This is a genomic window from Roseibium sp. TrichSKD4, assembly GCF_000148725.1.
Classification (GTDB): Bacteria; Pseudomonadota; Alphaproteobacteria; order Rhizobiales; family Stappiaceae; genus Roseibium.
On record NZ_GL476320.1, the window covers coordinates 555,319 to 612,989 of the forward strand.

Sequence of the window (57,671 nt, forward strand, 5' to 3'; positions counted from 1 at the left end):
CGAAAACGATATGACGAAGCCGTGGCGGAACACGGGTTTCGCATCGTCAATCATCAGGTCGATGCAGACACCGTGTCGCCGCGCATATGCCTTGTATTTTCTGAAAACCTGCCACGCGGCGCGGACCTGTCGCCTTACATCAAGGCAACCGGGGCCGGAACGTTGTCGGTCGAAACATCCGACAGTCAGATTTGCATTGATGGGGTTCAACACGGTGCGCGTTACAGCGTGACCGCCCGCAGCGGTTTGCCATCGGCAGACGGCGAGAAGCTGGAGAAACAGGCGCGCCTTTCGATCTATGTGCGAGACCGCGAACCTTCCGTCCGCTTCATCGGGCGTGCCTATGTGCTGCCTTCGGGCGGCGAACCGACAATCCCGATTATTTCGGTGAACACAACAGAAGTGGAAACAAGCATCTACCGGATCGGAGACCGAGGCGTTGCCGATGCTGTACGAGATGGAAACTTCCTCAAACAACTGGCTGATTATCAGGCTAGCCAAATTGAAGAAAAGCTGGGGGAGGCCGTTTGGTCCGGAACTGTTGAGACCGGCAGTGACCTGAACCGGGACGTGACCACGGCGATCCCGCTGTCTGAGATTGGTCTGGACATAAAACCCGGCGTTTACGTTATGACAGCGCGCTCGCGCGCGGACACGAAAAACCGTTGGGGACCGCTGGCAACGCAGTGGTTTTTGGTGTCTGATCTTGGGCTGAGTGCCTTGTCTGCAGATGACGGCATCACGGCGACCGTCCGCTCCCTTAATTCAGCAAAAGCCTTTGAAAGCACTCCGGTTCGGCTTGTTGCCGTCAACAATGAGATTTTGGCAGAGACAACAACAGATAATCAGGGTGTAGCGCAGTTTTCTGCCGGTTTGACGCGGGGACTTGGTGGGCGAGCGCCGGCGTTGCTGGTCGCAGAAACCGAAGATGGTGATTATGCTTTTCTGGATCTTCGCAAACCGGCATTTGATCTGTCAGATCGCGGTGTGGAAGGCCGTCCGGCTCCAGGTCCGCTGGATGTTTTCGCCTGGACGGACCGGGGTATCTACAAAGCGGGCGAAACTGTTCACGTTCAAGCTTTGCTGAGAACGCAAAAAGCTTCGGCGCAGTCCGGTCTGCCTTTAACTTTGAGAGTGTCCCGCCCGGATGGCGTAGAGCACCTCAAGACGGTTCTTCAAGACCGAGGGCTGGGTGGTTATCTGCATGACCTCTCTCTAAGCCCGACCGCTCAGCAGGGCTTGTGGTCGTTTGAAATTCTAGCCGACCCAAGTGCACCGGCTCTGGCACGAAAGGACTTTCTGGTTGAGGATTATCAGCCGGAACGCGTTGATTACTCATTAAAAACCAAGGCGACCGCCTTCCGAACCGACGCACCAACGCCGATTTCAGTTGATGCGGAGTTTCTTTATGGAGCGCCGGCCAGCGGCCAAAAACTGCAAGGCACAATCAGCGTCAAGCCAACCCGATCTTTGCCGGATTACCCCGGCTATCAGTTTGGCATGATCGACGATCAGGTTTTCCCGATTGGCAGCTCCCTTCCTGAGGGCTTGGTGACGGATGCAGAGGGAAAGCTGGAGTTCGGCCTCAGCCTGCCGAATGTTACGGAAACAACTGGGCTTTACAAAGCGGAAGTGACTTCTCGTTTGGTGGAAGCCGGTGGGCGCTATGTTGAGCGTCTGCTGGATATGCCTGTCGTCTCAAGAGGTGCCCGGATTGGAATCAAGCCCGATTTTGAAGATGGGGTGGACGAAGGCGGCCCAGCTGCCTTTTCGGTCATCGTGGTCGGAACAGACGGACAAACTCAGGGCCAACAAGGCCTGAACTGGTCGCTCTACAAACTTGACCGTCAATACCAATGGTACATGACCGATGGCCGGTGGAAGTTTGAGCCGATCACCTCAACCCGGCGCGTGGCAAATGGTGAGCTTGGTGCAAACGCTGCAAGACCTGAACAATTGAGCGTCCCAGTCGAGTGGGGTGAATATCGCCTAGAAATCGTCTCGGAGCAGCTCGGCGCGGTCACCAGTGTTGAATTCTCCGCTGGTTGGTACACAGCAAGTGCCACATCTGACACGCCGGATTATCTGGACGTGGGGCTCGACAAGGAAACCTACACGCCGGGTGAGACTGCCAAGTTGCGGATTGTTCCGCAAATGCCGGGTGAGGTCACAGTTCAGGTAATCGCTGGCGGGGTTCAAAACACACAAATTGTGACAGTCGGCTCGGACCCGGTGGAAGTTCCAATTGAGGTCACATCCGATTGGGGGGCAGGGGCCTATGTAACAGCCAATCTTGCACGGCCAATGGATTTGGAAGCGAGCCGGATGCCGTCTCGTGCCATCGGTCTCAGCTGGTTGAAGGTTGATCCGGGCGACCGCGTGCTTGACATCAATCTGGATTTGCCGGAACGCATTTTGCTAGAGACCGAATTGGCGGTGCCGATTGAAATTGCCAATCTTGCGTCTGGTGAAGAGGCTTATGTGACAGTTGCTGCGGTAGATGTCGGCATCTTGAACTTGACCCGGTTCGAAACACCAGCTCCAGACAAATGGTATTTCGGTCAACACCGATTGGGCGCTGACATGCGCGATCTTTATGGCCAGTTGATCGACAGAACACTTGGAACACGGGGCAGGGTGCGCTCTGGCGGCGATGGCGGTGCCATGCGCCTTGACGCGCCTCCACCGGATGAAGAGCCAGTTGCCCTGTTTTCTGGCGTTGTTGAAGTTGGAGCAGACGGAAAGGCGCTGGTTTCCTTCCAAATCCCCGATTTTAATGGCCGATTGAAACTTATGGGGGTGGCCTGGAGCAAGGATGGCGTTGGCCATGCGGAACAGGAAGTGGAAGTCCGCACGCCAGTTGTTGTGACAGCAACGGCGCCGCAGTTTCTCAGCCCTGAAGACACATCTCGTCTGGTGTTCGCAATCGACAATGTGGACGGAGCCGCGGGGCGTTACACCTTGTTGGTCTTGTCCGATGGTGGGGTCTCCTTTCCATCTCCAGACCTTGCAAACCGCACGCTGGAACTGGAAACCGGCAAGCGAGTTGATATTCGACTTCCGATAGCTGCCGGACGCACACTTGGCCGTTCCGAGATTGTTGCGAGATTGGATGGACCAAACGGTGAGCAGTTCAGCGAACGGGTCACCATTGACGTCAAGGATACGCAGCCGAATGTCGTGCGCCGGTCCCAACTTCAGCTCGCAGCCAATGGCAGCTTGACCCTTGATGCAGCTGTTCTTGATGGTCTGCGCCCACAAACCACACATGTCTCGGTCACAGCGGGTTTGTTTGGCCGGATTGATGTTGGTGGATTGCTGACAGCCCTTGACCGGTATCCCTATGGCTGCACCGAGCAGACCACCAGTCAGGTTTTACCTCTGCTTTACTTGAGCTCCGTTGCCGAAAACGCTGGATTGGGCTCCGCTGGAGACCTTAAAGACAAGATTGAAGTCGGCATACAGCGCATTTTGGCCAATCAATCGGCGAGCGGTTCTTTCGGACTCTGGAACAGTTACTCAACGGGAGACGGCTGGCTCGACGCTTACGTGACCGACGCCTTGAGTCGTGCAAAGGAGCAGGGGTTTGCTGTGCCGGAAAGGGCGCTCCAATCTGCCCTTGATAATCTGGAAAACCGTCTCGCTTATGCCAGCGATTTCACCAAGGGCGGCGAAGACATTGGCTACGCGCTTTATGTTCTGGCGCGAAACGGCAGAGCGACGATTGGCGACCTGCGCTATTATCTCGACGCCAAGTTGAACGCTTTTTCCACCCCTCTGGCCAAGGCGCAAGTTGCGGCTGGTCTGGCGCTCTACGGCGAACAGGAGCGGGCAATGATCGGTTTCGATGCCGCTGTTTCAGCTTTGCAAACGGATGGTAACACCGGATACCGCTCCGACTATGGCTCGCCCCTTCGCGATGATGCCGGGGTCGTCAGCTATATCGCCGGAACGCTCAATGATGCGCCGCTGGTGAACCGTGCTGTTTCCGTTCTTGAGACCCATCAGGAAAATACGGCTTCTTATTCAACGCAGGACATGGCCTGGCTTCTGCTTGCGGCAAAGGAGCTTCAGAACGGGGCTGCAACGGCGGCGCTGTCCGTAAACGGTCAATCCGCGAACGGGCGCATTGCGTGGTCGTTTGACGGATCGGACTTGTCGGCCAACCCGGTGCAGTTTGAAAATGGCTCAACAGACGGTTTGGATCTTCTTGTTTCTGTCAGTGGCCAGCCGCACGTTCCGGAACCTGCAGGTGGTAAGGATTACGCCATTGAACGCGCACTTTATGATCTGGATGGTAACAAGATTGAGGGCAACCTTCTTCCGCTGAACAAACGCATTGCCGTTGTCGTCACGGTCCGGGCCTTGAGTGAACAAGCTGGACGTTTGATGGTTGTTGATCGTGTGCCCGCCGGGTTTGCTATCGATAATCCCCGTCTCGTTCGTTCCGGCGATGTTGGCGGCATGTCTTTCCTCGACACCATTGATCGACCACAGCATATTGCTTTTCATCCGGACCGTGTGGAAGCGGCCATCGATCAAACGCAGACGAGCGGCAAAACCCTGACCTTCGCTTATCTGGCGCGCACTGTGGTGCCAGGTACTTACAGTCATCCACCTGCAACGGTAGAGGATATGTACCGTCCCGATCGGCGTGCGAACACGGACACCAAACGAATCGAGATCGTTGGGCCAGACCGCTAACTTGTGATGGCGATCATGAAGAACCGATCCGAGGGGAAAAAGCGGGGAAGGCGCCGCTTGTTGGTTGGCTGCGGTGTCATCTGCTTGCTGTTAGGGGGCGCAGCGGGGCTCAAGCTGCGCTCCGATTACAAGTCAGCCTTTGCTTTTCTGGATCGAGTGGAAAGTTTGGTTTCCCCCGTTGTTCTTGATCGAAACGACCACTTGCTGCGGGCCTTTTTGAGCAAGGATGAAAAATGGCGGCTGCCGGTCAAAGTCGCAGATATTGATCCGAAATATTTTGATCTGCTCATGGCTTATGAAGACCGCCGCTTTCGCCAGCATAATGGCGTCGACATGCGGGCCATTCTCCGGTCAACTTTTCAACTGGTAAGCAACAGACGGGTCGTCTCGGGTGGGTCCACGCTGACAATGCAGGTCGCAAGACTGATGTCAGAGGAGGGAACGCGCAGCCTTTCTGGCAAGTACCACCAGATCTTGCGAGCATTGGCACTCGAATCAGAATTCAGCAAAGACGAGATCCTGACCCTCTATTCCATGCGCGCGCCATTTGGAGGGAATCTGGAGGGAGTGCGCGCTGCCTCGCTTGTCTGGTTTGGCAAGGAACCAACCCGTTTGACCTTGGCAGAAGCCGCTCTGCTCGTCGCCGTTCCGCAATCACCTGCCGCCCGACGTCCGGATCGATTCCCCGAAAATGCGAAAGCTGCTCGTGATCGGGTACTCGATAGGGCGTTGCAATTGGGAACACTGACAGAAGAAGCAGTCTTGGCAGCCAAGCGGGAGCGTTTGCCGAAACTTTGGCGGAAAATGCCCCAACTGGCAGCCCATCGCGCCAGACAGGCGTTAGTTGACCAACCCGATCAGGTGGTACATCGCCTGACCTTGGACCGTGAGCTCCAAACTGCCTTGGAATCACTGGCGCGCCAACAGGCAGAAAAGCTGGATAGGAAGTCATCTCTTGCCATTCTGGTCGCCGATCATCAGAAAGGCGAAATTCTTGCAGCCGTCGGTTCACCCAACCTCCATGATAGGCAGCGGCAAGGGCATGTGGACATGACGCAAGCCGTCCGTTCTCCGGGGTCCACGCTGAAGCCCTATATATATGGAGTCGCTTTTGAGGAGCGTTTGGCCCACCCGGAAAGCCTGATTGTTGACAAGCCAGTTGACTTTGCCGGTTATCGGCCAACCAATTTTGAACAAGGTTTCCAAGGCGCGGTGACAGTGCGCCAGGCGCTTCAACGGTCTTTGAACACGCCTGCTGTCCAACTTCTCCAAGCAGTTGGACCTGCACACCTCCTCGCAAGGCTTAAACGTGGCGGGTTGAAACCGGCGTTACCCGGTCAGGGTGCAGTTGGCCTGGCGCTAGGGCTCGGCGGCGTCGGCGTTCGCCTTGAGGATCTCGTCAGGCTTTATGCCGGGTTGGCCCAATTGGGGCAGCCGATCGACCTCTCTATATATAATGACAGGAATACCGCCGCTGCGGCGCTGCCCGCAAAACGACCGTTTCTGGAAGAAGGAGCGGCCTGGCAGGTGCTCGACATTTTGTCCGGGAGCGAGCAATTGCATGCCGCTGAAACTAATGCCATCGCATATAAGACCGGAACGTCTTATGGATACCGCGATGCATGGTCCATTGGAGTAGATGGTCGATACGTTGTTGGTGTTTGGGTTGGGCGGCCGGATGGATCACCTGTGCCGGGACAGACAGGTGCGCAAACAGCTACGCCGGTACTTCAGGCCGCTTTTCAACTTGTCTCACCTGAGAGTGCGCCTTTGCCGCTAAAGCCGGATAGCGTGATCGACGCTGTTACATCTGATTTGCCTATGCCGCTGCAGTTCGCTCGAACGCACTCAGCCGATGCAACCCCTGAAACGGCGTCCAATCTGGAAATCGTTTTCCCCCCAAACGGAGCAACGCTGGAGTTGGGGGGGAATCAGAACGAACAACCGCAAAACCCCATCATCCTCAAAATTGAGGGCGGGAAACGTCCCTTTTCGCTTTTGGCTGATGGACGCGTTATCGATTCCGATCAGTCCCGTTTTTCCCGGCAAATCAGATACCAGTCTTCTGAAGTCGGAGTTACCTCACTGGCCATCATCGACAGCTTGGGCAACACGGCCTCTGTCCGAATCTCCATTCAGTGAAGACACGGAACTGCGGAAAATCCTTGAGGTTTGGCCGTAAATGTAGCCGATGAGGCGCGTTCGATTCTGAAATCTGGCGTGCAGGCCGGAGCCGAAGTCCCTGCAATTGCTTTCCAAATTGTGGATGAAATGCGGCGAAATCGCCTCAAGTCTTACCAAGTTATTACCAGGGGCACCCAATTCTGTGACATTCCTACCACACCGCATCCCAAAGGATGCCGATCCAGCCTCACAACGTCACTTCGATGTTGAACCGCAAATCCGGATGGGTATGGTCACTTCTGCGAGCGGCTCACGGGCCGCACTGCTTTGCCCACTCGGAATTAGATCCTCCGGTCGGGGCCAAAGACAGAGAAATTCGCGGGGAAACGATTTTGCATCAGGCAAAAGCCAAAAAGCAAAATCTGATAGAATTGACTGATTGGAGGTCAGATATGAACTTTAAGGGCTTGATGCTCGCAGCCGCTGCAGCCACTGCTGCTACCGGCGCTTCCGCTGCAGATCTTCCGGTAGCTCCGGAGCCGGTCGACTACGTAAAAGTTTGTGACGCATACGGCGCTCGCTTCTTCTACATCCCGGGGACAGACACCTGCCTCCGCGTTGGTGGTCGTGTTCGTGCACAGGTTAACTCCGGCAACTTCGCTGACCGTGACGACGCTAACCGCGACGGTTTCAGCGCACACGCTGACGACGGCATCGACATGAACGCCGAAGGTTACCTGTACCTCGACAGCCGTACGTCCACTGAATTCGGTCTTCTGCGGACTTACACAGAAATCGAAGTTGAGTCCGACAACGACGTTTCTCTCGGCAAGGCATTCATCCAGTGGGGTGGTGTCACTGCTGGTCATGCAACGTCTTTCTTTGACTTCTTCACTGGTCAGGTTTTCGTAGGTTCTGTTGGCCGTAACTGGTCCGACGCAACAACCAACCTGTTCGCTTACACCGCTGCTTTCGGCAACGGCTTCTCTGCAACGATCTCTCTCGAAGATGGTCGCGTGCGTGAATCTGGTGACTACGGCGGAACTCGCTACCCGGATCTCGTTGCTAACCTGCGCGTGGACCAAGGTTGGGGTTCTGCTCAGCTTTCTGGTGCCGTTCACCACGTGAACCCAGCAGACGTTACCGCTAAGGGTGACACAGGTTGGGCTGTTGGCGGTGGTGTCATCATCAACCTGCCGATGCTGTCTTCTGCATCCAACATTGCTTTCCAAGCTCAGTACGCAGATGGTGCCCTGTCCTACATCGGTGCTCCGAACAGCACTGCCGACTACGACGCAACTGGTGGAACAACCAAAACCAACAAGGGTTACGCTCTTTCCGCTGGTATCTACCACGAAATCGGCAACATTGGTCTCGCACTTGACGGTTCTTATGCTGACGTTGACGTAGCTAACAACGGCAACGACGTTTCCCGTTGGGCTGTCGACGGTTCCGTACAGTGGGAGCCGGTCTCCGGTCTCCAACTCGGTGTTGACATGGGCTATGCGAACACAGACATCGATAACACCACTGGTGATCTCGATGAGTGGAAAGCTGGCTTCCGTATGCAGCGCACTTTCTAAGTTAATCTCTTAATCGAGATGAACGGGAAAACCCGGCGGAAACGTCGGGTTTTCTTTTTGTTGTTAGAGTGACTGCATATTGGTTCAGCTATCCAGCATATTGACGTATTCGTGACGACTAGTCAGCTGATGACTTCAATAGGCGTGTAATCGCTTGCTGCGAATAATTATCCCATAGCAAGGGCGCGTGGCCCTCGGCCGGAATGGTCAAACTATCGGTGTCAGTATGCCGTTCGATCATTCGAGTGAGCGTTTCTTCCGACAGAAGGTCAGAATGCTGGCCGCGCAGGATTAGAAGTTTGCGGTCTTTTAGCCCATCAAAAACAGGCCAAAGATCGGGGAAGATGTCATGGTCTTCCAACCCATCCAGCTGATGGCGAAGCGCAGGGTCGTAATCAAGCACAACATGCCCGTCTCTTTCACTCGCCAACTGATGGGAAAAACGAAGCCAGTCCGCTTGGTCTAAAGCCAGAAATTGGGCGCCAAGACCAGCTTTGAGGTGGTTCGTGAGATGGTCCCAGCTTTCAAACCTCATCTTTTGCCCAATGCTGTCGCGAATACGAAGCAGTGAGGCGAGAGGGATATCGGGGCCGATATCATTCAAAATGACAGCGGGCATTCGCGTTTTATCATAGCGATGTGCCATCGCCATAGCGTGTAGTCCGCCGCGGGATGTTCCCAAAAGGGCAAAGCGCTCCAGTTTCAAATGAGAAATGGCGGCGTCAATGTCTGTGCCTTCGACCGCAATCGTATAGTTTTCCCACTTGGGGTCCCAATCACTCCGGCCTCGGCCGCGATAGTCCAAAGCGTAAACAGCCACACCACTTTGTTGCAGATGCCGAGCAATGGCGTCGAAGTCTCTGGTATTGCGGGATAAACCGGGAAGACAAAGCATGGGCAACTGGTTTGAATGATTGGAGACCAGCCAATGAACGCCTGCCAAGGTCAGCCCATCTTCAGAGCGCCAGGTAAAGAAACGCGGCCCAAGCAGATTGGATGATGAAGATTCTTCGCCAGCTTCAATGTCTAACCCACTCATAAAGGACCCTCTACATTCTAATGACGAAACAATTTTCGACAGCATAGCCTAGGAAAATCCTGTCCATTTCGCCAGTGATAGCCTTATCGAGGTGATTGAAAATCCTTAAATGCAGGTGACATAGAAAAAGGCTGTCTGTTTGGTCTGTTACCCATTGCCGATGGTTCGACGGGACAGTATTGTCTGCGCCGGTTGATACCAATTGAAAATCCAAATGAAAGACCCAAGGAAACCGAAGATGTTTAGAGGATCGATTCCAGCGCTGATTACGCCGTTCAAGGACGGGGCGCTTGATGAGAAACGGTTTCAGGACTTTGTGGACTGGCAGATAAAAGAGGGCAGCCACGGTCTTGTTCCGGTTGGAACGACCGGTGAAAGCCCAACCCTCAGCCACGATGAACATAAGCGTGTTGTCGAACTGTGCATTGAAACAGCCAATGGCCGGGTACCTGTCATCGCCGGTGCCGGTTCGAACAATACACGCGAAGCCATTGATCTCGCCCAGCATGCCGAAAAGGCAGGTGCGGATGCGGTTCTGGTTGTAACGCCTTACTATAACAAGCCAAATCAGGCAGGTCTTAAGGCGCATTACAAGGCGATTGATGATGCAATCGGTGTTCCGATCATCATCTACAATATTCCAGGGCGGTCGGTGATCGACATGACGCCGGAGACGATGGCCGAGATTTATCGCGACTGTAAGAATGTCATTGGCGTCAAGGATGCAACGGCAAATCTGGCAACAGCAAGCCGTCAGCGCCACCTGTGCGGCCCGGACTTCGTTCAGCTATCCGGTGAAGACATTACGGCCCTTGGCTTCAACGCCCATGGCGGGGTCGGGTGTATCTCCGTTACCGCGAACATAGCACCACGTCTTTGCTCGCAGTTTCAGGACGCCTGTACGGCCGGTGACTATGCCAAGGCTCTAGAAATTCAGGACAAACTGGCACCTTTACATCGTGCAATCTTCATTGAACCAAATCCGACGGGCACGAAATATGCCCTGTCGCTGCTTGGCAAGATTGACGAGGAACTGCGCTTGCCGCTGGTGCCGATTTCAGATGCAACGCGGCAGGAAGTCCGTGATGCGATGATCCACGCGGGTTTGATCAACTGACGCGCTTGGGCGCCGGACTACCGGCGCCTTTGGGCAAGGGAATATTAGATGGCCCCGAAAAAGAACAAGAACGCGCCGAACATCTCTGTGGTGTCTGATAACCGAAAGGCGCGTTTTAATTTCGAAATTGAAGACGTTCTCGAAGCAGGAATTGAGCTGAAGGGAACAGAGGTCAAATCCCTGCGGACAGGTAAGGCCAATATTGGTGAGTCCTACGCTGCCGAGTACCAGGGCGAAATCTGGATCTACAACGTCTATATTCCGGAATATACGCAAGGCAATAGGTTCAACCACGAACCGCGTCGCCCTCGCAAACTCCTTTTGCACAAACGGGAAATCGGCAAGCTTGCCGGAGCTGTTCAAAAGGACGGCAAAACCATTGTCCCGCTCAAGATCTATTTCAATGACAAGGGCAGGGCTAAGCTTGAGCTGGCGCTTGCGCGCGGCAAAAAGCTTCATGACAAGCGCGAGACGGAAAAGAAGCGCGATTGGCAGCGTGAGAAATCGCGACTGATGAAAAATCTGGGCTGATCCATTCACACATCACTCACAAGATAATCTGTTGAGCGTTTGTGGAAAACGTGTGAATAAGCGCGCATTCTGGTAGGCGGCGCACAATCGGGAACCGCTTACAAAAGCGACGTCAATTTGTTGCGAAGACGGCCTTCAATAGGGGTCGGTTTGCGCGTTTCCCTGTCGACTAGAACATGCACAAAACGGCCAAGAGCGGCGGTAGCTTCTCCGTCTTCCTTGAAAAGACCAATTGAATAAACCACTGACGAAGAACCCAGTATTGAAATGCGCAAGCCTGCGGTAATGGTTTCGGGAAAGACGAGTTCCTGAAAATAGTGGCAACCGGTTTCCACCACTAAAAAGACGGAACGTGAGGTTCGCGGATCGAGCAGGCCCTGCTTCACGTACCATCCGTTTACAGCGGTATCAAAGAAGCTGAGATACTGAACATTGTTGACGTGTCCATAGATGTCCACATCCATCCAGCGGGTCGGGAGTGTGGAAAAGGCGCGGAACGTGTCGCGGGAAGCAGGAACAGGCCGATCAGCGGTTTGGGACGAGGTCACAGCGCTGCCTCATAGATCGCAAGGGCATCCGCTTCGGTCAGCTCTCGCGGGTTGTTTACCAGAAGCCGGGTCTGTTTCATCGCATCACAAGCCATCACGGGAAGGTCACGTTCTCCTATTCCGACCGCTTGAAGCCGGGTTTGAAGCCCGAGCTTTCGGCAAAGAAGTGCAAGCTCGTCGGCAAATGTGGCAGCACGCTCCTCCGGTTCCTGTAACAGGCTGAGTTCCGGGAAAACAAAGGGGGCAATTTCGGAATAGTCAGCGGCTGCTTCGCAAGCATTGAAGCGAAGAACATGAGGCAAAACAAGGGCATTGGATAGGCCATGGGGAATGTGAAACCGCCCGCCAATCGGGTAGGCGAGGGCATGTACCGCGGCAACAGGCGAGTTGGCAAAAGCCATGCCCGCCAACATGGAGCCGAGCAACATCGCTTCACGGGCTTCGATATTGGTCGGGACTTCCACGGCTGTCTCAATATTGGCGCCAAGCAGTTTTAAGGCTTCCACCGCCAACGCCTTTGAGAGGGGATTGTTGTTCGCGCTCTTGGAAGCATAGGCTTCAATTGCATGCACCATCGCGTCCACGCCTGTTGCTGCGGTAACATTACCGGGCAAGCCGAGCGTCAGATCAGCATCAAGTAGAGCAAGGTCTGGCAGAAGGACAGGCGAGACAACGCCGCGCTTTTCGTCATCCTCAACAGTGACAATTGAAATAGGGGTCACTTCGGAGCCAGTTCCGGCTGTTGTCGGGATCAAGATGAGCGGCAGGCGAGAGCCATTGGCTTGATTGACACCCCATGCCTGGTCAAGATCTTCGCCGCTGCCGGCCAAAAGTGCGGCCAGTTTGGCAACATCAAGGGATGATCCGCCCCCAAGCCCGACAACACTCGTCGCCTTCGTATCACGTGCCATTTGGAACGCTGAGAGAACTTGGCTCTTTGGTGGGTCAGCGGTGACAGTATCGAAAACTGCAACAGTCCGGCCTGATGTAACAAGGTGATCAACGACGGGCGCTAATAGGCCAGCTTCTACAATGCCTTTGTCGGTGACTAACAAAGGCCGTTCCCCGAGGAAGGGAGTGGCATGTTCGGCAAGGTTTTTCGAAGCCCCACGTTCAAACACCATGCGCTGACTTGTATTGAACGTGAAAGCCCCGATCATTCCATTGCTCCGCTGAGTGACCTCGTGAGAATTGCCAAGTTAGTCATCGTATAGGCAGAGCGAGTTCTAGCAACATGGAAATCAACCACGCAAGAAAAAGCCCGGACCAACAGGCCCGGGCTTATTACTTCATCATAGCGTCACTCAGAGGTTTGGCGTGCCGAACTTGTTGGAGCGCGGGAAGCCTGTGGGCGGAAGTCGCCCGGCCTGTCCCCGGTCACCGCGCCAATCGGTTAGGTCTTCCAGAGACCGATTAAAGCTGCGCCCGGACGAATCGACCCATGTGAGACCGTCTTCGCCCTTGAACACACGCACATCAGCAATATCGCCATCACGATAGCGCTGCAGGCGGACGCCGCGGCCACGGGTCATTTGGGCAATCTGAGCCATCGGGAACACAAGCAGTTTGCGGTTTTGACCAATCACGGCGACATGGTCTCCGTCGGCCTCAACACAGATAGTTGCTTCCGCCGGGGCTGTCAGGTTCAACACCTGCTTGCCCTTGCGGGTGTTGGCCACAACGTCATCTTCACCCACGACAAAGCCACGGGCTTCGTTGCTGGAGATAAGCAGCTTGCGGCCTGCCTTGTGAACGAAGGCGCAGACAACATCCTGCGCTTCGTCCATTTCAACCATGAGGCGGATTGGCTCTCCATGTCCCCGCCCGCCAGGCAGGTTCGCAGCTGACAGCGTGAAGAACTTGCCGCCCGTAGAAAACACGAGAATTTTGTCCGTGGTCTCCGCATGGAAGGACAGTTTCAGCGCGTCGCCTTGTTTGAAGGAAAGCGTAGAAAGATCGCTTTGGTGGCCCTTGAGTGCCCTGATCCAGCCTTTTTCGGAGATGATCACAGTGATCGGCTCTTTTTCGATCATGGCTTGCTGAATGTCGCCAAGATCATGGTCCGGTGCTTCTGCTTGTTCAGTGCGGCGTTTGCCAAGCTCTGTTTCCGGGCCGTAGGCCTTGGAAATCTCGGCAATCTCTTTCGAAATGCGGGTCCACTGACGGGCATCAGAACCAAGCAATTTGGTCAGTTCGTCCTTTTCCTTCGTCAGCTTGTCATGTTCCTTGCGGATTTCCAGCTCTTCGAGCTTGCGCAAGGACCGCAACCGCATGTTCAAGATGGCCTCGGCCTGAACATCGGTGAGCGAGAAGGTCCGGATCAACTCCGCCTTGGCATCGTCTTCTTCGCGAATAATGCGGATGACTTCATCAAGGTTCAGATAGGCGATCAGATAGCCTTCCAGAACCTCCAGGCGGTGGTTGATCTGCCCCAGCCGGTACTCTGATCGGCGGATCAGAACTTCCTTGCGATGGTCGAGCCATTCGCGCAGCACTTGCTTGACGCCCATAACCATGGGCACTTTGCCGCCAGACAAAACGTTCATGTTCAAAGAGAACCGGTTTTCCAGATCCGTCAGCTTGAACATGGATTCCATCAGCAAGGTCGCGTCGACATTGCGAGAGCGTGGAACGAGAACAACGCGAATATCTTCGGTCGATTCATCACGGACATCATCGAGAAGCGGCAGTTTGCGGGCTGTCAGAAGTTCTGCGATTTTCTCGATAAGGCGAGACTTTTGCACCTGATAGGGAATTTCGGTAATGACGACACACCATTGGCCGCGACCAAGGTCTTCAACCTCCCATTTTGCACGGACACGGAAGCTTCCGCGCCCTGTGGCATAGGCTTCGCGAATGCTAGCCGCATCAGACACTAGAAGGCCACCTGTTGGAAAGTCCGGCCCCTTGATGAATTGCAGCAGATCGTCAACTTCCGCATCCGGGTTCTTGATCAGATGCTGACAGGCTTCACACAATTCATGTGCGTTATGCGGAGGAATTGAGGTCGCCATGCCAACCGCAATTCCGGACGATCCATTCGCCAGAAGGTTCGGAAACCCGCCGGGTAAAACAATTGGTTCCTTGTCTTCCCCGTCATAGGTCTCGCGAAAATCGATCGCGTTTTCATCAAGACCGTCCAGAAGGCGCTTGGCTGTTTCTGTCAGACGCGCTTCGGTGTAACGCATAGCAGCAGCATTATCGCCGTCCACGTTACCGAAGTTGCCCTGTCCATCAACCAGCGGATAGCGCTGAGCGAAGGTCTGGGCCAAACGCACCAACGCATCGTAAACAGCCTGATCTCCGTGCGGATGGTACTTACCGATCACGTCACCCACAACGCGGGCACACTTCTTGAAGCCGGAACCTGGATCCAACTTCAATAGGCGCATAGCGTACAGTAGCCGACGGTGAACCGGTTTCAATCCATCTCTGACGTCGGGCAGGGCCCTGTGCATGATGGTTGACAGCGCATAAGCAAGATAGCGCTCTTCCAGCGCTGTGCGCAGATCAATGCCCTGAACGCCGTCTGGGCCTTGTGGCGGAATCGTCTCATTTCCCATGATCTGAGATGTACCGCTTCCGCTGATTTTACTCAATCTGAGAGTGCTAGAATTCTGCGGATTCGGCAATCAGTCAACGGTTTTCACAAGACTGTTGAAACCATGAAATCAGATGGCTGGCGTCAAAAATTGTATTTTCATTGTACCGCAACGTAAGTGTGGGTAGGGTGCTGATTAGTTTCGCTACATGAAGTAAATGTGGTAGGTTGAAACACGTAGAGCACGAAGTGCCAGAATGGACGAACAAGCAAGACGCCAATGCTGACGTTCGAACGCATGGTGAAAAGTGGCTGGCAAGGCAAGAGAGGCATTCGCAGGGGCGAGGTGGATATGATCCGGCAGGAATTAAAACCGCCGGATGATAAATCAAATCCGGATCTCGTGATTGCGCAATACAAGTCCTTGGCCCGACAAGCGCCGCTCATTTATGGGATCGGCCTTATCGGCGGATGGAGTCTTGCAATCTCCCATTGGAATGTTGCGCCTCTTTGGGCGGTGTTTGTCTATCCGTTGCTCGTCACAATCGTGTCTGCTGTAAGGGGCTACACATGGGCTCAGGTCAGGAACTCCGACGTCACCTATGCTGACGCCAAACGTCAGCTTGACCGCTCGAATGTCATGGCCATTGTTGTCCCAATACTCTTCGGGTTTTGGGGGTTTAGCCTATTCCCTTACGGGGATATGGCGCTGCAAGGGCACGTTATTTTCACCGTTTGTGTTGGCACCGTATCGGTGATGTTCTGTGTGCTTCACCTGCGTTCGGCTATGCTGGTTGGGGTGGTTTTCATCAATCTAATCGGCGCGTCCTATTTCCTGATCTTTCAGGACTTTACGCATTTGCCCCTGTTCATAAGCTCGGTGATCTTCTGCATCGCGCTGTCCTTCGTGTTTCGGAACTACTACGACGATTTTATCCAGCTGGTGCAAACCGGGCGCGCACTCAAAATCAAACAGTCCGAGTTAGAGTTGAAGGCGGCTGAGACGCAGCGCCTTGCTGGCGAGAATGAGAAACTCGCCAACCATGACCCTCTGACTGGGCTGCCAAACCGAAGACTGTTTTTCTCCACCCTGCAGACCAGTTGTGTGAAGGCCAACAAGGCAGGCACGGTCTACGGTTTGTGCATCTTTGATCTGGGTGGTTTCAAGGCCTTGAACGACCTATTCGGCCATGTGGCAGGTGATAACCTTTTGGTGCAGGTCGCGAAGCGCTTGAAGGAAAAGGCAGGAGGAGAGTTCATCTCCCGATTGGGCGGCGACGAGTTTTGTTATGTCGTCGATAATGATGCCAATGCCAGGGAAGTTGAACTGAAATGCCGCCAGATCATGGAGATCTTCAAAGCGCCATTTCTTGTCCCCGGCGGAGGTGTCTCTCTGTCCGGCTATGCCGGAGTGGCCGTGTTGGCTGGCCCGGAAGAAACCCATGTTGAGCTTTATGAAAACGCAGCCTTTGCGCTGAAAGTCGCTAAAAGAAAACCGGAACACGGATTTGTTCTGTTTGGCGACCCTCAACGGCAAGAGATGGAACAGACGATCCGTTTGGAGCGGACGCTCTTAAATGCCAATCTTGCCAAGGAAATGACGCTGGAATATCAGCCGATCATCGACATCCATTCTTACAATGTGCGCGGATTTGAAGGTCTGGCACGCTGGGATAATCCGGAGTTGGGGCGTATCCCGCCATCGAGCTTTATTCCGGTGGCAGAGCATTCCGGCTACATCAATCAATTGACCGGGTATTTGATGCAGCGTGCTTTGAAAGATGCGCGAAATTGGCCGGATGATGTGTCTCTTTCCTTCAACCTTTCGCCGACCAACCTCTCATCAAAAGACTTGGTGTCCCAGCTTCTACAGATCGTCTTTCAGTCGGGGTTCGACCCAAATCGGTTGGAATTCGAAATCACCGAAACCGCGGTGATGTGGGATTTTGATCAGGCGCTTCTGGCGGTCCAGCAATTGAAGGAAAAAGGCGCCCGCATCTCGCTTGACGATTTTGGGACGGGCTACTCCAGTTTGAAGTTCATTCATGAATTGCCGCTTGACAAGATCAAGGTTGATCGCAGTTTTGTCCGTGACATCAACACCGACCAAACCAGACACGGGATTGTAAAATCCCTTTTGACCCTCAGCCATGACATGAATATCGATTGTGTGATTGAGGGTGTCGAAACCAATGCCGAGCTGGAAATTATCCGCAAGATCGGCGGCGAATTGGTGCAGGGCTATCTGCTTGGCAAGCCGATGAAACCCTCGGATATTCCAAGTTGCCTAAAGTCCTCGGACAAGCGCCAGAAAACCGCGTGGCTGACAGCTTCCTGATAAGTTTTTCTCAATCGTACTCGACAAATTGCCAGTTGTTCCGCTGTCTGTGGTCCTTTTCAATCGTCTGAAGCAGTTGCTGACGGAGGCTTTCGATCGCAGGATCCGTTTGCCATTTTTCGTGGCGGGCCAAAAAAAACCGCGTCAGTTTAAAGCCGTTGCTCAGGTCTTTGAAAAGAAGCTCCGATCCAGGTTGCCTCTGTCCGTCAATCAGGAAGTCGGGAAGGGGGAGCAGCTTGTCGTGATAGGGCTGCCCGGCGTCTCGGCTGACAGCTCGGCCGGATTTCGGAGAGACATAAGCCAGATCCTCTTGCGATCCTGTCGCTGCACAGCAACTCAGATCAAGCCCGAACCCGAGTTCGTTTAACAACTCCAACTCAAAGCGAATGAGAAGAGGTGGCCCAATATCCCCATCCTGCAGTTGATCCAGAACAAGGGTCAGAGCGCGATAAAGCGCGGCATGAGGATCGCGCTCCGGCAACATCCGCAAAAGCGCGCCCAGATGCTGCACTCCGTGAAGACCGAGCGGTGAGGCCATCAGTTCTGCAGCTCTTAGTCGGAGCGGTTCAATGGAATAGGTCCCAAGCTGTTCCGGCAAGCGGGCACGCCAGGTTACTTGTAATTCGTTCCCCGGTTGGATTTGAGGTTGGCGGGTCCGTGACCGCCCTCCACGAACAAGCCCCAGATGGCGACCATATGTCTCCGTCATGACCTCAAGAATGACGTCATTCTCACCGTGTTTGCGAGACCCTAGAACAATTCCGGTGGCGGTCCATTCCATGTCGGTTTCGGTGCTCTCCGCCCGTTGGCCCAGTCAAAGCCGTCAGGTTGGGAACTCAAGCCCCATCTCCCGGTAACGTTCCGGGTCATTGGCCCAGTTCTCCCGAACTTTGACGAACAGGAACAAGTGTACGGGGGCTTCGACAATGTCTGCAAGTTCTTCGCGGGCTGACTGTGAGATGGCCTTGATGGTCTGGCCACGTTTCCCAAGCACAATGCTCTTCTGGCTATCGCGCTCCACATAGATGGTTTGCTCAATCCGAACTGAACCATCCTTCTTGTTCTGCCATTGCTCCGTTTCAACGGTCGAAATATAGGGCAGTTCTTGATGTAGACGCTCAAACAGCTTTTCACGCGTGATTTCGGCGGCCAGCAATCGCATGGGCAAATCGGAAGGCTGGTCTTCAGGATAGAGCCAAGGGCCTTCGGGAACCGCTTTGGCAAAATGATCCAGTATGGAGGCCACGCCGTCGCCATTCAACGCGGACACCATGAAGGTTTCCTTGAACGGCAGGATTTCGTGTGCCTTTTGAGCCAGTTGAAGCAGTTGATCGCGTTGGGTGACATCAATCTTGTTCAGGATCAATACCTTATCCCCGGGCAGATCGGACAAGCGGGACATGATGTCCTCGACCTCTTCATCAATGCCTTTTCGGGCATCGATCAGGAGGGCTGTCAGGTCAGCATCTCTCGCTCCACTCCAGGCCGTATCGACCATGGCTCGGTCCAGTCGCCGTTTCGGTTTAAAGATTCCGGGTGTGTCCACGAAGATCAGCTGCGAGGCTTCATGCATGGCAATCCCGCGCACGATGGCACGCGTTGTCTGAACCTTGTGTGTGACGATTGAAACTTTCGTCCCCACCAACTGGTTCAACAAGGTGGATTTGCCTGCGTTGGGCGCGCCAATCAGGGCCACAAAGCCAGCACGAGTGGCTTTCGGCTCGGGGGCGAGCGGCGCAGCAGGGGCTTGGTCGTCGTCGTTCAAGTTTCTTATCCGTTCCACACGCCTTCACGCCGCAAAACGGCTTCAGCTGCGTTCTGTTCGGCAAGGCGCTTGGATCCGCCTTTGCCTTCTCCATTTTCCAGTCCCTTGACGGCAACTGCCACAACGAAAATCGGGGCATGATCCGGGCCGTCACGGGAAATGACTTCATAAAACGGAGTGGGCAAACTCTTGGACTGCGCCCACTCCTGCAAGGTTGTTTTGGCATCGCGCAACGGGCCGGTCCAACTCAGCATCCGCTTTTTCCAAAAGCGCTGGATAAATGCTGTGGCTGCGTCAAACCCGCCATCCAGATAAATTGCCGCAATCACAGCCTCACAGATATCGGCAAGGAGTGCTGTTTTTTTGCGGCCACCGGTCTGAGCTTCACTGTGGCCAATGCGCATGGCATCGCCCAGATTGAGTTCTTGAGCAATTTCCGCACAGGTCTCCCGCTTGACCATGTGATTGAACCGGCGCGCGAGCTCACCTTCGTCGGCCTTGGGAAAATTCTTGTGCAACATGGTCGCGACAACCAGCCCAAGTACACGGTCACCAAGAAACTCGAGGCGTTGATAGCTTTGATCGTCTCCTTCACCCGGTTCCAGCGCACTGGCGTGGGTGAGGGCCTTGCGGATAAGTTTTTCGTCCTTGAACGTATAGTGAAGGCGCTCAGACAGTTGTCTCAGCGCCTTGTCGGCTGTTTTTGATGCCATCATTGCTCCATCTGGCCCGAAAGCCGGACGCCTTGAAAAGAGGTTTGCCCTCTAAAGTGTGTTGAACAACCGGTCCCAACGAACCGTCCACGGCCACTTCCAGAACATCCAGGCAGATTGTCCCTCTTCAACAGAGAAGAACAGAATTTCGGCCCGGCCTACAAAGTTCTCAAAAGGGACAAATCCGACAGCTGGCAAAACGCGGCTGTCGATTGAATTGTCGCGGTTGTCGCCCATCATGAAGTAGTGGCCTTCCGGCACTTCATAAACCCGGGTGTTGTCCCATTGCCCACGCTCTGTAAGGTCGAGCGTTTGGTAAGAAACGCCATTTGGCAGGGTTTCGCGATACCGCGCCACGCGCTGTACACCACCAAATGGGGTTTGTTCAATATAGTCGTCGATCTGCTCGCGTTGAACGGGTTCGTCGTTGATATGAACGACCCCATCAATCATCTGGATCCGATCGCCCGGCAGGCCAATCACCCGCTTGATGTAATCCGTTGAATTGTCCCGCGGGAGTTTGAAGACAGCAATATCTCCGCGTGTCGGTTCACTGGCGAAGAGGCGGCCTTCAATCGGCGCCAGGCCATAAGGGAACGAATAGCGTGAATAGCCGTAGCTGAACTTGGAAACGAACAGATAATCGCCGATCAGCAGGGTATCCTTCATGGACCCGGAGGGAATGTTGAACGGCTGGAACAAGAGTGTGCGAACAATCAGTGCGAGAGCCAGCGCTTGCACAATGACCTTGATAGTCTCGTAGAGCCCGCCGTCTTTTTCTGCTTTTTCGTCGCTCACGCTCATTTTGTCCCTTGGTATCCCCGTGTCGAAGAACAGAAGTGTCGTTCGACATAGCAAAACTCATAGCCGCTTGAGAAACGACTAGCAACGTTATTGCCCTTTATTGACGCAGGTTTGCGGCTATTCAGCGGCCAGCTTGTGTGGATAGTTTCAATCTTGTGCCGGAGAAGGGATAGCCTGCGGCCAGTCTTCGGGCCAGGCGGATATCACCACGAAAGCCTGAGCAAGTGGAAAATCGTCGGTAATGGTGAGATCAATACGCGGGGTGAACCCTTCTGGAACCAGAGCTTTCAATCGGGATTGCGCTCCGCCGGTTAACGCGATGGTTGGTTGCCCGCTCGGCAGGTTGACCACGCCCATCTCGCGCCAGGCAACTCCCATGCGAACACCACTTCCCAAAGCCTTGGAGCAGGCTTCCTTAGCTGCAAATCGTTTTGCGTATGAGGCCGCGCGCAGTTTACGCCGATCTGATTTTGCCTGCTCGATCTCGGTGAAAACCCGATTTGTAAAGCGGTCGCCAAACCGTTCCAAGGTTTGTTCGATGCGTCGAATATCGATCAGATCGCTGCCGATGCCGATTATCATGAGGCAGTTCCTTCAGTCTGGCGACCTGATAATAACTCAGTCTTGAGTCTGTTCACCCACGGTTCCTGAACGGAACTGATTTTTGCGTTCCAGCACGTTCCGTCGCCGCCTCTGGTAAACTTCCACACCTTTCAATACGATAAAATAGCTGACTGTTGCAGAGATCAACCCAAGGGGGACGGCTCCAACCAGCATTGGCTTTATCAGCGGCAAAATTGTATCGAGCGACCGAGAGAACATTCCGTGGTGAAGCTCAATCTCAAGCTTGTCGTGATGCGGATGGTGAGAGCCACCTGACAGGATCCAGTTTCCGATCTTGTAAGTCGACGCCCATATCAGCGGAAAAGTCAGTGGATTGCCAATTGCCGTGCCGAAGGCGGATGCAATGATATTTCCACCCAGAAGATAGGCAAGGGCAAACGAAATGAGAAAATGAAGCCCGATAAAGGGAGTGAAACTTGCAAAAGCGCCGGCTGCAAACCCGATGGCAATGACATGAGGTGTTGCCGTCAGGCGCAGAACCCGTTTGCTGAGATATCGCGTCGAACGGGACCAGCTGTGGCGCGGCCAGACGGCCACCCGCAGCTTTTCAATCCGTGTTGGCGCTTTTTTTCTTTTGAACAGCATCAGGCAATCACGCTCACACTCGCCATGGTTCAGGCCAGACCACGACTGCCGGGTTTGACCGCTGGAATAGCTGCCAGTTCCGGTGGCAGGTTATCAGGGTCGTAGGCCGGAACCTTATATTCGGCAAGTGCGACAATAGGCACACCCGCATCTGCCTCCCCACCAGAGCGGTCGATCAGGCAGGCAACCGCTCTCACTTCAGCGCCGAGTTCGGTCAGAGCCTCAACGGTTTCGCGGCAGGACAGTCCCGTCGTTACGATATCTTCCACGATGATGACCTTGGCGCCCTTGGGCAACTCGAACCGACGAAGCCGAAGCTTACCGTCCTCTCGCTCTACCCACATGGCCGGAACGTCAAGATGCCGTGCTGTTTCATAGCCGGGAATAAGGCCGCCGAGGGCAGGGGATATTATGTAGTCAATCTCACCAATATCGGACGATTTCACTTTATCCGCCAGAGCCTTGCAGAGACGTTCGGTTTTTTCAGGATACATGAACACGCGGGCTTTTTGCAGAAAGACAGGGCTGCGAAGGCCGGAGGTCAGAATAAAATGCCCCTCCAGAAATGCGCCTGCTTCGCGGAATATGTCGAGCACCTGATCGCGATTCATGATCCTGATATTATCCTTTTGATATGACAGTTCGTGGTCACCCGTTGACGCGGCTTACAGAAGAAACATTCGGCTTCGATCGAAGTTGATTTATGATACGATTCAAATGTTTCAAATCCCATACTTCCAGATCGATTACCATTTGGTGGAAATCTTCCGCTTTCTGGGTCATTTTCACGTTGTCGATGTTGCCGTTGTTTTCGCCGATTACCTGAGCAATCGTTGCCAATGATCCTGGCTCGTTGACAGCGGCAATATTAAGGCGCGCCGGAAAGCGTTCCGGGTCATCGACATCAATGTCCCAACGTACATCGACCCATCTGTCAGCCTGATCATCATATTCCTTCAGTGCAGGAGACTGGATCGGATAAATGGTCAAGCCCTCAGATGGCGTCAAGATCCCGACAATTCGGTCACCTGGCACAGCACCACCGTTGGGAGCAAAGCGCACCGGGACATCTCCGGAAAGACCGCGAATGGGTAGAGCCCTGTGGGTCTGGTCGTCTTCGCCTTGCTCGCCATTGGTAAGCGTATCGACCGGAATACGGAACTTCAGACCAGTAGCCTTTTTTAGGCCAAACCAGCCTTCTTCTGGCATTGTCGGAACATGAGCGGCGCGCTCATCTTGATAATCAGGGTGAACCAACTTCAGCACTTCGCTTGCAGTGATTTCACCGCGTCCAACGGCGGCGAACAATTCGTCGAGAGACGAAAATTTATGCTCGTCGAGTGCGACTTGCAGCAGCGTCTCCGAATAGCTTTTGTTTGCTCTGGTGAATGCTCGCTGCAAAATGTGATCGCCCAAGGCGCTGTATTGTTTGCGAACCGATTCCCGTGTGGCTCTGCGGATGGCCGCGCGCGCCTTGCCAGTAATGGCGATATTCTCCCAAGCCGGGGGCGGCGTTTGGGCGGCTGAGCGAACGATCTCGACTTCATCGCCGTTCCGCAGTTCGGTTACCAAAGGCACGATCTTGCCATTGACCTTGCAGCCAACACATGTATTGCCGACATCCGTATGAACAGCATAGGCAAAGTCGATGGGGGTCGCACCGCGGGGCAGGGCAATCAAACGGCCTTTGGGGGTGAAACAGAAGACCTGATCGTGGAACAGTTCAAGCTTCGTATGTTCCAGAAATTCTTCCGGGGTATCGCCTTGAGAAAGAAGGTCAATCGTGCGCCTCAGCCACTCATATGCACGAGAATCATCAGTGTGAGTAGCAATATTTCGCCCACCAAATTCACCATCTTTGTAAAGGGCGTGAGCGGCAATGCCAAACTCGGCAACGCGATCCATCGCTGCGGTCCGAATCTGCAGTTCAACACGTTGGCGGGACGGTCCAACAATCGTGGTGTGAATGGACCGATAGTCGTTCTGCTTCGGCGTGGAGATATAGTCCTTGAACCGGCCTGGAACCGTCGGCCACGCCGTGTGAATAACGCCGAGAACCCGGTAGCAGGCTTCTACTGTGCCGACGACAACACGGAAGCCATAAATATCTGAAAGCTGCTCAAAGCCGATCGACTTGCGCTGCATCTTGCGGAAAATCGAATAGGGCCGCTTTTCGCGCGCTTGTACCATCGCAGCCATGCCACGCTCAGCCAGTCGTTCGGTCAAGGTGGTCTCGATGCTGGCAATCAGTTCTTCGTTGCGCGCACGCAATTCATCAAGCCGTTCGGTGATGGCCTCGTAGGCTTCGAAGTTCAGTGTTCGGAAGGAGATGTCTTCCAGCTCTTCCCTAAGGTCATGCATTCCCATGCGACCGGCCAGCGGCGCATAGATTTCCATGGTTTCTTCGGCAATGCGGCCACGTTTGTGCTCAGGCATGTGGCCGAGCGTGCGCATGTTGTGCAGTCGATCGGCAAGTTTGACCAAAAGAACCCGAACATCATCAGCAATGGCGAGTAGCAACTTTCGGAAGTTCTCGGCTTGCTTGGCTTTGCGGGACACCAAGTCGAGGCGTTTGATCTTCGTCAGGCCATCAACCAGCTTTCCGATTTCATGTCCAAAGAGGGTGTCGATCTCAGCGCGCGTCGCGTCTGTGTCTTCGATGGTGTCATGAAGAAGAGCAACTGCAATAGTCGCATCATCCAACCGCAGATCTGTCAGGATTGCCGCAACTTCGAGCGGGTGAGAGAAAAAGGGGTCACCGGATGCGCGCATTTGGGAGCCATGCTTTTGCATGGCATAGACATAGGCCTTGTTGAGAAGGGCTTCGTCAGCTTCCGGATTATATCTTGTAACTCGCTCTACGAGCTCATACTGGCGCATCATGGCCGAAACCGACTCCAAGGGCGGGCCGGGACGGTAGTCCGGAACCAAAAACACCCGGCAACGGAGTGTTCCGTGCGCCGGGCGTCTGAAAGAGGTGAATTAAACGTCGTCGTTGCTGCGGTCCGGCGGGACAAGGCCTTCCAGTCCGCGCAGAAGATCCTCTTCGGACATGCGGTCGAACTCGACAGCAGTGTCATCAACGGAGTTGACTTGTGTGACATTTTGTTGACCCGGCGCAGGAACCATCGGCACTGCGTCTTCTTCCGGCTCATCCACTTCCACATATTTTTGCAGTGAATGGATCAGGTCTTCTTTCATGTCTTCCGGGCTGACAGTTTGCTCAGCGATTTCTCGCAGCGCCACGACCGGATTTTTGTCGTTATCACGCTCAATTGTGAGCGGGGAGCCGCTTGAGATCATGCGAGCGCGATGTGCAGCAAGCAAAACCAGCTCGAAGCGGTTTTCGACCTTGTCGATGCAGTCCTCGACGGTCACGCGCGCCATACCACGTCTCCATTATTGTTTATGGTTGGGAATCTCGAATTTCCAGCTTATAATAGCTGTGATTTAGGGAAGCAACCCCTGTCATATTCACATAAACATGTTCCAAAGTACGGCTACGTTATCTTAATCCCCGAAAATCCTTTAGCACATATCTAATTGTTTGCATTTGTCGTTGCGTCTTTTGTCAGAAATAGTGTAGCGAAGACTCACGGTAACAACCATGAAAACATGAGCCGTGCGGGAAAAAACAATAACAAAAATAGGAGTCGGTTAATCCACTCCCAATATTATATTCAACAACGATAGGTGGAACCTGTCAGCTGTTTATTTTTTGCTGATCCATTTTGAGCGCCACTATCGTAGAGTTGTATATAGTACGAGAAAGGTCTCCATAAGGATGTTTGATGCAAGAGAAAAGGTTGCTTTGTTCATTGACGGCGCCAACCTTTATTCGACAGCCAAAGCAATCGGGTTTGATATCGATTACAAGCGGCTGTTGAAGGAATTCCAGGGGCAAGCATATCTATTGCGCGCGTACTACTATACCGCGCTCATCGAAGATCAAGAATACTCTTCAATTCGTCCGCTGATCGACTGGCTGGATTACAATGGCTACAAAGTCATCACAAAGCCGGTCAAAGAGTTCGTGGACAGCACTGGTCGCCGCAAGGTGAAGGGCAACATGGATATCGAGCTTGCTGTCGATGCCATGCAGCAGGTTGAACATGTCGATCACATTGTTCTGTTTTCCGGCGACGGCGATTTCCGTTCGCTCGTGGAGGCACTCCAGCGGCGGGGGCGCAAGGTGAGTGTTGTTTCCACATTGAAAACACAGCCACCAATGATCGCAGACGATCTTCGCCGTCAGGCCGACCATTTCATTGATTTGGCAAGCCTCGCCAACAAGATCGGCCGTGATCCGTCTGAACGCCCAATGCGCCCGGCACCAGAGCCGGAATACGAAGACGACGACGATTACTGATAAAATGGTGCCCGGTTCAAATCCGGGCGGCATCGCGTCGGTACCGACTGATCCGCCCAGAGATTGTGTGCTTTGCCCGCGTCTGGTTGATCTTCGCAGGGATCTGCAGGGACAGCATCCGGACTGGTTTAATGCGCCCGTGCCGTCCTTTGGCGACGCGGATCCTGGGCTTTTGATAGTCGGCCTTGCTCCAGGCTTGCGCGGGGCAAATCGAACCGGTCGTCCTTTTACAGGCGATTACGCCGGCGACCTGCTTTATGAAACCATGCTGGAATTCGGGTTCGCATCGGGGGTGTATGAAGCGCGTCCGGACGACAGTTTGGTCCTGCATCAGGCGATGATTACCAATGCGGTTCGCTGCTTGCCTCCAGAGAACAAGCCAGTTGGTGCGGAGGTCAAAGCCTGTCGTCCTTATCTCCTAGCGACATTGGATGCAAATCCGTCCATCCGGGCTATTTTGGCTCTTGGACGAATTGCGCACGATACGTTCTTGACAACGTTTGGTTTGAAAAAATCGCTGTTTCCGTTCTCCCATGGAGGTCGCCATGAACTGGGCGTTCGGAATCTGACGCTGTTCGACAGTTATCATTGCTCACGCTACAACACGAACACCGGTCGGCTGACGGCGGAAATGTTCAAGTCGGTATTCGCAGACATCAGGACGCTTATTCCCCGCCCATAGAGCACGATTATTCGCTTTGGGGAGTGGTGGGCAACTCAGCATCGCGCCACCCGTCCGGTCCGAGATGCTGTTGTGGGCGAAAGCGTGCCTTGTAAGCCATCTTCGGCGATCCATCCACCCAATAGCCGAGATAAACATAGGGCAGGTTCATTCGGCGCGCCCGCTCAATATGGTCCAGGATCATGTAGGTACCGAGGCCAGCCCCATCTGTTCCCGGTTCATAGAATGAGTAGACCATCGACAGCCCATCGGAAAGTTGATCGCTTAAGGCAACGCCGAGGAGGGGGGCTTCTCCCATTCCGGTCATGAAAGTGTCCGGGCCGCGCTTGCGATACTCAATGACCATCGTCTCGACATGCGTGTCTTCCACCATCATGGCGTAGTCGAGCAGGCTCATTTCTGTCATGCCTCCGCTTTCATGGCGGGTGAGTAAGTAGTCCCGAAAGAGATCATACTGTTCGGCGGAAGGGCTTGCCGGAAGCCGTGCGCCAACGATGTGGGTGTTTTGCTTCCAGAGGCGTTTGAAGGACTTGGTCCATTTGAAATCGTCGACGCGAACGCGGACGGAAACGCAGGCACGACAGTTCTCGCAGGCCGGGCGATAGGCAATGTTCTGACTGCGCCGAAATCCGCCTTGGGTCAAAACGTCATTCAAAGCGGGGGCATGATGACCGATTAGATGCGTGAAGACTTTTCGCTCTTGCCGGCCCTCCAAATAGGGGCAGGGCGAAGGGGCTGTCAGATAGAATTGCGGGTGGTCCGTATGATGGCGTGTCAAAGCCTTGTCCCGATTCCCTCAGTTCTCGTTAAAGTCACTCTATCACAGTCCATAATACCATGGCGCGACCAGCGTAAAGGTCAACCACAAAATAAGTGCCAGCGGTACGCCAGCCCGGATGAAGTCAGAGAACCTGTAGTGTCCGGGGCCCATCACAATCAAGTTGGTTTGATAGCCGATGGGCGTTGCAAAGGAACTGTTGGCTGCAAAGATAAGGCAGACGACAAAAGCTTCGGGCGGTTGTCCAAGCTGGTTTGCCATATTGATGGCGATGGGCGTGAAGAGAACAGCGGCGGCGTTGTTCGATAAGAAATTCGTCAGGATCATCACAACCAGATAAAGGACCGACAGAATGACCGCAGGCGGCTGTCCGTCTAGCGCCGTAACCATTGAGGAGGCGACAGCGCTTGCACCGCCCGTTGCCTCAAGAGCCACAGCCCCCGCGAGAGATGCCCCCACCAGCATAAAGATCCTGCTGTCAATCGCACGCAGGGCCTGTCTTGTGTTCAGGCAACCTGTCGCAATCATTGCAAAGGTTCCCGCAACAGCCGTTGCAACAATCGGCACGAGGCCGGTGGCTGCGAGCAGAACAACAGCACCGAAAATGCCAAGCGCCTTGGGTGCATGGCGACGGCGTGGGACTTCGGCGGCAGACCAGTCCAGCAAAAGCACATCCCGGTTTCCGCGCAGGCGGGCAATATCCTTTTCGCCGCCAGCGACCAACAGAACGTCACCGGCTTCAAGACGAATGTCGTTCATGGCCATCCGCGGCATGCGGCTGCGGCGCTGGATGCCCATCACCACGCAATCGGTTTCACTTTGAAAACCGGATTGCATCAGGGTTCGTCCCATCAGGCGTGATGCCGGTGCTACGACGACCTCGGCGAGGGTCATGGAGTTGGCATCCACATTTGGGGTGTCTTGACCTTCAGAAGAAGGGCCAGCCTCCGGGTCCATGATTGGTTGGCGGCGGGCGAGGGCATTGGCGAGCGCAGCCCGCGTCGCCGCGACGATCACGGTATCCCCTGGACGTAAAGCGACATTTTCAAACGGTGGCAAGATCGGTTTGCCGTTCCGCTGGACGAGCCGAACGGTCATGTCCTTCAGGGCCGGAAACATGCCGGAAACGGATTCAATTCCAACCAATGGATGACCATAGCCGACATGGATCTGTGCAATGAACTGCTTGCCAGATTGCCCCTGCATCTCTTCCGCCATGGTTTTGCGCGGCTTCAATAGCTTCGGCAAAACGAACAGGACATAAAGGGAGCCCACACCGGCCAAAATCAATCCGAGCGGCGTGAAGGTGAAGAAGTCAAACTGGAGCCCGGAGCTTTGTTCCGCGTAATTTGCCACCAACAGGTTCGTCGAAGAACCAATCAAGGTGGTCATGCCACCCAAAATGGCAATGAAGGAGAGGGGCATCAAAACCCGTGATGCTGACTGCCCCATAGTGGCCGCGACTGCGCTCAAGATCGGCAAGAACATCACCACCACCGGAGTGTTGTTCAAAAACGCGCTCAAAACCCCGACGGTCAAGAGAATGGGGATTGTGGCCACTGCCGACTTTCCCCGGGTCCAGCGGACGATTGCCTTTGCGGGACCTTCTAGAGCATCTGTTTGAAACAGCCCTTGTCCAATAATCAAAAGGCAAATCACGGTAATCAGCGCCGGGTTTGAAAAACCAACCAGAAAGTCGCCGGGTTCTATCGGGCCGTCGCTTGTGACCACCGGAAAGAGCGTGAAGATGACAATAAAAGCAACAACCGACCCCAATGCGATGGTCTCGATTGAAAAACGCTCCCACGCGTAAAGCACCACCGTTGTGGCAAGGACCAGAAAGGTCAGCGCCATGGCTATGTCAATTGACTGCATACACTCGCCCGTTTTGAAATAAGCGAGCAACCCCCCGGTTTTCAAGGCGCCGCCCTGTCGCAACTGCGCAAGATAGAACAGTAAGCCCCATAAGAAAAAGCCCGTTCTGTCGGTAAACGGGCTTTGGGGAGAAATCAGTTCCGCTTTCGGCGGAAATTTGGGGTGTCAAACCTCTGCTACCGATTGGTTCAGTCAGCGCATCGCTTAGATAGCTTGCTGATACTGCAGACGATTCGCATCAGAGTTCATCACGACCGTGCCAAGGACAATGTCATGCAGCAGGCGCTTACGGTCGGAGAACAGTGAAATGAGCAGGATCAGCGGCGTCAACAGGCTGACAGAAAACCAGAATGCCAGAACGTGAACGGCTGCAAGCAGCGGATACGGTTTCGCCCCGTACCAGAGGCGCATTTCAAGGCCCATTGCACGCATGCCCGGAGTTGCAGCATTTGGTCCGCCAAGTGTGAACGCCACATAAAGAAGCGCAACAGCTGGAGCCATGATCGCATAGAGCAGCCATGCCAGGCCAAGGGTGAAAATCCCTAAAAAGAAGATCACCACAGCTGCAACGGTTGTCAGAATAAAGATGCTGATGACGTCGATGAAAAACGCAAAGATACGCCGAGACCGCACGCCGGAAAAAAGCTCCGGGCGTACCAGCGGATCAAACTGATCCTGTCTGCTGTCAGCGGTCGAAAAGTCGGTCGTCATCATCATCTCCAGTTTCTAACGACACCTGATGTGGGGATTCCTAGCTCAAATGGCAAATTGAAAATGTAAACTCGCCAAGCCGCCAGCCGGAGTTATCGAATATTTTCTGCGAAATATTTCAATGGTTCACAGCGATTAAATGCAAAATAACTTGGATCAAATTTTTGACGACGGATTGACCAATTAAGGGCCTCATGGAGTTCAAGCCCTTCGATGTTGAGCGTGAGGTGGGGTGAATGTTGTCCGCCTTTATTGAGGCTGAAATAACCGAGTTGATCAACTGATGTGATCGTCACGTCATCCGCCGTCGCGAGGCACCACTTTCTGCCGGCAGCCAGCACCTCAGCGTGGGTGAGGATGTTGCTCATTTGAAAAGTACCGAAGGTGGACATTATAGCGACGGCTATGCAGGCCCCTAATACAAAAGCCTTGGACCGACCCTTAAGTACGATATGTGCAACAACGCCCGACGCTGTAACGGCAGCGGCAATAAAAATGTCAAGCCAGATTCCGCCGTTTGTCCCTCCAAGTAGAACCATCAGAATAAATGTGAAGAATATCCCAAGCACTGTTCCGGCGAAGGCTGAAATAGTGATGTCAAACAACCGCATAGGCTCAGACGCGGAATGGCGGTTGAACCCGTCAAGAAGGTCGCCACGCACAGCGACGATTATCAGCCGGATGCCCATAAGTGCTGAAAGGCAAAGAAAATAAAAACGGCGGCAGCAACCCCTAAAGCCCGTTCAACACTGTCATTTTCGGGGTGGAAAGGCTGTTGCAACAGGTGCATTCCAGCAAAGGCCAAGGCTGCCACACCCAAAAACCGCACAAAAAGAAAGTACGGCAGGAATATGCTGAGCGTGGCAAACCAGAAAAACAAAAAGCCATAAATGGAACAGACAAAACTCATCATCGGCTGACCCTAGTAGGTCAACATGGCCATCGATTGGCTATTTCTTGCATCTGCGCTGTGTTTTTTTGTCGGCTTTATGTCGCTTACGGCTCCGCAATCGCTTGGCCGAGGTCCTGATGGCGGACGGTGTAGCCGCTGGTGCGAAGTTTATCGACAATCTCCTGACCATGTGCCCGGTCGAACACTTCGAAGGTCACATCAAGTGTTGCGCCCTTGGCCGGAACATTGAGGAAGAGGTGGTGGTGGGCGACTTCGACGACGTTGCCTTTGGCATCGCCTATAATTGTTGAAATCTCGCCAAGAACGCCGGGGCGATCCGGAGTGTCGATCCGCACAGATACCAGACGCCCGCCACGAGCAAGTTCACGAACAACGACTGAGGAAATCAAACGCGGGTCGATATTACCGCCGCACAGGACCAGGCCCACTTTTTTACCCTTGAAGCGAGCTGGCTCGGTCAGAACAGCAGCTAGTCCTGCCGCGCCAGCGCCTTCCGCAATGGTGTGCTGATAGAGAAGGTACGCGTTGATGGCCTGCTCAATCGTGCTTTCTTTCACCAAGATAATGTCATCAACAACCTGGCGAACGATCTCCGAGGTCAAGGTGCCGACATTGCGCACAGCGATGCCTTCAGCAATCGTTGCCCCGGCACAGATGACCGGTTTGTCGTTCACCTTGCCCCACATGGCCGGATAAAGTTCGGTTTCGACCCCGATCACTTCTATCTTCGGGTTCATTGCCTTGGCAGCTATAGCCATGCCGGAGATCAGCCCGCCTCCGCCGATGGGGACGACCAGAACATCAAGGTCTGGGACTTCTTCCAGAATTTCAAAGCCGATGGTGCCTTGCCCGGCAATCACGCGGACATCATCAAATGGATGAACCCAGACAAGTTGGTTTTCATCGGCAATGCGCGCCGCTTCCGCTCGGGCAGCGTCCACCGTGTCCCCCGCCAGGATTACTGTCGCGCCAAATTCTCGCGTGGCAGCGACTTTCACAAACGGTGTTGTTTCCGGCATGACAATGGTCGCCGGAATGCCAAGGCGGGCGGAATGACAGGCAACCCCTTGCGCGTGATTGCCGGCGGACATGGCGATCACGCCGCGTTTGCGCTCGTCTTCGGAAAGACTGAGCAGTTTGACCAGCGCCCCTCGTTCCTTGAACGAGCCGGTCACCTGCATGTTTTCGTATTTCACGAAAATGTCGGCTCCCGTCAACTTTGAAAGTCGGGGGGCGGGGAGGCACGGTGTTTTAAGCACTGCACCTTTAATTTGGCGTTCTGCTTGCCGAATGTCGTCCGACGTTACGGGCAGGGATGGGGTGTTTGTCATTCTTATAAAGCCAGCGAGTTATTTTGAGGCGAGCAGCTCTGCAACGCGTGGGGCAAAATATGTCAAGATGCCATCGGCGCCGGCGCGCTTGAAGGCCAGCAGGCTTTCCAGCATCACCCGCTCACCATCCAGCCAACCATTTGCACTGGCAGCTTCTATCATCGCGAATTCGCCAGACACTTGATAGGCATAGGTCGGAACCTGAAATTCGTCCTTCAAACGGCGCACGATATCGAGATAGGGAAGGCCCGGCTTCACCATCACCATGTCCGCGCCTTCTTGAAGGTCCAGCTCGGTCTCGCGCAAGGCTTCGTCCGTATTGGCCGGGTCCATCTGATAAGTGCGTTTGTCGCCAATCAAAGTCGCGTTGGTTCCCACCGCATCACGGAAGGGGCCGTAAAAACCGGAGGCATATTTCGCTGAATAGGCCATGATCTGAACATCGCGAAAGCCGTTTGCATCCAAAGCCTGTCGGATAGCACCGATTCGCCCGTCCATCATGTCAGAGGGGGCGATGACGTCGGCTCCAGCTTGGGCCTGAAGCAGGGCCTGATGGCAGAGCTGGGAAACCGTCTCGTCATTGAGGATTGTTTCGCCCTCCATCACCCCGTCATGGCCGTGGCTTGTGTATGGGTCTAGCGCCACGTCAGTCATCAGCCCGACATTCAGGCCCTTGTCCTTGATCGCCCGGCAGGCCCGGCAGACAAGATTTTGGTCATTGAGCGCTTCTGTTCCCACCGCATCGCGGAGATCCGGGTCGGTGTTCGGGAACAGCGCGACCGCAGGAATGCCAAGAGCTGCGGCGCTTTCCACTTCGCCAACCGCAATATCTACGGAATAGCGGAAAACGCCGGGCATGGAAGGCACCGGTTCGCGAACACCTTCGCCATCAACGAGCAAGATTGGCCAGATAAGGTCGTCAACGGTGAGCGTGTTTTCCCGAACCAACCGTCTGGACCAATCCGTCCGGCGGTTCCGGCGCATGCGTCTGCCACCCAGCAGAGTGTCCATCTGGTCGCCGGAAATGCTGGGTTTATCGAATGAAGACGTCATGGAAAGGTCCTGATAGGCGCGCGCCCAAAGGGCAGAAGAAGTGATTTCGGGCGCAGACACTATCATGAGAATAGGCACTCTCCAATAGGGGTAAAAGATGCTGTAATATATGAATAAATATTGTTTGTTTGACCAAAGCGTCAAAACGAGATAAGCCATTCCCAACACTGGTTCAAAGCAGATGGTCCGGATTGCGCCGGGCAAACTGGGAGGTTCGGACGTGGATTTTGCACTGAACGAAGATCAGCGCGCATTTCAGGATATGGCAGCTGCCTTTGCCCGGGATGAGATGGAACCTCATGCCCGCGAGTGGGACGAGAACTCGGTCTTCCCGGTTGATACCTTGCGAAAGGCGGCAAGCCTCGGCTTTGGCGGGATCTATGTACGCGAAGATGTTGGCGGCTCTGCGCTTACGCGCACAGACGCTGCCATAATCTTTGAAGAGCTCTCCAAGGGCTGCACGTCGACAGCGGCCTTTATTTCCATTCACAACATGGCAGCCTGGATGATCGACACATTCGGCAGCGAAGAACTTCGGCAGAAGTATCTTCCACGCATGTGTACGATGGAATTGATCGGCAGCTACTGCCTGACCGAGCCGGGGTCAGGCTCCGATGCGGCAAGCCTTCGGACCAAGGCGGTAGATGATGGCGATCATTATGTTTTGAACGGTTCCAAGGCCTTTATCTCCGGCGGTGGAGCATCTGATCTTTATGTCACCATGGTGCGTACCGGCGGGGAGGGGCCAAGCGGTATCTCCTGTGTGGTCATCGAAAAAGACGCGCCGGGCCTCAGCTTCGGCGCTCAGGAAATCAAGATGGGCTGGAAGAGCCAGCCAACAGCGCAGGTGAACTTTCAAGATTGCCGCGTTCCAAAAGCAAATCGCATTGGCAATGAAGGCGAAGGTTTCAAATTTGCCATGGCGGGGCTCGATGGCGGACGGATCAACATCGGCGCCTGTTCCTTGGGTGCTGCTCAAACTTGTCTGGATCGGGCGACCGAGTATCTGAAAGAACGCAAACAATTCGGCAAGGCCTTGGCAGAGTTTCAAGCGCTGCAGTTCCGGCTTGCGGATATGGCAACGGAACTGGAAGCCGCCCGGTTGCTGCTTTTGAAAGCGGCTGGCGAAGTGGATGCAAAATCAGCTGATGCTAACAAGTTGGCTGCCATGGCGAAACGTCTTGCCACCGATACAGGGTTCAAGGTGGTCAACGAAGCCCTGCAGCTACACGGCGGCTATGGATATCTGCGAGACTACCCAATTGAACGTTTCCTACGCGATGTTCGGGTGCATCAAATTCTTGAAGGCACCAACGAGATCATGCGCGTCATCATTGCCCGTCATCTTCTCAAAGGTTGAGTAGCGGGCCTTTTATTTCCTTTGGAGACATTTCAGTGACCAAAGATATTCTGTTCGAGGTGCGCGGCCATGCCGGGTTCATTACGCTTAATCGGCCCAAAGCCCTTAACGCACTAACCCACGATATGGCCATCGCCTTGGCCCGGCAGTTGGCTGCATGGGAAACGGACGATCACGTCCGCCATGTGGTTATTCGCGGGGCAGGGGAAAAGGCATTTTGTGCTGGCGGCGATATCCGGAACCTGTATGACGCCAAGCAAGCCGGTAAAACGGATGGCTTGAGTGATTTCTTTCAGGATGAGTACCGACTGAACCAGCGGATCAAGTCTTATCCCAAACCCTACATCGCATTGATTGACGGCATAGTCATGGGCGGCGGTGTTGGAGTGTCCGTTCATGGCTCTCATCGTGTTGGCACCGAGAACATGATGTTTTCCATGCCGGAAGTGGGAATCGGTTTCTTCCCGGACGTAGGCGGCACCTATTTTTTGCCTCGCATGCCGAAATCCACGGGAATTTATTGCGCTCTGAGCGCTGGGCGTTTGAAGCAGGCAGATGCACTGGCAACCGGTGTTCTGACCCATGCAGTTTCGCGCGAAAAACTATCGGAATTGGAGAGCGCTCTGGAAACAGCCGAGGATGTCGATGCGCTTCTGGCGTCATTTTCGGCCGATACGGGTCCAGCCCCGTTGATGGAGCGGGCTGAACAAGTAGATCGCATCTTCGGACTTGGGTCCGTCGGCGAAATTCTGTCGGCTCTGGAGGTTGAGGCTGACGAATGGGCCACAAAGACGGCTGCCACCATCCGCAGCAGATCGCCAACCAGTGTGCGCGTCGCCTTTGAACAAATGCAGCGCGGGGCGAAGCTTGATTTTACCGAATGCATGAAACTGGAATTTCGGATCGTCAACGAAGTACTGCGCCAGCAAGACTTTTATGAAGGCGTCCGCGCTGTTCTCCTGGACCGGGATCAAAGCCCAAATTGGCAGCCCGCGACTTTGGAGGAAGTGGACACGAAGGCGCTGGAAGCGTATTTCGAAGAACCGGATTGCGGCGATCTAACGTTCTAGGGTCGCCTGACCTCTTCTTCTTTTGGAGCTGCCATGCTGACCAATCTCCAGGACATTGTCGGATCACGGCTACACTGGAACACCTTGCTGGTTTGGTACCTGCGGGCCATGGCGCTTTTGCTGATTGGGGGCGGGGTCATTCACTGGGCGCGAATTGTCGGATACGTGCCTTGGCGCGAAGTCTGGTTCTGGGACATGCCACTGGCATGGCAGACAGCCACTGTCTTTTTTGGCGTTCTTGATTTGGTGGCGGCCATCGGTCTGTGGCTGACGGTGTCGTGGGGAACGGTCATGTGGATCTTCCGCGCCTTCTGCCAGATCGTCATGCACACTGTGTTTTGGGAGATATTTGGACGGCGTCCTTATGAGATCAGCTTCTATCTCCTGACAATCAGCATCTTCGCCCTTCTTTATTATATGTCCTTGCGCGAACACCGCGCGCGGACACCCGCGTCGTGACGCACCTGCGTTTCGGCCAACTATCTTTCGGAGGAATGTAATGAGTACGCGGATCGGATTTATCGGCCTTGGGAACATGGGAGGCCCAATGGCAGCAAATCTGGTCAAGGCCGGACACGATGTTCTGGGTTTTGATCTGGCAGAAGACGCACTGGCTGCATTGGAGCAGGCTGGCGGCAAGCGCGCTGGCAGTGTGGTAGAGCTTGCACAGCATGGGGAAGTGATCGTCTCCATGCTGCCTGCTGGCGCGCATGTGCGCAAAATCTACATGGAAGAGGGCGGCATTCTGGAAAACGCCAATCAAGGCACTGTCCTGATCGATAGCTCCACGATTGATGTTGACAGCGCACGGGTCGTTGCAGCCGCTGCAGCTGAAAAGGGCATGCCGATGGTCGACGCGCCAGTCTCCGGTGGTGTGGGCGGCGCGACTGCTGGCACGTTGACCTTCATGGTTGGCGGTCCACAAGACGCATTTGCCAAGGCACAGCCCTATCTGGACATCATGGGCAAGAATATTGTGCATGCAGGTGGCGCCGGAAACGGGCAGGCAGCGAAGATATGTAACAACATGATCCTCGGCATTTCCATGATTGGCGTGTCGGAAGCATTCGTTCTGGCCGAGCGTTTGGGACTCGATGCGCAAAACCTTTTTGACATCGCCTCAACCGCCTCTGGTCAATGTTGGTCACTAACTTCTTACTGTCCTGTCCCAGGTCCGGTGCCAGCTTCCCCTGCCAATAATGACTACAAGCCGGGGTTCGCGGCTGAAATGATGTTAAAGGACCTTAAGCTTGCTCAGGAGGCCGCTGGAAGCGCCGGAGCCGCGACGCCGCTTGGTGCCGAAGCGTCAGTTTTGTACGACCTTTTCTGCAAAAGCGGCGGCCAAGGATCTGATTTCTCTGCGATCGTGAACTTCTTGAGGGGATCAAGGTAAACAAGTCTTTGATGACAGGTGGTCAAAGTAGATTGAAATTTTAACCGATGATTTATCTTGTCTCTTAAGCGGATATTAGAAGCGAGTCTGTAATCTTCAGTCATGGTGGAAAGAAAAAAACAACCACTAATGACAGGATAAAAAGAGGCGCAAAACATGATCACCGCGAATAGGGCAGTCGATGCTGTGATACAGAACGAAGAGGAAGCGGAAATCAAACCGCTCTACCTCGAAGCTCTGACGCTCGTTGAGCGTTTGCACAGACGACTACTTGATGTCATCAAAGATGAATTTGACCGGATGGGCCGCTCTGACGTGAACAGCGTACAGGCGCTCCTTCTGTTCAATATTGGCGATGCTGAGCTAACAGCGGGTGAACTGCGGACGCGCGGTTACTATCTGGGCTCAAACGTCTCCTACAATCTGAAGAAGCTGGTGGAAACTGGCTATATTCACCACCAGCGCTCCCGCATGGACCGTCGGTCCGTTCGTGTCAGCCTGACTGACAAAGGCCAGGAGGTTGCCCGGATCGTGAACGATCTTTACGAGCGTCACATGCTGTCTGTTGAGCAAGTTGGTGAAATCAACCGCGAAGATTTCGCGAACCTGAACAAGTCTTTGAAGCGCCTTGAGCGGTTCTGGACCGATCAGATCCTGTATCGCCTCTAAGCGATCACGGTTTCTTTATTACCAAAACGCCGCTGCGGGGCCCGCAGCGGCGTTTTTCGTTTTTGACTGAGGTGTTTGCGCTGTCTGCGGCTGGCGCCGCCAAGGTTTCTGCCGAATTCCCGACATGATGTGAACACATTGCAGTGTCTTATGGGACACATATATTCCTGACAGGACGCGCGAGAAACGGACGCCAGTCGGTCAATTCAGCACCTTGTTGCCGATTTGCATCCACAGGTTGCCGGAAATTTGTTAAACGTCAGCGGATATAGTCGCCGTCGAAGACCAAACATGGCGGGTTTTGGTCAGCCGATACACAGAATTTAAGTGGGAGAGAACACATGCTCGTGTTCCCGAACAAAATGAAGTCTTCGATCCAGGCTCTGCCCGCAAAAAGCGCGTTCTGCCTTGCTGCCGGACTTGCTGCATTTGGCGGTGGCCTGTCGTCAGCATCCGCCGAATCTCCCTTGCAGGCCCTTCAACAATATAATCAACGCGTTGAGTGGCAGGACGATTTCCAGAGCACGGTACAAAGCCTGAAGGCCCTGGAATCGTCAGCGCCTACATTGTCGCCTGAGACGGCAGACTACATGGGTGTGGCCATCGACCGGTATTCCCGCATCGTGCAACTGGGTGGCTGGGGCGGTGTCACGTCTGGTGGCCGTGCGCTTCGGATTGGGTCCAAAGACAACAGGGTTGTCGAACTTCGCCAGCGTTTGATGGCGTCCGGTGACCTGCAGCAAAACGCGGGCATGTCGAGTGTATTCGATTCGTATGTCGACGCAGCCGTTCGCCGGTTCCAGTTGCGCCACGGCCTTCTGCCAGATGGTGTTGTCGGGGAATCCACAATCGTGGCGCTCAATGTTCCGGCCAATGTGCGTTTGCGCCAGTTGGAAACAAACCTCGTGCGCCTTCGGTCCATGTCCGGCTTTTTGGGTGATCGCTACGTGATGGTGAACATTCCAGCTGCCGAAATCGAGGCTGTTGAATATGGCCGGGTGCGGTCTCGCCACACAGCTGTTGTTGGCAAGATTGATCGCCAGACACCCATTTTGAACAGCAAGATTTATGAGCTGAACTTTAACCCGTACTGGACGGTTCCTGTTTCGATCATCCGCAAGGATTTGATTCCGAAAATGAAGCAGGATCCGCAGTATCTCGCCAAAAACCGGATCCGGATCTTTGATTGGAAGGGCAACGAACTTGCCTGGCAGCAGATCGACTGGAATACGGACGAGGCAACTAAGTACCAGTTCCGTCAGGAGCCGGGTGAAATCAACTCCTTGGGCAGTGTGCGGATCAACTTCCACAACAAGCACCAAGTTTATCTTCACGATACGCCGTCCAAAACGCTGTTCGGCTCCGACTATCGGTTCCACTCCTCAGGCTGTGTTCGGGTCCAAAACGTTCGCGAAATGGTGACGTGGCTCCTGCAGTCAACTACGCCGGATTGGGACCGTGCGCGCGTTGATCAGGTCATCCGCACAGGTGCGCGTGAAGACGTTCGTCTGAAATCCAGCATCCCGCTTTATCTGACTTACATAACGGCCTGGGCTAATGCGGACGGTGTGATTCATTTCCGCGATGATGTTTACAATCGCGATGGTCTTTACAACGGTGGCAATGTTGATGGCTTCACGGTCAGCCTGCAGTAATCTCAGTTATATAACCCTCTAAAACCCGCACTCACCGTCATCACGAAACACAATTAAACTCAACGACAAACGGTGCAGCAAAGTCGCAAATGTAAACCTCATGACAGAAAAGGCTCTACACTCAAGCGCCCAACTTCAATAAATGATACTCGATAAAATTGCGTATTATATTTGGTGAAAACACAGATTGCACCCTAACTGGGCTTAATCTAAGTTCTCTGAATTATTTTTGGAGCAAGGACCTAAAATGACCACCAGACGTGATTTTATGAAGGCAGTTCCAACTGTTGGCGCTGCATTTGTCGTAGCTGGTAAAATAGCTCTTGATGAAACGCCTGCTCGGGCCCAATCAGCATCGCCGCTTGAAGGTCACTTTCACCCAAAGGGCAAAGCGCCTTCAGAAAATACATTAAAACGGCAAAAACCAACCGACGAATTCTCCCAATGGCTGGAGGAGAGTTGGGTCTCAGGTCACCCCCTGCACCCCAACGATCTGAGCCTCTGCCAGAGCGACGCGCGGGCTTATGAACACCTCTCCATCACCGCTTAGAATTTTAAACCCGGATAAGCCCGAAGGCTCGTTTGTCAATTTCGTAAAAAAATATGCGGCGCGCAACGGCTCTCAACATGCCAGATTGTTGTAATGTCATCATGATGACATGTCATCATGTTGTGTATTTATCAAAGAGCATTTGAAAAGATTCTTCAATCATATCATTGACCGAGCGGCCTTGTTCAATCGCCAGCATTTTAAGCTTACGGCGGGTTTCATCCGAAACAAACGCCCCAACCTGTACCTTGTTGGCACGGCTTGGCGGTTTTCCTTCGGCCTTGGCTTCAAGTTTGCGTATAGGTGTAACGGTCTGTCCTGCTGCGGATTCCAGTGCTGCAATATATAATCGGATATTTCCCAAGTAACTGTGTGTTGCGACGAGGTTGACCGTTTTCACGGACGTTTGCAACTCTGACGGCAGCGTTGTCGGGGCGATTATCGATTTTGACGGTTACGTAAGCGCGGTTTTTGAGCTTTTCGTGGACTTTATCCCGTTTGGGCTGCGACAAGACACAGCTGTGGAGCCGCATTTGTGTTGGTTTCGTTGTTTGGAGCGTCATGCAGGCCTCGGCGGGGGCTTGAGGGCGCGGATTGCGGCGAGGATTCGTCCGAAGACGTAGCCTGATACAGCCACCTCTGCCAGTTGGAACGTGATTTTGCGCGCATGGCGTACGACCTTTGCCCCGATTTTGATGAGGCGGCTCTGGATACTTGTCAGCGACCAGTCGGCGACCTCTTCCGGGAGGTCTAGCCCTTGCAGGAAGACACCAAGGTTATACGCCAATGCGTGAAGCTGAAGCCGGACCTCATTGTCACAGAACCGCTTGCAGGACAGGCGGGTCCAAGTGATGGCGTTCTTGCCTTCTTTGATGTGCTGTTCGGCTGTGCCGCGCTGATTGTAGAAGCGGATGATCCATTCCGGCTCCATCGGCAAGTTGGTGACGACAAAACCCACGCGAGGGAATAGATCACCGGGATACCATTCGATCTTGGCAACCACCTGACGGGGCTTGCTCCATGAAGCAGCCTGATACTCAAAAACCTCATAGAAGCGCTTGATCTTTGTCTTTGAGGGACGTCCCACGGGGCGGGTCAGCTGATGGCTGATCTTCTCTTCCAGCACAGCGTTCTTTTTGAGGCGGATGGCGTAGCGGTACCCTTCAGCCTCTAAAGTCTCGTAAAGTTCCGGAATGGCAAAGGCGGCATCAGCGCGAAAGAAGCGCATGATGTCGCGCTCTGCATAGCGCGCAATGACGGGTATCAGAAGAGCCTTCCAGTCATCCGCGCTGTGGACGCTGCCATTGCGCAGGGCACAGCGTTCCAAGTGGCCAAACTGATTGAAGATGAACAATGGGTGATAGCAGTTGCAGCCGAAATGCCCGTTCCATGCGGTTCCCTCCTGAGCGCCATGGGTGGGGCTGACAGAGCTATCCATGTCCAAGGTGATGTAGTTCAGTCCTTGGCGACCATGCACCGCATCAATCCATTGACCGGGCATATCGGCCAAGGCTTCCCTGTTGGCGGCAGTCGCGAGCACCTCAGTCTCAAAGCGGCCCATCTGGGAGGAGGATGCCGCCTGAGTGTCAACGGCACGGCCCCCGATAATCTGGCGCATTACCGGGTCACGCGACAGACGCACGGCATCATTCACATCTTCATAGCCCGCAAGGCGACCAAATATCGATTGGCGCAGCAGGCCCATCAAGGTGTGAACGCCATTCTTACCTTTGCGGGTATCCCGAAGGAACCGAACCGCTTTGCCGAAAAGGCCAAGGGCGTCATCAAGCTCCCGGTAAAGCAGAAGACCGCCATCAGAACTGATCTTTGAACCGTGGAATTCCAACCGCACCCGAGGGTCAAAATCCAGCCGAAAATCGCTCTCAGAACCCGCACCCGTTGGGTGTGCCATTTTTCAGCCCTCCGTCATCAAGTAACACGCTGTAATATAAAGAGAAAAATAGGATAGAAGAAGCTAAATCAGCTGACTACTTGGGAAATCCGGGCTCAGACCATTGTGGATCTTGCCCGTGCGTTTGATTTGAAGGTGGTTGCCGAAGGCATCGAGAATGAAGAGCAGCACCTGCTGCTGCGCGAGCTGGGCTGTGATCTCGGGCAGGGTTATCACTACGGAAAACCGATGGATCTTGAGACATTCTGCAAGACTTATGGCCTTGAAGCAGAAGCTGCTCCTGTGATCACACAAGAGCAGCCTCTCAAGCTTGATGTCGGGGCTCAGAGCTGAGGCAGCTCTGGTTTAAAGTCCCAAACCTCCAATGCAGCTGTATTTGATGTTGAGATAGTCATCGAGGCCATATTTTGAGCCTTCGTTGCCGATCCCGCTGTCCTTGACGCCACCAAATGGGGCCACTTCGGTGGTAATGACGCCTTCGTTGACGCCCACCAGCCCGTATTCCAGCTGTTCCATCATCCGGAAGCTGCGGCCAAGATCGCTGGTGTAAAAATAGCAGGCCAAACCGTATTCGGTGTTGTTGGCCAGAGCTACAATTTCGTCCTCGGTTTCAAACTTGAACAGTGCTGCCAGTGGACCAAAGGTTTCCTCTTGGGCAACGCGCATGTCTGGTGTCGCGTTGGCGATCAAGGTGGGGGCAAAGAACGTGCCCGCGCTGCCAACCCTTGATCCGCCTGCTTTCAAAGAACCGCCTTTTTCCAGCGCGTCTTTTACATGAGAATCGACTTTTTCCAACGCTGCTTCGTTGATCAGCGGTCCTTGAGTGATGCCCGTTTCAAGGCCGTTGCCAGGGATCAAGTCCGCGTCCATCGCCGCTTTCAGTTTTTCCGCAAACGCCTCGTAAACACCGGCTTGAACGTAGATCCGGTTTGCGCAAACGCAGGTTTGGCCGCTGTTTCTGAACTTTGATGCGATTGCACCCGCGACAGCTTTATCGAGGTCCGCGTCGTCGAACACGATGAAGGGCGCGTTGCCGCCAAGCTCCATGGAGATCTTCTTCATATGCTGACCGGCTTGTGCGGCCAGCAGTTTGCCAACGCGGGTGGAGCCGGTGAAGGTGATCTTGCGCAGATCGGGGTTTTCGCACATCTCCGCGCCTATCTCAGCGGCATTGCCGGTCAGGATGTTGATGACACCGCCAGGCAGGCCAGCTTTTTCTGCCATGACCCCAAAGGCCAGAGCGGAATAGGGGGTAAATTCGGAAGGCTTGATGACAATTGTACACCCGGCGGCCAGCGCGGCCCCTAGTTTGCGGGCAATCATCGAGTTTGGAAAATTCCAAGGCGTAATTGCCCCGGCAACGCCGACCGGTTCCTTGGTCACGAGGATGCGCCTGTCGGCCCAAGGAGACGGGATCGTATCGCCGTAAACGCGTTTTCCTTCTTCGGCATAAAACCGGATGTATTTCACACCAAGTGCGATTTCCCCTTTCGCCTCGGCAAGTGGTTTGCCCATTTCTGTGGTCAGGAGCGCAGCGAGGTCAGCAATTTGCTCCATAATCGCATCGCAAAGCTTATGCATATGCTCGGAGCGGGCTTCAGCTGTCAGTTTTTTCCACGGCTTCAGCGCTTTGTGGGCTGCGGAAATGGCTTTTTTGGTTTCATCACGGCCACAATTGGGAACCTCACCGATTGGCTCCCAGGTCGCTGGATTGGTCACGCCCAGCGTTTCCCCACTGTTGGCTGAAATCCATGTCCCGTCGATGAAATTCGCATTTTTGATAAGCGCTGGATCAAACGACATTTATCACTCCCATGAAGGCTTGTGTCACAGCTTAGGCGTTGTGATCACATTTCTTTATAGGAGTGATAAGTGGCCTCAGACTGAGCTTCAAGGCCGAATAATGGAAGGATGGTTCGATTGATTGGTTGACGGTGTGTGGATCAGCTCAATTCATCAATTCGCAGTTTCAAACGTTCGATTTCTTCGGTCAAAGCCAGCGCATGCTTATGGACCTTGTCGAGTGACAGACGAACGTTTTCGATATCCGTCAGCACAACATCTTCTTCCATCGGAGAAGAGCCGCGCCCCACGAGCAGCCATGTCGGGCTGACGTTCAGTACACCGGCCAGCAGCACCAACTTGTTGGAACGGGGTTCTGAGCGATCACTTTCCCAACCTTGCAGGGTTGAGGATTTGACACCAAGGCGACGAGCCAGCTGAGCTGTTGACAAGCCAGCTGCATCCCGCGCGCGGCAGATACGTTCTCCGAGTGTGTAGTCGGTTGTCTCTGGCATGGTGGTATCGGAAACGTCCCTCAAATAGCTGGCAGTCATCGTCAGTCTCCACAAATCGCCTCAAGTTTCAAGGTTTCGGGCCGTTATTGGCATCCTTGCACGCGGAAAGTGCAGGCTGCAACCGGGGTGTCGGACACAGGCCATAGCATGACGGGTAATAGCAACGATATGAGCAAAAATCGCAGGTTTTGCGCGGTTTTTGTAAAAATCGGAACTAAAGTTGGTACTGAAATGATGCCAAATTTTCCCTGAGCACAGGCCTAGCCCACCCAAGTCATGCAGCTATCAATATTCGCGCTCAAAGAAAATTCCCGCCTTGGATGAGCCGTCTGCACCAACTTCGCCGCGAAGTTTCAATCCCCGGTCCAGATCGATGTCAACTTGAACGCGGCTGGAATCTGAACCGGTTCCCTGTTCGACACCCAGATAAATGTTGTCATTGATGTACTTTCCGACAGAGACCGATGTTTCACCTTCGCTGTCAGTGTTGATGTCAATGGCATCCAAACCCAACGATTTTCGAATTTGAGCCAATGGACCATTGTCGCTTCCGCCTGTCAGGGTCTGAATTGCGGCTGCCAATTGGGCAATTTGGGCTGGGGAAAGATTGCCAACGCTTTTTCCAAAAAGCAACAAGGCCAACACTTCATCTTGAGGCCGTTCTGGAGAAGACGTGAATGAAATTTCAGGGTCGTCAGCTTCTCCGGCAACACGAACCGTGATTTGCGTGTCTGAGACAGTTGTTGTTGCGGCAAAGTCGATGATCGGCGTGAAAGAGCCGTCAAAGGTGGCACTTCCCGTCGAAAAGACCATGCGGCGGGTCAAAATATCCAACTGCCCGCGTTTCATGGTGAAGGCACCTACGGCCTGTGGGTCATCTGTTGTTCCGGCAATTTTCAGGCTACCCTGCAATTCTGCATCCAGACCTCGACCTCTGATGAATATCCGCCCCGGCGCGGAAACCGTAACGTCAAGTCGCGGTGGGGCGTTACCCGTCCCTGACTTCTTTTCCGGTGTCTTGTCTGCGCCCATGGCTTTCATTTGTTGCTCAACTGCCTTTGGCGCATTGACGTGCTGAACGGCAATAGGGGACACAGTTCCTGACAGGTTTTCCGGAATTGAAATGTCGGCCCGCTTGATGACCACATTTCCCGCAACAAGGGCTGATTGTGAAGGACTGGCCATAGGCCTCTTGACTGCGATGTTTGCGCCCACAGTTGCGGCAAGCAGTCCGGGCTGGATGATACGACCTTCGTCAACGCTGGCCCTGATATCTGCCGGCATTCCGTCAGCCAGACCGACTGACCCTGAGACCGAGAGCGTTCCGCCCGTTGAAATATCTCCGCGCAGGGTGTTGATCTGAACCCCGTCAGGCGTCGCACTGATGTTTCCGGTCACGTTTTGCAGTTTCATGCCTGTGTTGAGGCTGGTGGCTGTCAGGCCATTGGGCTGGACGGTGACGTTGTAATTCGGGGCATTGATGCTGCCATTTATAGTTCCCGAAATTGCGAGTGCTCCTGCGGCTGATATGCCTGCTTCCGTCAGCGGACGCCGTAGGACACTCATTGGAACAGAGCCGGAAAGGGAGATGGCCAAAGGTTGATTGCCGGAAAGCGTGACTGATCCATCCGCACTGAGCGATAGGCCAGATGGATTGGTAACTTTGGTCTGCTGTTTCACTGTCTGCTTCTGAAAGCTTCCGTTAGAGGTCAGACCAAGGGCTTGAAGACCGTTTTGGCGCAAGGGTGTCACCGTCAAACCGGTCCCCTGCAGCGACCAGGTGGCTTTTGGATCTGCTGGTGACCCTGTGGCTTTGACAGTTCCGCTCACGGTTCCAGCAAGGCCAAGGTCCGGGACAAAGCCGTTGGCAAGTGAAACCGGAATGGCCTTCAACGATGCATTTATGTCGAGGTCGGCGCCAGCCGTTCCAGAAACGGACAAGGTGCCATTTCCCAGCGCTAAATCCAGTGGCGACAGGTGTGTGGTGCCGTTTTCCGTTGTGATCGTTGCCGGGCTGCGAAGTGACGTTTCCAGCCCCTCAAAACGTCCTTTGAAGCTGTTGAGGGCAAGTTCCAGTCCAGCAGGTAAAGACTTGAGGGTCGCGTTTGCATCAAGTCCGTCTTGAGAGCCTCCCTCAAAGAGGCGGACCCTTGCTGCCAAGGCCGTTGCACCGGGGGCAGGGGTTGCTGTCAGCTTGACGGAGTGAATTGCCTGACTGCCGGTAAAAATGTCCTCGCCATCCAATTGGGCGGTCAGCGCCGACGGATCGATTGGAGTTGGTAAGGAAAAGGCAAGTGTGAGTTTGGTGATGCTGCTGCCTGCGGCTTCAAGTTTGTCCGCATTGAGTGTTGCGCGCAGTTGGTGCCGCCCGTTGGCGTCGTCTGCAACCAATTTGCCCGCCAATTGGCCAGACAATTCTGTGAGCGCAAGCGGTGAGAGCTCTGAAAGTTTTGGAGCGTCAAGCGTCAGCTCACCCTTGAGTGTTTCGAGCGGTTTGGCGGGGTTGCTGATTGTGAATGCGCCAGTTGCCTCGTTGGACCCAAGCCGCGCAACAAGTGGACTGACATTGAGCGCAGTTCCGTCCTGATTGGCTTCCATATCCACTTTCAGAGGAAGCTCACCGAGTTTGCCGTTGATGACAACAGACCCACTTGGCGCAGATGGAGAGAGCGTCGCGTCGACATCAACGGCCAGGGCAGTGAGCGGTGTCTCTGCCAAAAACAGCTCGTCTGACTGGCTGGAGAGTTTGATGTGCGGGGCAGAAAGTGGGCCGTTGATGTCTGCGTTCAGCGCCAGTTGTCCATTGATTTGTGCGTCGAGTTTGGAGAGGTCCGGCAAGCTGGTGGTCACATTTGCAGTGACTGTGTCCCCATCCAATTCACCTGTGGCGTTTGCCTCCACATAATCGCCCTTCAAGGAGACTGACTTAAGGTGGATGGTATCTAAAGCTTCGACTTCCACATTGGTGGTCAGATAGGTGCGCGCGCCAAGCAGATTGTCGGCTTGGGAGATGCCGGTTGTCAGGCCATGCCCTGTGAGTGAAAGAGTAAGCGCAGCCTTTTTGTCTTGCGGGACGCTGCTCACTTCGAAGTTTCCGCCAACGGACCCGGAAAGAGGACGCGCTGCAAGCGTTGAAAATGCCGCAAGTTTTGGAAGCTTTAATTGTCCTTCAAGCACTGCATCAGATGGCGAGTACTTGACCTTGGTCAAATCGATCCGAGCCAAGTTTGTCGTCAGAACCCCTTGAGACAAACTATAGGATGCTTCTGCCGTGTCGAGGTCTCCGGCGAGCGACAAGCGAACCTCGCCGTCAAACTGCTCCAGTTCAACATCGGGCAAATTGATACCAGTCACGCTGGCATCGACGGCAACATCTGTTTTCAAGGTGTCGTTTTCAATCAGTCCGTTTTGACCGGAAATACTGAAGTTAGCCTTTTGATAGCTGGCTGCTGGCAGGCGAAGGTTGGTCGAGGACACATTGGCGTGCCAATCAAACACGCTCAGCGTTCCAGAAGTTGCGGCGTCCAGATGCAGCGGGCCAAAGGTGATGGTCTGATCGGCTAATTCCAGGGCAATGACCGCACCGTCTCCGGCGGAAACATCCAGATTGGCTTTTCCGTTTAATGCTGCCGATTGGCGATCAAAAGAGGCTTCTGCATCAAGTGCAACGGTGTTTGTTTTCAGCCCCAGTTTACCGCTTTTCGGCATGAAGTCCGTATCCAGCGCCATAGAGCCCGATGCTCGGGTGGTGCCTTGCACAAAGGCTCCGACCGCTGGAGGGGCGAGCTGTTCCAAGTCGCCGTTTAGGGCAAATTCCAGGACATACCCTGCTCCCGTCTCGGTAATGCGAGCCGTGCCTGCAGCGGTTTTTTGATCATCAAGTGCCACATAAAGTGCAGCGGCCCAATCGTCCAATGGACCATCGCCAGACAAATTGATGTCCAGTGCAGGCAACCCTTCGATCTTGCCAAGGGAGGCGACCAGACCGCCGCGTGGTTCATCGACTTCAAGAGCAAACGTCAAAATCCGTTCGTTCGGGATAAAGGTTGCCTGCGCTGTGATCAGCCCCTCAATTCCGTCGACCCTGGTGAGGCTTACGCCACCGGAGACAGCGAGAGGTTTTGGGTCTGCTGCGGCATTTGCTTCCACTGAATAAGAGATTGGTTGGCCAACCAAACCTGAGCCAATATCAAGCGTGTTGATCGCCAGTTGATCCAGCTTGAGTGTCAGGCCGAGGGGAATGCCGCTGGAGTTTGACGGTTCTTCCAGATCCGGGGCTGGCGCCTCTTTGTGCGGCGTTTGAGGTGCGCGCAAGACTGAGAGTTTGCTCAAGGAAATGGAAGTAACTTCGATCTGCTTGCCAAAGAGCTTCAGGGGTGCCCAGCGAATTTGAAGGTCTTCCGCGCTCAGCCATTCTCCTTGTTTGTCGGCAAGGGAAAGGCTTGTGAGAGCAATTACTGACAGTCCGGGGCTGATGGAAAGCTGTTCAAGCTTGACCACTTGATCTGGAGTTGAGGCCAGCGAACTGATCAGATCAGCAACGGATTTCTGGCCGAAAGGGAACTGGAGAAACGCAATAAAACCAACAAACACTGCCATCAAGATGGCCGTGAGCCACGCGACAGTTTTCACGATCAGTTTTCCGAAGCGGAACAAAAATTTCATGTGCAATCAACGGCCTAAGCCAAGGGATGTCAGAACGCCTGACTTAATCCGACATATAGGGCGAAATCAGGGTCATCCTTTTCCGGGTCAAGAGGAATGGCGGCATCAACCCGCAGCGGGCCAATCGGGGTGAAATATCGAATGCCCGCGCCAACCCCGATCTTGAAGGGTTCTGAAAAGTCGGGAATTTCGTCCTCATAGGCATTGCCTGCATCTACGAAGCCGACAACACCAATTTTATCGGTTACCTTCACGCGCACTTCACCAGAAAACTCAAGAAGCGAACGACCGCCAACAACCTCACCGTTTACCCGTGGCCCGACGTTTCGGTAAGCGTACCCACGAATGGAACCACCGCCGCCTGCAATCAAACGGCGATTGGCAGGTATATCCTGAATTTCTGGACCCAAGATGGTGCCCGCAGACACTTTGCCTGCCAAAATGAAGCGTTTGGCATCGTCCAATGCAACATAGGTCGACGCGGTGCCTCGGATGAACAGCATTTGATTGTTCTGCAACGTGTCATAGGCGGGTTCAACGGCCAGAACGCTGAAAACGCCCTTGGATGGGTTCAGCTTGTCGTCTCGCGTGTCCCAAGTCAGATCGGTTGGAATGCTGAAAAGCAGGTAATCTGAATTTCCAAACACATCCTCTTCGTTGGCGTAGGTAACTGCCGCACCGATCCGGCCATTCAATTGGTCGGAGAATTTACGTTGGTAGTAGGCGTCAAAAGTTACCCAACGGCTAGTATAGGCATCCGGGTTCTCCTGCTTGGCAGTCAGGCTGGAGGTGAACTTGGTCAGTGGACCGAAGGCTCCCGGCTTTTCAAAGACAATGCGGGCGGAATATTCCATGTCGCCGACATCCTTGTTGCCGATCCGGCCGACAGAGCCTTCAACGGAAAGCAGTTCGCCGCGCCCAAACAGATTTCGGCGTCGCCAATAAGCCTCGAGCCCAATGCCTTCGGTGCTGGACCAAGAAGCGCCTGCGCCTATGACATGACGTTTGCGTTCGGTGACCTCAATGGTGATCGGCATGGTGCCATCCGGCCCGGCAATATCACCTTCAACAAAGCGGATGGAACCGAATATGCCTAGTTCATTGAGTCGCTTGCGTGCGTCTTTTAATTCTTCAGGTGAATAGGTTTTGCCTTCCGGGATCATGGTCTGACGAGCTACAAACTGAGGATCAGTGACCTCGGTACCCGCGACAGATACCGGCCCAAACCGGGCCCTGTTCCCAGAAGAGACGGTAAGGGTAACATCCAGCGTCTTGTTGGAGTGATCGGCGACGATGACGCGTTCGGCGATCTTGGCTTTCGGATACCCCTGATCTTGCAGGTTTTTGGTTAGGCGCGCTTCTGCTGTGCGCACTTCACCGGACTTTGCGACCGCACCCGGACGAAGGCCCCAGTCTGCTGCATCTGCGGGAAGGTCTGGTTCAGACCCAGGTGTATCTACAAACTGAATTTTGACTTCGCCAAAGAGAAATTCCGGACCAGGGTCGATTGAAATGGCCACGCTAGCTGGCGGTGAACCCGGAAGGGTGCCGTTTTCCAGTGCCTGTTCCAGCGAAACTCCATCAAGGGATATATCAACTGTTCCGCCATAATAGCCAGCTGCATAAAGCTGGCCAATCAGGGCTTCCTGATCTGAAAGGGCGCGCGATATCAATCCGGTGACGCCAGAAGGCAGCGTTTCCTGTTTGGAAAGCAGGATCGATCGAGCTCTAAGCGTCTTTTTCAGGTAAGAATCGGTTGGCTGGGTAAATGTCAGCTCTGAGGTGTAGGCGTACGGGTCTTCGACAGCTGGTGTTTCAGCCTCTTCACTTTCGAAAAATTTGAATCCGAATAGATCGAGCGCATTTGCATCTTCAATCGGCGCCAGACTGATCAAAAGCGCAGTGAAGAAGGTTAAAAGCATTGATTTTAAAGGGGAATATACGTTCGGTGAAGCTCGCTCATCAGAACAAATATATCCTTTCCGTTGTGCAACTCTTGCGCAGCAGTTCAGACTTATCATGTTCGACGGTCGACGCGTCACTCACCCCCCGCCTTTGCAAAAACGCTTTCCCGGATCATCTTATGACGACCGAATATGTCTGTTTAAAGAGCAATTTCCGGTGAAACCCAAGTCCCAAAATACACTTTTTGCGTTAAAAATGTTTCAGCCCTCGCTGTGTTATCGGGTGACGGGAATAAAGGTGGCAGTGGTCTGAAGAAAAACGGCCCGCACGGATTATGCCGTGTAGGCCGTTTTCGTCAAAGAATACAGTGATTTCGGATTTAGAAGACTGGGTCGGCTTCTGGAAGGCCAAGTTGGCGGCGGGCTGCTGTGACCGTGTTGGCCATCAACATGGCAATGGTCATCGGACCAACGCCGCCGGGAACAGGCGTGATGGCGCCTGCGTGTTCGGCTGCCTCTTCATATGCAACATCGCCGACGAGCCGCGTTTTGCCTTCGCCTTTTTCAGGCGCTGGAACACGGTTGATTCCAACGTCAATGACAGTCGCTCCTGGTTTGATCCAATCGCCTTTGACCATTTCTGGGCGGCCAACCGCAGCAACCACAATATCGGCTGCACGAACCACTTCGGACAAATCCTTGGTGCGGCTATGGGCGATTGTGATCGTGCAGCTTTCCTGCAGAAGCAAGCTGGCCATAGGCTTGCCGACAATGTTGGACCGGCCAACGATGACGGCTGTTTTTCCAGATAGGTTTTTGCCGAGCGCGCGCTTGATCAGAACAAGGCTTCCGGCTGGCGTGCACGGCACAAGAGCAGATGATTGCTCTCCAGCGGTCAGCAGGCCGACATTGATCGGATGAAAGCCGTCGACGTCCTTCTCCGGTTTGATGAGGTTCAGAACCTTGCTCTCATCAATATGGCCGGGCAGGGGAAGCTGCACGAGAATGCCGTGGATTGCTGCATCGTCATTCAGCTTTTGCACCATCGCCAGAAGATCGTCCTCGGATGTGTCTTCCGGCATGTCGTGTTTGACGGAATGAAAGCCGCAGGCTTCAGCGGTTTTCTGCTTGTTGCGGACATACACCTGGCTGGCCGGGTCATGGCCGACGATGACAACTGCAAGTCCCGGACGGGTCCCGTGATTTTCCAGAAGGTCCTGTGATCGACGGGTAATTTCTTCGCGAACGGATTCTGCGACTGCTTTTCCGTCAATGACTTGTGCTGCTGCCATGATCCCTGCCTGCTTTCGGGTTTGGGTGGAGGAGGTGGTGCCGCTGTCTATAGAACTGCGTGCGAGGCAGGGAAAGACTGTAAGCGTCTTTTCCTTGCCCGGTTTCGTCATCTGCTTGTTTTTGACACGATTTCAGAGCGTGTCCGCATAGTCTTTCAACTGACTGATCGCGCAGACGATATGATAAAAGGAGCTGGCGGGGGCCGGTTCATCCTTGAACGTTCCGTCTTCTTCAATCTTGTCGCGCCAAAGACCTGCAGGCACGTCAGCATAGTATTCTTCCAAGGCATCGCAGGCAGATATTATGTCTTCCTGATAGCCGGTCTGTTCCACGCCAAAGGAGAGGCAGGCGAGAACACAGGCGGCCTTGATCCATTCGGTTTGCCCCCAAAGACGCGCCATCGGATCATGAACGCTGAAGTCGTCATGGAGCGACATGATGGCGACTTGCCGCTCGCGGTCGATGCCATGGGTGCGGCCGATTTGGTAAACACGGCGGGCAGCGTGCAGGGCAATTGGTTCCTTGCGGGACGTCCCCCACAAGGTGAGCAACCAAGCCCATTCAAACTGATGGCCGGGTTCCATGATCCGACCCTGATCGCCCGGCATCGGCGACCAGTCGTGATCGAAAAACTCCCGCAAGCCGCCGCTGACGGGATCAATGAAGCGGGTCAGGGCGAGTTCAGCAATCATGTCGGCGAGGTCTGTCCAACGCGCGTCGGGTTCCACGTTTTCCAGCGCCAACATGGCTTCAAACAAGTGCATTTGCGGATTGGAGCGCAACGGCAGCCGGTCCGGATTGTCCTCGCGAAACCCGATTTCTGAATGAGCCAGTGTCTCTTGCAGATGGTCCATCAGGGAATGTGCGCGGGCCAGAGCGTCGTCCTTCAGGTCGTCCAAAGTTTTTGCAATATGGGCAAAAGCAAACAGCGCGAAGGCTTGATTGTAGAGGTCAAAACCCTCGTCCGCAGAAGCTCCCGCCTGCGTTGCAGCTGAGATCACTGTGCCATCTGGCTTGAAGTAGGTCTTCAGATACCATTCGTAGCCTGCGCGACTGATCGTTTGCCAATCGCCAGACCAACCGAGTTTGCCACCCTCCAGAAACGAATAAATCTGACGGGGCTGAACCCGCGCCCGGCAATCCGCGTTCGTTGCTTTCTGGGTGTCCAGCGCAATCGCCTCAGCAAAGCCCCCCGTTTGTTCAAAACGCCCCACACTTGCCCAAATCGGCAGGGCCTTTTCGGTCAGCCAATTCAAATGTTGGGCTGATTTTTCCTGAATTTGGACATTCAATTCGGTGGCGGGCATGAGTGAACCTTCAAAACACGGGAATTTCAGGATCGGTCATAGAAGGTTTTGACAGACTGGTCGAGAGTGTGGAGGAAAAGGAATAAGGCCTTGCCCAAATGTGACCAATTGATTGGGTAAGGCGAATAGTTCCTGAAACTGGTGGCGTTTTCCCGACGATACCAACTACTCGACTTGGATTACTGTGATACCTGGATTGTAATCACTGTAGTCTTGGAAACATGAAACGCTAAAACCATTCATATGGATTTCGCCTCTTTCTCTCGAGGCGCATTGTATAGCTCCCACACCCTGAAGGATTGCATATCCAATGACTGGCAATAGCAGAAAAGCAAAAAGAATAATTTTGTTGCCGAGTATACTATTTTTTTCTTTTGTCTCTGTTTTTGGCAAGGTATCCCTCCATTTATATGTATTTGGAATTTTGGTGTTATTTATATTTCGGGCAAGTTCTGTGCAGGAGTTTGTTGATTTCGCGGGTCAGGCTTTCTTGTAGGAGTCCGGTCTTGTCATTGAGGCCTGCAACGGTCCACAAAAGGCCGCTGATGGCATAGGAGCCGTCGATGTCTGACACATTGAACAGGGCTTCGGTGGCCTTGCCGTTCTCGAATGTTACCGTTGGCGCTAGCGAGAGAGTTGCCAGATGGTTTTTGGGGGCCGTATCGCCGATGCATTTCAATTCGTGCGGATTGAAATGCAAGGTTCCGTTCTTCGCTTTGAGGGCTTCGGTGAGGTCTTTGCGCGGCAGCAGCAGGCGAACGGAGCATGTCGCGCCGCCATAGGTCCAGCTGACGCCAATCTTCTCCGCTTCGCTGGCAAGTTCCTCAGCTTTCCAGGTCTTGCGAATGGGGCAGGAAAGAGTTCCAGTTTTCAACGAGTTGTTCACGGATCGGCAGATTTGTTTCTCGCAGCGCAGAAGGTCCCTGCGCTCGCTGTCTGCGTTCGCTGTGATGGAAATTCCGATGAGAATGCTCGTTACGAGTGTTGGAACAACTCGGCGAAGTGCCGGGGAAAGGGAAATGATCATCAAAAATCCGAGTCTGCAAAAAATTACCCTACGTAATTTATGCCGGATTCGTAAATGAGGTGTGTATCGTAGTCGGTCTTGAAAGACCTTTTTTTGGCTGGCTGTCGCGCTGGGGTGCGCATTGATTAGCTGCCAAAAGAGAAACCCCCAGCTTGTGGCCGGGGGTACAATTTGGGGAGGATCAAACGTTGCTGTCTGGGAAGGAGGCTTTGCGTTCTTCCATGAAGGCAACAAGTGCCTCATCAATGCCGGGGTCGAGTTCAGGGCCGGTATAGGCGGCCAGTTGCTCTTTCCAGATCTTGTTGGCCCGTTTGGCGGCGTCCAGCTCGCCATCAGCCAGCCATTGCTCATAGGAGTTGTTGTCAGCCACAGTTGAGCGGTAGAAGGCGCTTTCAAAGTTGCGCTGGGTGTGGGCTGCGCCGAGGAAGTGACCGCCCGGTCCGACTTCTTCCAATGCATCCATGGCTATGGCTTCGTCTGAAAGGTCGATGCCCTTTGCCAGAACATGCATCATGCCTAGTTGATCGGCGTCCATGACGAATTTTTCGTAGGACGAGCAAAGGCCGCCTTCCAGCCATCCGGCCGCATGCAGACAGAAATTGACGCCGCCTTGAACCGTTGCCGTAATGGTTTGCGCTGATTCCTGCGCAGACTGCGCGTCCGGCAATTTGGATGCCGTGAAAGAGCCGCCAGAGCGGAAGGGCAGGCCGAGGCGACGGGCGAGTTTTGCTGCGCCGTTCAAAAGCAGAGAGCCTTCCGGGCTGCCGAAGGTCGGCGCGCCAGATTGCATGGAAATGGAGCTCACGAATGCCCCAAAGACAACCGGTGCGCCCGGACGGATCAGCTGGGTGAGGGCGCAGCCTGCCATGGCCTCTGCGAGCACCTGTGCCAGCGTGCCGGCGACCGTGACCGGGCTCATGGCACCTGCCAGAATGAAAGGCGAGACAATACAAGCCTGATTGTTTTTGGCATAAACCTGCAGCGCGCCGAGCATGGTTGCATCAAACACCAGCGGTGAGTTGGCGTTGATAAGCTGGATCATCACGCAGTTCTGGTCGACAAATTCCTCGCCAAAGACAATCTGCGCCATTTTGACGGAATCTTCCGCCCGTTCCGGCGCGGTGACAGATCCCATGAAGGGTTTGTCGGAATATTTGATATGGGAATAGACCATATCAAAGTGGCGCTTGTTGACCGGCAGATCCACCGGCTCACAAACCGTGCCGCCAGAGTGGTGCAGCCACGGAGACATGTAGGCCAGCTTCACGAAATTGCGGAAATCATCAATCGTGCCATAGCGACGACCGTTGTCGAGATCGGTCACAAAGGGAGGGCCATAAACCGGGGCGAGCACAAGGTTTTTGCCGCCGATTTCGACGTTCCTAGCCGGATTGCGCGCATGCTGAGTAAATTGGGCAGGGGCTGTTTTCAGGATTTCCCGCAGCATGCCTTTTGGAAAGCGAACCCGCTCGCCATCAACTTCTGCGCCAGCTTGTTTCCAGATTTCCAGAACTTCTGGCGCTTCACGGAATTCCAGACCGATTTCTGCCAGAATGCGGTCGGCATAGGCTTCGATCTTTTCCGCACCTTCATCGCTGAGCACTTCAAAATTCGGAATGTTCCGATTGATGTAAGGCGCGCCGACAACGCCGCCTCCCGTCTTGCGACGTTCCCGGCGAGCAGATCGTCCGCGGCGGCCCGCAGAAACAGCAGCGTCAGTCATGGGGGACCCCTAATTTAGAGAATTGCCAGTGTTGCATGAAGTCTTAGGCAAGTTTGGATTTTGCCTCTGCCCAGATCCGTCTCAACTTGCTCTAATTACGGCATGATAGCGTTTCGGTGCGAAAGAAATGCCGCCGTAATTTCCTTGCGCATATGCTTTTCTTTTTTCGGGTGAACAGGTCCGATTTATGGCTGTTCAGCTTGTGAATTCGCTTGCCCGTGTCGTGGCGCTTATGCTGCCGTGACGCAATTAGGCTATCTGGCTTGCTTGAGCGCCGCGATACTGCCGTTTGAAAGATCAAATCCGTAAGACACTCCTCACCAGTCGGGCGAGGAGATGCACGCTTTGATATGCGGATGACAAAGGCAATTGGACCCTGAGAGAAAATCGGGGCGGTCGGTTGAAGAGGAAGAAAAGATGTCAGCGTTTCCTGACAAGGCACAGGTTGTCATCGTCGGTCTGGGAGGCATCGTGGGGGCATCTATTGCCCATCACCTGATCGAACGCGGATGGACTGATATTGTCGGCATCGACAAATCCGGCATACCGACCGATATCGGCTCGACGGCCCATGCGTCCGACTTCTGCTACACCACCAGTCATGATTACCTATCGACATGGACGTCGCTCTATTCTGTCGAATTCTTTGACAAGATGGGCAATTACGAGCGTGTGGGCGGGTTTGAAGTTGCGCGCACTGGCGATGATAACTGGATGGAAGAAATCAAGCGCAAGGTTACTTCCGGCAAAGCTTTTGGCACCAATGTGCGTCTCGTGACACCTGCCGAAATCAAGGAACAATTTCCCTTGATCGAAGAGGACCAGGTGCAAGGCGGGATGTTTGATCCCGATGCCGGTCTGGTTGTTCCGCGTTCGCAGACGGTTGCTGGAAAGCTGGTGGAAGAGGGCGAAAAGACCGGCAAGCTGAAATCCTTCGCCAACACGCCGGCCCAGTCCCTGATCGTTGAAAATGGCCGTATCACCGGTGTCAAAACGCATCGCGGCACCATCATGGCAGATCATGTGGTGGTGTGTGCGGGTCTGTGGGGGCGTCTGATCGCCAATATGGTGGGCGAAGATCTGCCAGTGATGCCAGTTGACCACCCGCTGACTTTCTT

47 protein-coding genes (1 of these 47 running past the window's edge) are annotated in these 57,671 nt (G+C 54.1%); 17 read left to right on the top strand and 30 right to left on the bottom strand.

What is annotated here, in order from left to right:
- Positions 1 to 21 precede the first annotated feature (21 nt).
- The 3 genes from TRICHSKD4_RS23430 to TRICHSKD4_RS23440 all read left to right on the top strand — a co-directional run bounded on the left by TRICHSKD4_RS23430 (position 22) and on the right by TRICHSKD4_RS23440 (position 8,411).
- Entirely contained in the window at positions 22 to 4,704 is a 4,683-nt protein-coding gene (locus TRICHSKD4_RS23430; RefSeq protein ID WP_208993167.1) for an alpha-2-macroglobulin, read from the top strand.
- 15 nt (positions 4,705 to 4,719) lie between these two features.
- Positions 4,720 to 6,846: a penicillin-binding protein 1C gene (gene pbpC, locus TRICHSKD4_RS23435; protein ID WP_040617513.1), complete on the top strand. Its 2,127-nt coding sequence runs from the start codon at positions 4,720 to 4,722 to the stop codon at positions 6,844 to 6,846.
- 434 nt (positions 6,847 to 7,280) lie between these two features.
- On the top strand, positions 7,281 to 8,411 hold the full coding sequence (locus tag TRICHSKD4_RS23440) for a porin (protein WP_040617514.1): 1,131 nt from the start codon (positions 7,281 to 7,283) through the stop codon (positions 8,409 to 8,411).
- 118 nt (positions 8,412 to 8,529) lie between these two features.
- Here TRICHSKD4_RS23440 and TRICHSKD4_RS23445 read toward each other — a convergent pair whose 3' ends face one another.
- A complete protein-coding gene (locus tag TRICHSKD4_RS23445) occupies positions 8,530 to 9,450 on the bottom strand; it encodes an alpha/beta fold hydrolase (RefSeq protein ID WP_009469480.1) in 921 nt (306 codons plus the stop codon).
- A gap of 238 nt (positions 9,451 to 9,688) precedes the next feature.
- Between TRICHSKD4_RS23445 and dapA the strand changes: the two genes are divergently transcribed.
- Together dapA and smpB are read left to right on the top strand one after the other, a co-directional pair.
- Positions 9,689 to 10,567: a 4-hydroxy-tetrahydrodipicolinate synthase gene (gene dapA, locus TRICHSKD4_RS23450; RefSeq protein ID WP_009469482.1), complete on the top strand. Its 879-nt coding sequence runs from the start codon at positions 9,689 to 9,691 to the stop codon at positions 10,565 to 10,567.
- 48 nt (positions 10,568 to 10,615) lie between these two features.
- Entirely contained in the window at positions 10,616 to 11,098 is a 483-nt protein-coding gene (gene smpB / locus TRICHSKD4_RS23455) for an SsrA-binding protein SmpB (protein ID WP_009469483.1), read from the top strand.
- 98 nt (positions 11,099 to 11,196) lie between these two features.
- Here smpB and TRICHSKD4_RS23460 read toward each other — a convergent pair whose 3' ends face one another.
- The 3 genes from TRICHSKD4_RS23460 to parC all read right to left on the bottom strand — a co-directional run bounded on the left by TRICHSKD4_RS23460 (position 11,197) and on the right by parC (position 15,209).
- Entirely contained in the window at positions 11,197 to 11,646 is a 450-nt protein-coding gene (locus tag TRICHSKD4_RS23460) for a thioesterase family protein (protein WP_009469484.1), read from the bottom strand.
- Positions 11,643 to 12,806: an iron-containing alcohol dehydrogenase gene (locus TRICHSKD4_RS23465; protein WP_009469485.1), complete on the bottom strand. Its 1,164-nt coding sequence runs from the start codon at positions 12,804 to 12,806 to the stop codon at positions 11,643 to 11,645. Before TRICHSKD4_RS23465 ends, TRICHSKD4_RS23460 begins: the two co-directional genes overlap by 4 nt.
- A gap of 144 nt (positions 12,807 to 12,950) precedes the next feature.
- Positions 12,951 to 15,209, bottom strand: coding sequence for a DNA topoisomerase IV subunit A (gene parC, locus TRICHSKD4_RS23470; protein ID WP_009469486.1), 2,259 nt, complete (start codon positions 15,207 to 15,209; stop codon positions 12,951 to 12,953).
- Positions 15,210 to 15,467: 258 nt separating this feature from the next.
- Here parC and TRICHSKD4_RS23475 point away from each other — a divergent pair, with 258 nt between their 5' ends.
- Positions 15,468 to 17,525 (top strand): bifunctional diguanylate cyclase/phosphodiesterase, encoded by a 2,058-nt coding sequence (locus tag TRICHSKD4_RS23475; RefSeq protein ID WP_009469487.1) that lies wholly within the window; start codon positions 15,468 to 15,470, stop codon positions 17,523 to 17,525.
- Positions 17,526 to 17,535: 10 nt separating this feature from the next.
- Here the strand turns inward: TRICHSKD4_RS23475 and recO are convergent, their stop codons facing one another.
- From recO to rpoZ, 9 genes are all read right to left on the bottom strand, one after another.
- Positions 17,536 to 18,306 carry a DNA repair protein RecO gene (gene recO / locus TRICHSKD4_RS23480; protein ID WP_009469488.1) on the bottom strand — a complete coding sequence of 257 codons (771 nt, stop codon included), beginning with the start codon at positions 18,304 to 18,306 and terminating at the stop codon, positions 17,536 to 17,538.
- Between the two features lie 42 nt (positions 18,307 to 18,348).
- Positions 18,349 to 19,290, bottom strand: coding sequence for a GTPase Era (gene era / locus TRICHSKD4_RS23485; RefSeq protein ID WP_009469489.1), 942 nt, complete (start codon positions 19,288 to 19,290; stop codon positions 18,349 to 18,351).
- Positions 19,291 to 19,295: 5 nt separating this feature from the next.
- A complete protein-coding gene (gene rnc, locus TRICHSKD4_RS23490) occupies positions 19,296 to 20,003 on the bottom strand; it encodes a ribonuclease III (protein ID WP_009469490.1) in 708 nt (235 codons plus the stop codon).
- Positions 20,004 to 20,054: 51 nt separating this feature from the next.
- Positions 20,055 to 20,807, bottom strand: coding sequence for a signal peptidase I (lepB, locus tag TRICHSKD4_RS23495; protein ID WP_009469491.1), 753 nt, complete (start codon positions 20,805 to 20,807; stop codon positions 20,055 to 20,057).
- A gap of 147 nt (positions 20,808 to 20,954) precedes the next feature.
- Entirely contained in the window at positions 20,955 to 21,389 is a 435-nt protein-coding gene (gene acpS, locus TRICHSKD4_RS23500; RefSeq protein ID WP_009469492.1) for a holo-ACP synthase, read from the bottom strand.
- A gap of 36 nt (positions 21,390 to 21,425) precedes the next feature.
- A complete protein-coding gene (locus tag TRICHSKD4_RS23505) occupies positions 21,426 to 22,016 on the bottom strand; it encodes a DUF2062 domain-containing protein (RefSeq protein ID WP_009469493.1) in 591 nt (196 codons plus the stop codon).
- A 29-nt stretch (positions 22,017 to 22,045) separates the two neighbouring features.
- Positions 22,046 to 22,627 carry an orotate phosphoribosyltransferase gene (gene pyrE / locus TRICHSKD4_RS23510; RefSeq protein ID WP_009469494.1) on the bottom strand — a complete coding sequence of 194 codons (582 nt, stop codon included), beginning with the start codon at positions 22,625 to 22,627 and terminating at the stop codon, positions 22,046 to 22,048.
- Positions 22,628 to 22,664: 37 nt separating this feature from the next.
- The gene (locus TRICHSKD4_RS23515; RefSeq protein WP_040617517.1) at positions 22,665 to 24,899 is read right to left on the bottom strand and encodes a bifunctional (p)ppGpp synthetase/guanosine-3',5'-bis(diphosphate) 3'-pyrophosphohydrolase; all 2,235 of its coding nucleotides are present in this window, start codon (positions 24,897 to 24,899) and stop codon (positions 22,665 to 22,667) included.
- A gap of 99 nt (positions 24,900 to 24,998) precedes the next feature.
- Complete coding sequence (rpoZ, locus tag TRICHSKD4_RS23520) at positions 24,999 to 25,403, bottom strand: DNA-directed RNA polymerase subunit omega (RefSeq protein WP_009469496.1); 405 nt, start codon at positions 25,401 to 25,403, stop codon at positions 24,999 to 25,001.
- Between the two features lie 397 nt (positions 25,404 to 25,800).
- Between rpoZ and TRICHSKD4_RS23525 the strand changes: the two genes are divergently transcribed.
- The gene (locus TRICHSKD4_RS23525) at positions 25,801 to 26,385 is read left to right on the top strand and encodes an NYN domain-containing protein (RefSeq protein ID WP_009469497.1); all 585 of its coding nucleotides are present in this window, start codon (positions 25,801 to 25,803) and stop codon (positions 26,383 to 26,385) included.
- 4 nt (positions 26,386 to 26,389) lie between these two features.
- Positions 26,390 to 27,067 carry a uracil-DNA glycosylase gene (locus TRICHSKD4_RS23530; protein ID WP_050763523.1) on the top strand — a complete coding sequence of 226 codons (678 nt, stop codon included), beginning with the start codon at positions 26,390 to 26,392 and terminating at the stop codon, positions 27,065 to 27,067.
- Positions 27,068 to 27,074: 7 nt separating this feature from the next.
- On the opposite strand, the gene TRICHSKD4_RS23535 is transcribed toward TRICHSKD4_RS23530, so the two are convergent.
- The 7 genes from TRICHSKD4_RS23535 to hemB form a co-directional block, all read right to left on the bottom strand.
- Positions 27,075 to 27,845, bottom strand: a complete 771-nt coding sequence (locus TRICHSKD4_RS23535) for an arginyltransferase (RefSeq protein ID WP_009469499.1) — start codon at positions 27,843 to 27,845, stop codon at positions 27,075 to 27,077.
- Positions 27,846 to 27,887: 42 nt separating this feature from the next.
- Positions 27,888 to 29,720 carry an SLC13 family permease gene (locus TRICHSKD4_RS23540; RefSeq protein WP_040617371.1) on the bottom strand — a complete coding sequence of 611 codons (1,833 nt, stop codon included), beginning with the start codon at positions 29,718 to 29,720 and terminating at the stop codon, positions 27,888 to 27,890.
- Between the two features lie 204 nt (positions 29,721 to 29,924).
- Positions 29,925 to 30,431 (bottom strand): RDD family protein, encoded by a 507-nt coding sequence (locus TRICHSKD4_RS23545; RefSeq protein ID WP_009469501.1) that lies wholly within the window; start codon positions 30,429 to 30,431, stop codon positions 29,925 to 29,927.
- A 92-nt stretch (positions 30,432 to 30,523) separates the two neighbouring features.
- Positions 30,524 to 31,036 (bottom strand): hypothetical protein, encoded by a 513-nt coding sequence (locus TRICHSKD4_RS23550; RefSeq protein ID WP_139052265.1) that lies wholly within the window; start codon positions 31,034 to 31,036, stop codon positions 30,524 to 30,526.
- Positions 31,037 to 31,104: 68 nt separating this feature from the next.
- Positions 31,105 to 31,344 carry a hypothetical protein gene (locus TRICHSKD4_RS23555; RefSeq protein WP_040617372.1) on the bottom strand — a complete coding sequence of 80 codons (240 nt, stop codon included), beginning with the start codon at positions 31,342 to 31,344 and terminating at the stop codon, positions 31,105 to 31,107.
- 83 nt (positions 31,345 to 31,427) lie between these two features.
- On the bottom strand, positions 31,428 to 32,675 hold the full coding sequence (locus TRICHSKD4_RS23560) for a threonine ammonia-lyase (RefSeq protein ID WP_009469504.1): 1,248 nt from the start codon (positions 32,673 to 32,675) through the stop codon (positions 31,428 to 31,430).
- A gap of 18 nt (positions 32,676 to 32,693) precedes the next feature.
- Complete coding sequence (hemB, locus tag TRICHSKD4_RS23565; protein WP_139052293.1) at positions 32,694 to 33,686, bottom strand: porphobilinogen synthase; 993 nt, start codon at positions 33,684 to 33,686, stop codon at positions 32,694 to 32,696.
- 262 nt (positions 33,687 to 33,948) lie between these two features.
- On the opposite strand from hemB, the gene TRICHSKD4_RS23570 reads away from it, so the two are divergent.
- From TRICHSKD4_RS23570 to TRICHSKD4_RS23600, 7 genes are all read left to right on the top strand, one after another.
- Complete coding sequence (locus TRICHSKD4_RS23570; protein ID WP_009759742.1) at positions 33,949 to 35,088, top strand: acyl-CoA dehydrogenase family protein; 1,140 nt, start codon at positions 33,949 to 33,951, stop codon at positions 35,086 to 35,088.
- Positions 35,089 to 35,123: 35 nt separating this feature from the next.
- Positions 35,124 to 36,158 carry an enoyl-CoA hydratase/isomerase family protein gene (locus tag TRICHSKD4_RS23575; protein WP_009759743.1) on the top strand — a complete coding sequence of 345 codons (1,035 nt, stop codon included), beginning with the start codon at positions 35,124 to 35,126 and terminating at the stop codon, positions 36,156 to 36,158.
- 33 nt (positions 36,159 to 36,191) lie between these two features.
- Positions 36,192 to 36,617 (top strand): DUF6163 family protein, encoded by a 426-nt coding sequence (locus tag TRICHSKD4_RS23580; RefSeq protein WP_009759744.1) that lies wholly within the window; start codon positions 36,192 to 36,194, stop codon positions 36,615 to 36,617.
- 40 nt (positions 36,618 to 36,657) lie between these two features.
- The gene (gene mmsB / locus TRICHSKD4_RS23585) at positions 36,658 to 37,551 is read left to right on the top strand and encodes a 3-hydroxyisobutyrate dehydrogenase (protein ID WP_009759745.1); all 894 of its coding nucleotides are present in this window, start codon (positions 36,658 to 36,660) and stop codon (positions 37,549 to 37,551) included.
- Between the two features lie 156 nt (positions 37,552 to 37,707).
- Positions 37,708 to 38,220 carry a transcriptional regulator LdtR gene (gene ldtR, locus TRICHSKD4_RS23590; RefSeq protein ID WP_009759746.1) on the top strand — a complete coding sequence of 171 codons (513 nt, stop codon included), beginning with the start codon at positions 37,708 to 37,710 and terminating at the stop codon, positions 38,218 to 38,220.
- Positions 38,221 to 38,561: 341 nt separating this feature from the next.
- Positions 38,562 to 39,875, top strand: a complete 1,314-nt coding sequence (locus TRICHSKD4_RS23595; RefSeq protein WP_009759747.1) for a murein L,D-transpeptidase — start codon at positions 38,562 to 38,564, stop codon at positions 39,873 to 39,875.
- A 247-nt stretch (positions 39,876 to 40,122) separates the two neighbouring features.
- Positions 40,123 to 40,425 carry a twin-arginine translocation signal domain-containing protein gene (locus TRICHSKD4_RS23600; RefSeq protein WP_040617374.1) on the top strand — a complete coding sequence of 101 codons (303 nt, stop codon included), beginning with the start codon at positions 40,123 to 40,125 and terminating at the stop codon, positions 40,423 to 40,425.
- Positions 40,426 to 40,540: 115 nt separating this feature from the next.
- On the opposite strand, the gene TRICHSKD4_RS23605 is transcribed toward TRICHSKD4_RS23600, so the two are convergent.
- Together TRICHSKD4_RS23605 and TRICHSKD4_RS23610 are read right to left on the bottom strand one after the other, a co-directional pair.
- On the bottom strand, positions 40,541 to 40,825 hold the full coding sequence (locus TRICHSKD4_RS23605; protein ID WP_040615830.1) for a ribbon-helix-helix domain-containing protein: 285 nt from the start codon (positions 40,823 to 40,825) through the stop codon (positions 40,541 to 40,543).
- A gap of 159 nt (positions 40,826 to 40,984) precedes the next feature.
- Positions 40,985 to 42,337: an IS1380 family transposase gene (locus TRICHSKD4_RS23610; protein ID WP_009466009.1), complete on the bottom strand. Its 1,353-nt coding sequence runs from the start codon at positions 42,335 to 42,337 to the stop codon at positions 40,985 to 40,987.
- 105 nt (positions 42,338 to 42,442) lie between these two features.
- On the opposite strand from TRICHSKD4_RS23610, the gene TRICHSKD4_RS23615 reads away from it, so the two are divergent.
- Positions 42,443 to 42,670, top strand: coding sequence for an EAL domain-containing protein (locus TRICHSKD4_RS23615; protein ID WP_009759749.1), 228 nt, complete (start codon positions 42,443 to 42,445; stop codon positions 42,668 to 42,670).
- A 12-nt stretch (positions 42,671 to 42,682) separates the two neighbouring features.
- On the opposite strand, the gene TRICHSKD4_RS23620 is transcribed toward TRICHSKD4_RS23615, so the two are convergent.
- The 8 genes from TRICHSKD4_RS23620 to TRICHSKD4_RS23655 form a co-directional block, all read right to left on the bottom strand.
- Positions 42,683 to 44,140 carry an NAD-dependent succinate-semialdehyde dehydrogenase gene (locus tag TRICHSKD4_RS23620; RefSeq protein ID WP_009759750.1) on the bottom strand — a complete coding sequence of 486 codons (1,458 nt, stop codon included), beginning with the start codon at positions 44,138 to 44,140 and terminating at the stop codon, positions 42,683 to 42,685.
- Positions 44,141 to 44,280: 140 nt separating this feature from the next.
- The gene (locus tag TRICHSKD4_RS23625) at positions 44,281 to 44,673 is read right to left on the bottom strand and encodes a helix-turn-helix domain-containing protein (RefSeq protein WP_009759751.1); all 393 of its coding nucleotides are present in this window, start codon (positions 44,671 to 44,673) and stop codon (positions 44,281 to 44,283) included.
- 246 nt (positions 44,674 to 44,919) lie between these two features.
- On the bottom strand, positions 44,920 to 49,299 hold the full coding sequence (locus tag TRICHSKD4_RS23630; protein WP_009759752.1) for a translocation/assembly module TamB domain-containing protein: 4,380 nt from the start codon (positions 49,297 to 49,299) through the stop codon (positions 44,920 to 44,922).
- A 29-nt stretch (positions 49,300 to 49,328) separates the two neighbouring features.
- A complete protein-coding gene (locus TRICHSKD4_RS23635; protein WP_009759753.1) occupies positions 49,329 to 51,221 on the bottom strand; it encodes an autotransporter assembly complex family protein in 1,893 nt (630 codons plus the stop codon).
- A gap of 362 nt (positions 51,222 to 51,583) precedes the next feature.
- Positions 51,584 to 52,495, bottom strand: a complete 912-nt coding sequence (gene folD / locus TRICHSKD4_RS23640; RefSeq protein WP_040617520.1) for a bifunctional methylenetetrahydrofolate dehydrogenase/methenyltetrahydrofolate cyclohydrolase FolD — start codon at positions 52,493 to 52,495, stop codon at positions 51,584 to 51,586.
- Positions 52,496 to 52,627: 132 nt separating this feature from the next.
- On the bottom strand, positions 52,628 to 53,803 hold the full coding sequence (locus TRICHSKD4_RS23645; protein WP_009759756.1) for an AGE family epimerase/isomerase: 1,176 nt from the start codon (positions 53,801 to 53,803) through the stop codon (positions 52,628 to 52,630).
- A gap of 430 nt (positions 53,804 to 54,233) precedes the next feature.
- Positions 54,234 to 54,830: a hypothetical protein gene (locus TRICHSKD4_RS23650; protein WP_009759757.1), complete on the bottom strand. Its 597-nt coding sequence runs from the start codon at positions 54,828 to 54,830 to the stop codon at positions 54,234 to 54,236.
- A gap of 181 nt (positions 54,831 to 55,011) precedes the next feature.
- Positions 55,012 to 56,553 (bottom strand): trimethylamine methyltransferase family protein, encoded by a 1,542-nt coding sequence (locus tag TRICHSKD4_RS23655; RefSeq protein WP_009759758.1) that lies wholly within the window; start codon positions 56,551 to 56,553, stop codon positions 55,012 to 55,014.
- A 417-nt stretch (positions 56,554 to 56,970) separates the two neighbouring features.
- Between TRICHSKD4_RS23655 and TRICHSKD4_RS23660 the strand changes: the two genes are divergently transcribed.
- On the top strand, positions 56,971 to 57,671 hold the 5' portion of the coding sequence (locus TRICHSKD4_RS23660; RefSeq protein WP_009759759.1) for an FAD-dependent oxidoreductase. The gene runs 1,861 nt beyond the window's last position; the window shows 701 of its 2,562 coding nt (coding positions 1-701); it begins with the start codon at positions 56,971 to 56,973; the stop codon falls past the right edge of the window.

Excerpts from the sequence above, each read along its gene's own strand:
- TRICHSKD4_RS23530 (WP_050763523.1), top strand. The coding sequence starts at position 26,390 with ATGGTGCCCGGTTCAAATCCGGGCGGCATCGCGTCGGTACCGACTGAT.
- pyrE (WP_009469494.1), bottom strand. The coding sequence starts at position 22,627 with ATGAATCGCGATCAGGTGCTCGACATATTCCGCGAAGCAGGCGCATTT.
- TRICHSKD4_RS23475 (WP_009469487.1), top strand. The coding sequence starts at position 15,468 with ATGCTGACGTTCGAACGCATGGTGAAAAGTGGCTGGCAAGGCAAGAGA.
- TRICHSKD4_RS23655 (WP_009759758.1), bottom strand. The coding sequence starts at position 56,553 with ATGACTGACGCTGCTGTTTCTGCGGGCCGCCGCGGACGATCTGCTCGC.
- TRICHSKD4_RS23555 (WP_040617372.1), bottom strand. The coding sequence starts at position 31,344 with ATGATGAGTTTTGTCTGTTCCATTTATGGCTTTTTGTTTTTCTGGTTT.
- lepB (WP_009469491.1), bottom strand. The coding sequence starts at position 20,807 with ATGAGCGTGAGCGACGAAAAAGCAGAAAAAGACGGCGGGCTCTACGAG.
- pbpC (WP_040617513.1), top strand. The coding sequence starts at position 4,720 with ATGAAGAACCGATCCGAGGGGAAAAAGCGGGGAAGGCGCCGCTTGTTG.
- mmsB (WP_009759745.1), top strand. The coding sequence starts at position 36,658 with ATGAGTACGCGGATCGGATTTATCGGCCTTGGGAACATGGGAGGCCCA.
- smpB (WP_009469483.1), top strand. The coding sequence starts at position 10,616 with ATGGCCCCGAAAAAGAACAAGAACGCGCCGAACATCTCTGTGGTGTCT.
- TRICHSKD4_RS23625 (WP_009759751.1), bottom strand. The coding sequence starts at position 44,673 with ATGACTGCCAGCTATTTGAGGGACGTTTCCGATACCACCATGCCAGAG.
- parC (WP_009469486.1), bottom strand. The coding sequence starts at position 15,209 with ATGGGAAATGAGACGATTCCGCCACAAGGCCCAGACGGCGTTCAGGGC.
- TRICHSKD4_RS23600 (WP_040617374.1), top strand. The coding sequence starts at position 40,123 with ATGACCACCAGACGTGATTTTATGAAGGCAGTTCCAACTGTTGGCGCT.
- hemB (WP_139052293.1), bottom strand. The coding sequence starts at position 33,686 with ATGGACACTCTGCTGGGTGGCAGACGCATGCGCCGGAACCGCCGGACG.
- TRICHSKD4_RS23635 (WP_009759753.1), bottom strand. The coding sequence starts at position 51,221 with ATGCTTTTAACCTTCTTCACTGCGCTTTTGATCAGTCTGGCGCCGATT.
- TRICHSKD4_RS23540 (WP_040617371.1), bottom strand. The coding sequence starts at position 29,720 with ATGCAGTCAATTGACATAGCCATGGCGCTGACCTTTCTGGTCCTTGCC.
- TRICHSKD4_RS23595 (WP_009759747.1), top strand. The coding sequence starts at position 38,562 with ATGCTCGTGTTCCCGAACAAAATGAAGTCTTCGATCCAGGCTCTGCCC.
- rnc (WP_009469490.1), bottom strand. The coding sequence starts at position 20,003 with ATGGCATCAAAAACAGCCGACAAGGCGCTGAGACAACTGTCTGAGCGC.
- TRICHSKD4_RS23525 (WP_009469497.1), top strand. The coding sequence starts at position 25,801 with ATGTTTGATGCAAGAGAAAAGGTTGCTTTGTTCATTGACGGCGCCAAC.
- TRICHSKD4_RS23580 (WP_009759744.1), top strand. The coding sequence starts at position 36,192 with ATGCTGACCAATCTCCAGGACATTGTCGGATCACGGCTACACTGGAAC.
- TRICHSKD4_RS23650 (WP_009759757.1), bottom strand. The coding sequence starts at position 54,830 with ATGATCATTTCCCTTTCCCCGGCACTTCGCCGAGTTGTTCCAACACTC.
- TRICHSKD4_RS23445 (WP_009469480.1), bottom strand. The coding sequence starts at position 9,450 with ATGAGTGGGTTAGACATTGAAGCTGGCGAAGAATCTTCATCATCCAAT.
- recO (WP_009469488.1), bottom strand. The coding sequence starts at position 18,306 with ATGGAATGGACCGCCACCGGAATTGTTCTAGGGTCTCGCAAACACGGT.
- folD (WP_040617520.1), bottom strand. The coding sequence starts at position 52,495 with ATGGCAGCAGCACAAGTCATTGACGGAAAAGCAGTCGCAGAATCCGTT.
- TRICHSKD4_RS23560 (WP_009469504.1), bottom strand. The coding sequence starts at position 32,675 with ATGACAAACACCCCATCCCTGCCCGTAACGTCGGACGACATTCGGCAA.
- TRICHSKD4_RS23620 (WP_009759750.1), bottom strand. The coding sequence starts at position 44,140 with ATGTCGTTTGATCCAGCGCTTATCAAAAATGCGAATTTCATCGACGGG.
- TRICHSKD4_RS23630 (WP_009759752.1), bottom strand. The coding sequence starts at position 49,299 with ATGAAATTTTTGTTCCGCTTCGGAAAACTGATCGTGAAAACTGTCGCG.
- TRICHSKD4_RS23610 (WP_009466009.1), bottom strand. The coding sequence starts at position 42,337 with ATGGCACACCCAACGGGTGCGGGTTCTGAGAGCGATTTTCGGCTGGAT.
- TRICHSKD4_RS23645 (WP_009759756.1), bottom strand. The coding sequence starts at position 53,803 with ATGCCCGCCACCGAATTGAATGTCCAAATTCAGGAAAAATCAGCCCAA.
- rpoZ (WP_009469496.1), bottom strand. The coding sequence starts at position 25,403 with ATGGCGCGCGTGACCGTCGAGGACTGCATCGACAAGGTCGAAAACCGC.
- TRICHSKD4_RS23545 (WP_009469501.1), bottom strand. The coding sequence starts at position 30,431 with ATGACGACCGACTTTTCGACCGCTGACAGCAGACAGGATCAGTTTGAT.
- acpS (WP_009469492.1), bottom strand. The coding sequence starts at position 21,389 with ATGATAATCGGCATCGGCAGCGATCTGATCGATATTCGACGCATCGAA.
- dapA (WP_009469482.1), top strand. The coding sequence starts at position 9,689 with ATGTTTAGAGGATCGATTCCAGCGCTGATTACGCCGTTCAAGGACGGG.
- ldtR (WP_009759746.1), top strand. The coding sequence starts at position 37,708 with ATGATCACCGCGAATAGGGCAGTCGATGCTGTGATACAGAACGAAGAG.
- TRICHSKD4_RS23515 (WP_040617517.1), bottom strand. The coding sequence starts at position 24,899 with ATGATGCGCCAGTATGAGCTCGTAGAGCGAGTTACAAGATATAATCCG.
- TRICHSKD4_RS23505 (WP_009469493.1), bottom strand. The coding sequence starts at position 22,016 with ATGCTGTTCAAAAGAAAAAAAGCGCCAACACGGATTGAAAAGCTGCGG.
- TRICHSKD4_RS23440 (WP_040617514.1), top strand. The coding sequence starts at position 7,281 with ATGAACTTTAAGGGCTTGATGCTCGCAGCCGCTGCAGCCACTGCTGCT.
- TRICHSKD4_RS23465 (WP_009469485.1), bottom strand. The coding sequence starts at position 12,806 with ATGATCGGGGCTTTCACGTTCAATACAAGTCAGCGCATGGTGTTTGAA.